The sequence below is a fragment of the Klebsiella sp. 1SOBk5mer genome (assembly GCF_046603115.1).
Lineage (GTDB): Bacteria > Pseudomonadota > Gammaproteobacteria > Enterobacterales > Enterobacteriaceae > Klebsiella > Klebsiella quasipneumoniae.
Genome location: NZ_JBKIUU010000009.1, coordinates 113267 through 170242, shown reverse-complemented (window position 1 = coordinate 170242; position 56976 = coordinate 113267). Strand labels below are relative to the sequence as shown.

Below are 56976 nucleotides of genomic sequence, written 5' to 3'. Positions count from 1 at the left end.
GCCGCAGCAGCTGGCCGCTCTGCCGCGGATTACCCTGCCGGCGTTCGGCAGCCTCGGCGACCTGCTGGGCGAGCTGGAATCTCCGGCGTGGAGCGCGTGGCGCAATCCGTCGGTGTGGATGGTGGCGGTGACCCTGGCGCTGGTCGCCAGCCTCGAAACCCTGCTCAGCCAGGAGGCGCTGAAAAAGCTGCGCCCGCAAAATCCGCCCCCTTCGCCGAACCGCGAAATGGTCGCCCAGGGCGTCGGCAACCTGCTCTCCGGCGTGCTGGGGGCGATGCCGATCACCGCGGTGATCGTCCGCAGCTCGGTGAACGTCAGCAACGGCGCGCAGAGCAAACTGTCGATCTTTATCCACGGCGTGCTGCTGTTGATCTGCGGCCTGTGGTTCAGCGGCCTGCTGACCCTGATCCCGCTCGCCAGCCTCGCCGCCGTGCTGCTCTATACCGGCTATAAGCTGGCGACGCCGCGGCTGTTCATCGAGCAGTTCCGCCAGGGGGCGGCGCAGTACGTCCCCTTCCTCGCCACCATCAGCGGGATTATCGCCTTCGGCATGCTGGCGGGGATCGGGATTGGTCTTGCCACCCAGATAGCGTTCAGCCTCTGGCGCAGCCATCGCCACTCGCTGCAGCTGGCGCGCTACGATGACCACTACGTGCTGCGCATCCAGCAGAATCTGACCTTTATGCACAATCCGCATCTGCTGGCCCTGCTGGCGAAAATTCCGGAAAAGAGCGTGGTGATCGTCGAGCACGACAGCGTCGGCTACCTCGATCCGGACGTGCAGGCGGTGCTGGATGATTTTGCCGAGAGCGCCCCGCAGCGCGGCATCCGCCTTAATCAGTGGCCGCTGGCCAGCCGCTGACCTTAACGGGCGGCTGGTCCGCCCGCTTCGCTACCCCTCCGATTGCCAAGCGCCGGGGAATACCATGCTCTACACTTTCTGGGTTATCACGCCAACCCCAAGGAAACAAACATGAGCATCATTAAAAGCTACGCCGCCAAAGAAGCGGGCGCCGATCTGTCGCTGTGGGAATACGATGCCGGCGAGCTGCAGCCGGAAGATGTCGAAGTTGAGGTGGAATACTGCGGGATCTGCCATTCGGATCTGTCGATGATCGACAACGAATGGGGGATGTCGAGCTACCCGCTGGTGGCCGGTCACGAGGTGATTGGCCGGGTGGCGGCGCTGGGCAGCGCGGCGCAGGATAAAGGGCTGAAGATTGGCCAGAAGGTCGGCATCGGCTGGACGGCGCGCAGCTGCGGCCATTGCGATGCCTGCATCAGCGGCAACCAGATCAACTGTCTGGAAGGCTCGGTGCCGACCATTCTCAACCGCGGCGGCTTCGCCAATAAGCTGCGCGCCGACTGGCAGTGGGTGATCCCCCTGCCGGAGAGCATCGATCTGGCGTCCGCCGGCCCGATGCTGTGCGGCGGCATCACCGTCTTTAAACCGCTGCTGACCCACCACGTCACCGCCACCAGCCGCGTCGGGGTGATCGGCATCGGCGGCCTCGGCCATATCGCCATTAAGCTGCTGCGGGCGATGGGCGCGGAAGTGACCGCCTTCAGCTCCAACCCGGCCAAAGAGCAGGAAGTGCGGGCGATGGGCGCCGATCGCGTGGTCAACAGCCGCGATCCTGAAGCCTTAAAAGCGCTGGCCGGCCAGTTCGACCTGATTATCAACACTGTCGCCGTCGACCTCGACTGGCAGCCGTACTTTGAAGCGCTGGCGTACGGCGGCAACTTCCACACCGTCGGCGCGGTAATGAAGCCGTTCCCGGTGCCGGCCTTTACCCTTATCGGCGGCGACCGCAGCATCTCCGGCTCGGCGACCGGTAACCCGTCCGAACTGCGCACGCTGATGAAGTTCGCCGGGCGCAGCAAGGTGGCCCCGACCACCGAGCTGTTCCCGATGTCGCAGATTAACGAAGCGCTGAAACACGTTCGCGAAGGCAAAGCCCGCTACCGCGCGGTGCTGAAAGCCGACTTCTGATGGTTCTCTCCCGCCGGGCGGCCCGCTCGCCCGGCGTTTTTCCCGTCGCTTCATCAAACCGTCATCTCCCCGCCATGCCTCTGTAGTCATTGCTTCCCACAATCCGGGCTTCGATAAATGGCTGAACGAGATGCGCGTCACCATGAGAAAGACCTGGCTTCCCTGGCTGATCCTGTCGCCTTCCCTGCTGTTTTTACTGCTGTTTACCTGGTTCCCGCTGGGGCGTTCGGTGTATGACAGCCTGTTTGATACCCGCATGGCCAGCGACGGCGCGCAGTACGTCGGGCTGGATAATTTCGCCCGCCTGTTTGCCGATAACGTCTTCTGGCAGTCGCTGGGCAATAACCTGCTCTATATCCTGCTGACGGTGGTGCCCGGGGTGACCCTCGCCCTCCTGCTGGCGGTCGCCCTGAGCGAGAACCATCGCGTCAACCGCTGGCTGCGCACCGCCTTTTTCTTCCCGATGATTATCCCGATGGTCAGCGCCGCCGCGCTGTGGCTGTTTATCTTTATGCCCGGCCTCGGCCTGCTCGACCACTATCTGGCGAAGCTGTTCGGGCCGATGAACAACAACTGGCTGGGGCGCAGCAACAGCGCGCTGCTGGCCCTGGCGCTGATCGGCGTGTGGAAGTTCGCCGGCTACTACATGCTGTTTTTCCTCGCCGGGCTGCAGAGCATTCCGGCCTCGACGCGGGAAGCGGCGCTGATGGAAGGGGCTACCCGCACGCAGGTCTTTTTTAAGGTCACGCTACCGCTGCTGCGCCCGACGCTGAGCTTTGTGATCACCACCGCGCTGATCTACTCCATCACCCAGATCGACCACGTGGCGGTGATGACCCGCGGCGGGCCGGACAACGCCACCACCGTGCTGCTCTATTACATCCAGAATCTCGCCTGGGATACCCATGACCTCGGTAAAGCCTCCGCCGCCACCTTCCTGACCCTGGCCGGGCTGTTCGCCTTCTCGCTGATTAACCTGAAACTGCTGGAAAAAGGAGCCCACTATGAGCGCTGACATCTCTCCGCTGCTGGTCCGCACGCCCGCCGCCGCCCGTCCGCTGTGGCTGCGCCTGCGCCGCTCGTCGCCCTTTACGCTCACAGTATTAATGTGCTGCCTGGCGCTGCTATGGATCAGCCCGTTTATCTGGATGCTGGCCACCTCGTTCAGCGCCACCACCTTCGGGGAAGATATGGCCTCGGTGCTGCCGCGCCTGCCGCTGACCCTCGATAACTTCCGCGACGCCTGGAACAGCGCCGACTGGCTGAGCCTGTACGCCAACACCCTTATCTTCACCTTCGGCACCTTCTTCGTGCAGCTACTCACCATCACCACCGCCGGGTACGTCTTCGCCTGCCACGAGTTTCGCGGCAAGCAGACGCTGTTTCTCCTGTTCCTGGTGCAGCTGATGATCATGCCGGTAGTGATGATGGTGCCGAACATGCTGACCCTGAAAACCTTCGGCCTGCTCAACACCCTCACCGGGGTGATGATGCCCTACTTCACCTCGGCGTTCGGCGTGTTCCTGATGCGTCAGGCGTTCCTCGCCATTCCGAAAGAGCTGGAGGAGGCGGCGCTGATGGAGGGCTGCCGCTGGTGGCAGGTGCTGTTCCGCGTGCTGCTGCCGATGTCCTGGCCGTCGGTGCTGGCCTTCGCCACCGTCAGCATTACCTACCACTGGAACGAGTACCTGTGGCCGCTGATGATGCTCAACGATCCCGATAAGCAGGTGCTGACTGTCGGGCTGGTCTCCTTCGCCATGGGCGCCGAATCCGGCGGCCAGTGGGGCACCATCGGCGCCGGCACGCTGATGGTCTGTCTGCCGCTGATGCTGGCGTTCATCCTTTTTCAGAAACAGTTCCTGCGGAGCTTCGGCTTCTCCGGGATCAAATAAGGAGTGATTCATGCTGTTAGCGCACATTTCCGATACCCATTTCCGCAGCCGCGGCGAAAAGCTGTACGGCTTTATCGACGTCAATGCCGCCAACGCCGACGTGGTCTCCCAGCTTAACGCGCTGCGCGAGCGTCCGGACGCGGTGGTGGTGAGCGGGGATATCGTCAACTGCGGCCGCCCGGCGGAGTATCAGGTGGCCCGCCAGATCCTCGGCAGCCTGAACTATCCGCTGTATCTGATCCCCGGCAACCACGACGACAAAGCCCATTTTCTGGAGCATCTTCACCCGCTGTGCCCGCAGCTGGGCAACGATGCGCAAAATATGCGCTATGCGGTGGATGACTTCGCCACCCGCCTGCTGTTTATCGACTCCAGCCGCGCCGGCACCTCGAAGGGCTGGCTGACCGACGAGACCATCGGCTGGCTGGAAGCCCAGCTGTTCGAGGGCGGCGACAAACCGGCAACGGTGTTTATGCACCACCCGCCGCTGCCGCTGGGCAATGCGCAGATGGACCCGATCGCCTGCGAAAACGGCCACCGTTTGCTGGCGCTGGTGGAGCGTTTCCCGTCGCTGACGCGCATCTTCTGCGGCCACAACCACAGCCTGACCATGACCCAGTATCGCCAGGCGCTGATCTCCACTATCCCCGGCACCGTCCATCAGGTGCCGTACTGCCACGAAGACACCCGGCCCTATTACGACCTTTCTCCGGCCTCGTGTCTGATGCACCGCCAGGTCGGCGAGCAGTGGGTGAGCTACCAGCACTCGCTGGCCCACTACGCCGGGCCGTGGCTGTACGACGAAAACATCAGTTGCCCAACGGAAGAGCGCTAACCGCCATGCTCAGTCTGCAAAACATCAGTAAACGTTTCGACGGCAAGCCGGCGCTCAGCGCCCTGTCGCTGGATATTCACGAAGGCGAATTCGTGGTGCTGGTCGGCCCGTCGGGCTGCGGAAAAAGCACCCTGCTGCGCCTGCTCGCCGGCCTGGAGCCGGTCAGCGAAGGCCAAATCTGGCTGCATGATGAGAACATCACCGCCACCACGCCGCGCGAGCGCAACTTCGCGATGATCTTCCAGAACTATGCCCTGTTTCCGCATCTGTCGGTGCGCGACAACATCACCTTCGGCATGAAGGTGCGCAAGGAAGAGAAAAGCAGCTGGCAGCCGCGGGTGGACAACGTGGCGCAGATGCTGCAGCTGGAGGCGCTGCTCGACCGCAAACCGGCGAAGCTCTCCGGCGGCCAGCGCCAGCGGGTGGCGATGGCCCGGGCGATTGTGCGTAATCCGCGGCTGTTCCTGATGGACGAGCCGCTCTCCAACCTCGACGCCCGTCTGCGCAGCGAAGTGCGCGACAGCATTATGGCGCTCCATCAGCAGCTGAAAACCAGCACCATCTATGTGACCCACGACCAGACCGAGGCGATGTCGATGGCCGACCGCATCGTGGTGATGAACGGCGGCCACGTGCAGCAGGTCGGGCGCCCGGAGTATCTCTACGCCAACCCGGCCAACCTGTTCGTCGCCGGATTTATCGGTTCGCCGGCGATGAACCTGCTGTCGCTGCCCTGCGCCAACGGTGAAGTACTGTTGGGAGAACAGCGCCATCCGCTGCCGCCGCGCCACCGGGATCAGACCCGCGTCTGGCTGGGCGTTCGCCCGGAACATATTACCGACCGCGTGGAGGAGGGCCATCTGCGCCTGCCGGCCACCGTTCTGCAACGAGAACTGATGGGGGCCGACTACCTGCTCCACGTCAGCACCCCGATCGGCACCCTGCGCTTTAGCCGCCGCCACCGCGGCACGGTGCCGGAGAAAGGCGAGTCGCTACCGATCGGCTTCTCGCCTGCCGATGTGCATCTTTTTCATGCTGAGACCCAGCATAATTTACTGATGGAGTGTAATCATGTTTAAACCTCTTACGGTAGTCGCGGTTATCCTCAGCCTCGCCCTGAGCGGCGCGGCGCTGGCGAAAGAGAAAATAGACTTCATGTTCCCGGCGCCAGTGGACGGCAAGCTGACCATGGAGATGACCCGCGTCATTAAGCAATTCAACGACTCGCAGCAGGATGTGGAAGTGCGCGGCATCTTCACCGGCAACTACGACACCACCAAGATCAAAGCCGAATCGGCGCAGAAGGCCGGCCAGCCGCCAGCGCTGGTGATCATGTCCGCTAACTTCACCACCGATCTGGCGCTGAAGGATGAGATCCTGCCGATGGATGAGTTGTTTAAATATGGCGATCAACAGGCCGGCGATTTTCTGCAAAAAGAATTCTGGCCCGCGATGCATAAGAACGCCCAGGTGATGGGCACCACTTATGCGATCCCGTTCCATAACTCGACGCCGATCCTCTACTACAACAAGACGATGTTCGATCGGGCCGGGATCAAACAGCCGCCGCAAACCTGGGCCGAGCTGCTGGCCGATGCCAAAAAGCTGACCGACGAGAGCACCGGCCAGTGGGGGATCATGCTGCCGTCGACCAACGACGACTACGGCGGCTGGATCTTCTCGGCGCTGGTGCGCGCCAACGGCGGGAAATACTTTAACGAAGACTATCCGGGCGAAGTCTATTACAACTCGCCGACCGCCATCGGCGCCCTGCGCTTCTGGCAGGATCTGATCTACAAGGACAAGGTGATGCCGTCCGGGGTGCTGAACTCGAAGCAGATCAGCGCTGCGTTCTTCTCCGGCAAGCTCGGGATGGCGATGCTCAGCACCGGCGCGCTGGGCTTTATGCGCGAGAACAGCAAAGACTTTGAGCTTGGGGTGGCAATGCTGCCGGCCAAAGAGCAGCGCGCGGTGCCGATCGGCGGCGCCAGCCTGGTGAGCTTTAAAGGCATCAACGAGGCGCAGAAGAAAGCGGCGTATCAGTTCCTGACCTATCTGGTGAGCCCCGACGTGAACGGCGCGTGGAGCCGTTTTACCGGCTACTTCTCGCCGCGCAAGGCGTCATACGATACGCCGGAGATGAAGGCCTATCTGCAGCAGGATCCGCGGGCGGCGATCGCGCTTGAGCAGCTGAAGTACGCCCATCCGTGGTACTCCACCTGGGAGACCGTGGCGGTGCGTAAGGCGATGGAGAACCAGCTGGCGGCGGTGGTTAACGATGCCAAAGTGACGCCGGAAGCGGCGGTTCAGGCGGCGCAGAAGGAAGCCGACGCGCTGATGAAACCTTATGTGGATAAAACCGCGCTGGCGGAAGTGAAGTGACGCGTTACCCGTCATTGTCCCCCTCACCCCGGCCCTCTCCCTGAGGGAAAGGGAAATGTCCGGCGCCGGAGTTAAGATCCAGTCAGGCGGTTTGCAAGCGGGAACAGGGATTGAGAAAGGAAAAAAAGCAGGCCATACCCGGTATGGCCTGAAAATGTCACAACGATTAGATCCCTGCCGTTTCGCGGATATATTTGCGCGCTTTGACGGCGTATTCGAAAGGATTGGCCAGAGCAGGATCCTGCTCGGCTTCCACCACCATCCAGCCTTTATAGCCAAAGTCGTCCAGCAGCTTGAACACCGGACGGAAATCGATCACCCCGTCGCCCGGGACGGTGAAGGTGCCTTTTTTCACGCCGTCGAGGAACGACAGGCCGTCGCGGCGCACCTGATCGATCACCGGCGGGCGGACGTCCTTCAGGTGGACGTGGTTGATGCGCGGCAGATACTTTTTGAGGATCGCCAGCATCGGCGCTTCGCCGCCTTCGGAGTACCAGGCGTGGCCGGTGTCGAACAACAGGAAGACGCGCTCGTCCACCAGCGACATAAACTTGTCGATTTCCGCGGTGGTCTGAATGCCGGTGCCCATGTGGTGGTGCAGACAGACCTGCATCCCCTTCTCCGCCGCCAGGCGACCGAGGGTGTTGTAGCCTTCCGCCACCCGCTGCCACTCCTCTTCGCTGAAGCACGGCTTCGCATCGCCGAGGATCGGTTTATCCAGCCCCTGGATGCTGCCGCTCTGCTCGGAGCAGCCAATCACTTTCGCCCCCATCGCATGCAGGAAATTCATGTGATTGACGAATTCATCAATGGTTTTTTCCCGCTGGCCGTTAGCGAAAAAGGTGCTGAACCAGGCGTTGCAGATCTGAATGCCGCGGATGTCCAGCATCGGCTTGAGAACCGCCGGATCGCGCGGATATTTGCTGCCGACTTCGCTGCCGGTAAAGCCGGCCAGCGCCATTTCGCTGACGATCTGCTGGAAAGTATTTTCGCTGCCGAGCTCCGGCATATCATCGTTAGTCCAGCCGATCGGGGCGATAGCCAGTTTGACGTTATCTTTGTTCATAGTAGGGCTCCTGCCGCTGCGCCTTAGCGGCGCAGCAATTCACGTTCAATGAGTTCACGGGTTTCCACTGCCTGGTATTTCATTTTTTCCGGGTAGCCAAACAGCGAGGTGGCGACAATCGGCTCCCCGCCGACCTTGAAGGTCTGCTCGGCGAATTTCATTTCGCGCAGGGTGCGGAACAGCGCGTCAAAATCCACATCCCCTTCCCCGACGCCTACGTGCTGGTGCACCACGGCATCCACGCCCGGCGGGTTAACGATATAGCGGCAATGTTTCGTATGATTGCGGGTATCCGCAATCAGGACATGGGAGAGATCGCTCCCGGCATAGCGCAGCATGCTCGCCACGTCGCCGACGCCTTTGTCGTAGAAAAAGGTGTGCGGCACGCTGTAGACGTACTTCACGTTATCGCTGCGGAACGACTTCACGATATCGACGGTTTCATTGTTCTCTTCGCAGAAATCCCAGGGATGCGCCTGGATCTCCACGCGGATGCCTTCCCGCTCAAAAATCGGCAACAGCTCTTCCATCGAGCGATAGAACATTTCATCGCAGATCTCAGGCTGATTCGGATCGCCGGAGAACTCGGTGTTGATCACCTGAACGCCCATCTCCACCGCAATTTCCACCAGCCGTTTCCAGTTTTTCACCGCTGCCTGACGGCGCAGTTCGTCCGGGCCGGACCAGCGGTAGACGCAGATAAACGACGACAGCTCAAGGCCGGTATCGCGCAGCGCCTGCTTGTACTCGGCCATGATCTCCCGGCTGGCGCGCGGGTGCTTGTAGAACGGGTTAATCTGCGGGTGCGGCGACTGTTCAATGTACTTGTAGCCCCACTCCGCTACCTGATGGACCATGCGGGTGATCCCGAGGTCCTTAATCACATCCACATCAAAGGCAATTTTCATCGTCGTTACCTGTGCAAAGAAGTTCCGTCGGCAAAGCGTGCTTAACGTTTGTAGAATGCCGGGCACTCAGGCAGCGTCACCTCAACCGGCTCGCTGGTTCCCTGCGCTTTAATGCAGGCGTCCGCCGCTACCGACGCCGCATAGCCGTCCCAGGCCGACGGGCCGTGCAGCTGACCGGCTTTGACGTCGTTGATAAAGGCCTGCAGCTCGACGTCGTAGGCTTTGATAAAGCGGTCTTTCCAGTCGGTCAGAATAGCGGTCGACAGGCTGGCGGACTTGCGCATCTGGACGGCAGACGGCTCCGGCAGACGGGCAATCCCGGTCTCGCCGACCACTTCGCACTGGATGTCATACCCGTACTGGCAGTTCACGAACACCTCGACGTCGATCAGGGTGCCTTTTTTGGTTTCAAAGGAGACGATCTGCGGATCTTTCAGGCGCGCATGGGTGTGCGAGGTGGAGCGCGGGAAGCGCACCTGCACGGAACGGTAGTCATCGTTCAGCAGCCAGCGCAGCACGTCCAGCTCGTGGATCAGGGTGTTGGTGATCGCCATATCGGTGGTGTAGTTCTCGCCAACCGACTGGTTGCGGTGGGCGCAGCGCAGCATCAGCGGCGCGCCGATATCGCCATCGTCGATCACTTTTTTCAGCGCCAGATAGCCTTCGTCGTATGGGCGCATAAAGCCAACCTGCACCAGGCGACGGCCGGCCTTCATTTCAGCATCGACGATACGGCGGCAGCCTTCCGCAGACATCGCCAGCGGTTTTTCGCAGAACACCGGCTTACCGGCGGCGATGGCGGCCAGGGTGTACTCTTCGTGGGTCGGGTCCCAGGAGGTGACCAGGATGGCATCGACATCGCTGGCGTTAATCACGTCGTGGCCGTCGGCGTAGACTTCCGCCTGCACGCCCGGCAGCGCGACCGCCGCACGGGCGTTGTCGGCATTGATATCAGACACCGCCACAACGGTGGCGCCCTGCAGAACCTGGGTGCAGCGACGGATGTGTTCTTTACCGATAGCGCCAGCGCCGATGACACCTAATTTGAGCGACATAATGGTTTTCTCCGTAAGTCTGTAGGATTCAGGGTGGATGTTCGTTTTAGTAATCACGCGCCTGGGCGCGCTTTTCATTAATCATTTGCGCAACTTTGCGGATCCGCTCTGAGAGCGCCGTCTGGGCGACCCCGACGTTCCACCAGCTGCCGTATTTGTGCACCATGGTCTTCGGCAGCACTTTAATATCAATCAGGGTGCTGACCGTTTCGCGACGGGCGGCGTCCAGCGCGTGGCGCAGTTCGTCCAGGGTGGTGACGCGCCAAGTTTTGCAGCCGTAGCCGGCGGCGATGGTGGCGAAGTCCACCGGCACCAGACCGCCCTGCAGCTGGCCGGTTTCCGGCTGGCGGTAGCGGAACTCGGTGCCGAAGCTGTCCATCCCGTGCTCCATCTGCAGGTTGTTGATGCAGCCGTTGGCCATGTTGTCGAACAGCACGACGTTGATCTTCGCCCGCTCCTGCAGGGAGGTGACCAGCTCAGAGTGGAGCATCATGAACGAGCCATCGCCGACCAGGGAGTAGACTTCGCTCTGCGGCTGCGCCAGCTTCACCCCCAGCGCCGCGTTGACTTCGTATCCCATGCAGGAGTAGCCGTACTCCACGTGATAAGTGTTTTCCGCGCGGTTACGCCAGACGCGCTGCAGATCGCCGGGCAGGCTGCCCGCCGCCGCGACAATCACCGCCTCGGCCGGCAGCGTTTCATTCAGTACCCCGAGGACGCTGCTCTGGGTCAGGGTGGAGTCGGTGATCTGGCGGAACTCGCGATATACCGATTCGCGATCGAGATGATCGTCGATCTCCGGCACAAAGGATTTCTCCTGCCACACCGCCTGGTACACGCGCTGGGTCTCTTTTAACTGACGGCTCTGCACGCTCTCGATCTGCGCGCCCCAGCCGGCCTGCCAGCCGCTGTCCGCCAGCGCCGCGTCGAGGGCGGTCATCGCTTCCCGGGCGTCCGCCAGCATGGCAATGCCGTCCAGCTTCCAGGCGTCGAAGTTGCTGACGTTAATATTCAGGAAACGCACCTCCGGGTGCTGGAAAATCCATTTCGAGGCGGTGGTAAAATCGCTGAAACGGGTGCCGACGCCGATCACCAGGTCGGCCTCTTTCGCCAGCAGGTTCGCCGCCAGACAGCCCGTCTCGCCGACGCCGCCGACGTTCAGGGGGTGAGAAGAGACCACCGTCCCCTTCCCGGCCTGGGTTTCGGCAAAAGGCACTCCGTAGCGCTCGGCGAAACGGGACAGCGCTTCGCCCGCGCCGGAGTATTTCACCCCGCCGCCGCAGACGATCAGCGGTTTACGGCTGGCTTTGATGGCCGCCACGGCGTCCGCCAGCTGCGCGGCGCTGGCCGGACGGCGATCGAGACGGTGTACGCGACGCGCAAAGAAGGATTCCGGGTAGTCCCAGGCTTCGCCCTGCACATCCTGCGGCAGGCACAGCGTCACTGCGCCGGTTTCCGCCGGGTCGGTCAGGACGCGCATGGCGTTGATGCAGGCGCTCATCAGCTGTTCCGGGCGGGTAATGCGGTCCCAGTATTTGCTGACCGCGCGGAAGGCGTCATTGGTGCTGATGCTGAGATCGTAGCTCTGTTCAATCTGCTGGAGCACCGGGTCCGGCTGGCGGGTGGCGAAGACATCGCCCGGCAGCAGTAGCAGCGGAATGCGGTTGGCGCTGGCGGTGCCGGCGGCGGTGATCATGTTGGCCGCCCCCGGGCCGATGGAGGAGGTGCAGGCGATAATCTGCCGGCGCAGGGCCTGGCGGGCAAAGCCGGTGGCCGCGTGGGCCATCCCCTGCTCGTTGCGCCCCTGATAGACGCGCATGTCGCCGCTATCCTGCTCCAGCGCCTGCCCCAGCCCCAGGACGTTGCCATGGCCGAAAATCGCAAAAATGCCTTTCACGAACTTCAGCTCTTCGCCATCCACTTCCAGGTACTGGTTATCGAGGAACTTCACCAGCGCCTGCGCCGTTGTCAGTCTCAGTTTGCCCATGTTGCACAATCCTTATTGTTCAGTATTTGTGTGTGGCGTCGCGCCGATGCCGCCGGGGCCGTCGTTCACGTCACTGGAATACCTGTGGATTATAGGCAAACATTTTTTTCATTAAATACAAATACAGAAGAAATATTTCATTTTGCGAGAAGGATCAAACTCTCTACCCATTTCATACGTTTCACTTACATTCCTGACACGTTTTCGGGCCCTTTTTGGCGGCGCCAGACGGCAATATCCCCTTAAAAATCATAGGTAAATGGCTATCGTTTGGCGTTTCATTTTTCTCCGGGTCGACAGAGGGGGCGATCCGCGCTAACGCGAGGCTCAGTGCGGCAGAGTGGTAGATCCCTCACACTTTTGGTTTTTTAATTTCGAACGAGTTTGCAAATGAAATATTTATTTCTCAAACTAAGGGTAACCAATAACCCTCAGGCTGTTCACGGAGTCGACGTCGGGATCCCGACCCTTCCAGGCAGCAGACACCAAAAAGGAAATCCTAGCTATGAATGCAGCAGTAAAGCGGCTCGACGTCATCTGTATAGGTCGGGTGGCCGTCGACCTCTATGCCCAGCAGATCGGTTCGCGGCTAGAAGACGTTGCCAGTTTCTCGAAATATCTGGGCGGCTCCTCCGGCAACGTGGCCTTTGGCACCGCGATTCAGGGGCTGAAATCGGCCATGCTGGCGCGCGTTGGCGATGAACACAACGGCCGTTTCCTGCGTGAAACGCTCAACCGCGCCGGGGTGGATACCGAGTACCTGATTACCGACAAATCCCGCCTGACCGCGCTGGTGATGCTGGGGATCAAGGATCAGGAGACCTTCCCTCTGATTTTCTACCGCGATAACTGCGCCGATATGGCCTTAACGCCTGACGACATCAGCGAGGAGTATATTGCCTCCTCCCGGGCGCTGGCGGTGACCGGCACCCACCTGTCGCACGCCAACACCCGCGCCGCGGTGCTGAAGGCGCTGGAGTACGCTCGCCGTCACGGCCTGCGTACCGCGCTGGATATCGATTACCGTCCGGTGCTGTGGGGGCTCACCTCGCTCGGCGATGGCGAAACCCGTTTCATTGAGTCCGGGCCGGTCACCAGCCAGCTGCAGGAAGTGCTACATCTGTTCGATTTGGTGGTGGGGACCGAAGAAGAGTTTCATATTGCCGGAGGCAGCACCGATACCCTGACCGCGTTGAAAAATGTGCGCCATGCCACCAAAGCCACCCTCGTCTGCAAGCGCGGGCCGATGGGCTGCGTGGTGCTGGAAGGCGACATCCCGGACAGCTGGGACCAGGTGCCGCTGCAGCAGGGCGTGCGCGTGGAGGTGCTTAACGTGCTGGGCGCCGGGGATGCCTTTATGTCGGGCCTGCTGCGCGGCTGGCTTAACGACGAGGGCTGGGAGCAGGCTTGCCGTTACGCCAACGCCTGCGGGGCGCTGGTGGTCTCCCGCCACGGCTGCGCGCCGGCGATGCCGACCAAAGTCGAACTCGATGACTACCTGCAGCGCGCCGAATCGGTGCCGCGCCCGGACGTCGACGAGCGCCTCAACCATCTGCACCGGGTGACCAGCCGCCGCCAGCAGTGGCCGGAGCTGTGCATTTTCGCCTTCGACCATCGCAAACAGCTGGCCGACCTGGCGCGGGAGACCGGGCGCGATGAAGCCTGCATTCCGCAGCTCAAGCTGCTGTTGTTGGCCGCGGCCGAAGCGGCGGCGCAGGAGGCGGGTCTTGACCAGCGCAGCGGCATTCTGGCCGACGGCACCTACGGCCAGCGTGCGCTGAACGCCATTACCGGCAAGGGCTGGTGGATCGGTCGCCCTATCGAACTGCCCAGCTCGCGCCCGCTGCGTCTGGAGCATGGCAACATCGGCTCGCAGCTGATCGACTGGCCGCTGGAGCATGTCGTCAAATGTCTGGTCTTCTATCACCCGGACGACCCGGCGGCGCTGCGTGAAGAGCAGGACGCTCTGCTGCTCGAGGTGTGGCAGGCCTGTAACAAATCAGGCCACGAGCTGCTGCTGGAGGTGATCCTCCCGGAAAATGGCCCGGACAAAGACGAGCGCCATTACCACACCATGCTGGAGCACTTCTATCAGCTGGGGATCAAGCCGGACTGGTGGAAGCTGCCGCCGCTCTCCAGCGCCAGCTGGCAGCAGATCACCGCCCTTATCGAGCGCGAAGATCCGTGGAGCCGCGGGATCCTGATCCTCGGTCTCGATGCGCCTTCCGATAAACTGCGCGCCGGTTTCGCCGAAGCGGCCGCACACCCGATGATCAAAGGTTTCGCCGTCGGGCGCACCATCTTTGGCCAGCCGTCGCGGCGCTGGATGCAGGGCGAGCTCAGCGATGAGGCGCTGATAGAGGAAGTGAAACGCAACTACCTGACGCTTATTGGCTACTGGCGCGAAGCCCGCCGCTGATCCCCCAACGCCCGTCTCCGTCACCTTGCGGAGCGGGCGTTTTTCTGTTTCTTCGTGAAATGAATCGCGTATTTCGTCGCAATAAATGAAAAATTCGCTTCATTTGGTACACTGGAAGCCATATTCCTTCCATTTTCTCAGAGCGCACTCTATGGCCAATAACCCAACACAGCTGACCATCCTGCAGGATGAAATCAGGCGTCGCTACGATACGTTAAGCAAACGTCTGAAACAGGTCGCCCGCTATATCCTTGATAACAGCAATAGCGTGGCTTTCGATACCGTGGCCTCCATTGCGCAACAGGCGGACGTTCCCCCTTCCACGTTGATTCGTTTTGCCAACGCCTTCGGCTTCAGCGGCTTTAACGAAATGAAACAGATGTTCAAGCAGCATTTGATGGAAGAGACCGCCAACTATACCGAGCGCGCCCGTCTGTTCCGCCAGACCACCAGCGATGAGTCCAGCCCGCCGGAAACGCCGACGGAAATCCTCAATATGTTCACAATGGTGAACAACCAGGCGCTGCAGCAGCTGGCGATGCAGACCTCCAGCGATGAGCTGGAGCGCGCAGTGGCCCTGTTGGGCGAGGCGGAAAATATCTACGTCATTGGCCTGCGCCGGTCGTTCAGCGTCGCCTCCTATCTGACCTATGCGCTACGCCACCTCGATCGCAAAGCCTTTCTGATCGACGGCCTCGGCGGCATGTTCACCGAACAGCTGAGTCTGGTCGGCCCGAAAGACGTGGTGGTGGCGGTGAGCTTCTCGCCGTACGCCCGGGAAGTGGTCGAGCTGGTGGAGCTGGGCGCGCAGCGCAAAGCGCGGCAGATCGCCATTACCGACAGCCAGGTCAGCCCGCTGGCGGCCTTCAGCGATGTCTGCTTTGTGGTGCGGGAAGCGCAGGTGGATGGCTTCCGTTCGCAGGTTGCTTCCCTGTGCCTGGCCCAGACGCTGGCGGTTTCGCTGGCGCTGAACAGCAGTCAGGAGTCCGAGGCCAAGCAGAAGGCGTGAGATAGGCCGCCTGGCGTCGGTTGCGCGGCGGCGCGGGATAAGCCTGCGGGGGGACCCCGTAGGCCGGATAAGCGTAGTCGTTGTAGGCCGGATAAACGTAGTCGTTGTAGGCCGGATAAGCGTAGTCGTTGTAGGCCGGATAAGCGTAGTCGTTGTAGGCCGGATAAGCGTAGTCGTTGTAGGCCGGATAAGCGTAGTCGTTGTAGGCCGGATAAGGCGAAGCCGCCATCCGGCACAAAGGAGGTTGCGTGCCAGCGCTCATCGCCCGGCGGCGCTGCGCTTGCCGGGCCTGGGGTATATGCGCCTGCGGGTCGCCGTAGACACTGTTTTCGGTTTGCAACTTTTCCGGCCAGACAACGCGTTTATCACGTGTAACTTCAGTGAAATTTGCGCTCCCGGTTAATCGTCTGCGTTATGCCTGGCATGGCGCAGGGAGCGCACAGGGGGCGGCCAGTCGCCGCCGCCCCCTGTACCCCCGGGCTCCGGCCAGCAAAATCGCCACTGCGTGGTCCCTTCGACTTATCCCTGCAGGCTTCGGGTCGGGCCGAGGCAGCGTCCATGCAAAACACGGCCCTCAGCCCGCATCCATGCGGGCTGCCCCGGCCTTCCGGGAACGTCTCAGCGATTTTGAGGCCGTCAGCACCGGCAGTTTCAGTCGCACAAGTGGGTAAATCAAGGACAGGTCGCACGAACCCTGTAGGCCGGGTAAGGCGCAGCCGCCACCCGGCATAAAAGCGGCTCCGTACCCGCTGTCATCGCCCGGTGGCGCTGCGCTTACCGGGCATACGAGGTATGAGCCTGTGAGAGGACCCCGTAGGCCGGATAAGCGTAGCGCCATCCGGCACAAGACGGGTATGGCGCCAGAGGTGTCCTGCCCGGCGGCGCTGCGCTTGCCGGGCGTGTGATATATGCGCCTGCGGGTCGCCGTAGACACTGTTTTCGGTTTGCAACTTCCCCGGCCAGACAACGCGTTTATCACGTGTAACTTCAGTGAAATTTGCGCTCCCGGTTAATCGTCTGCGTTATGCCTGGCATGGCGCAGGGAGCGCACAGGGGGCGGCCAGTCGCCGCCGCCCCCTGTACCCCCGGGCTCCGGCCAGCAAAATCGCCGCTACGCGGTACCTTCGACTTATCCCTGCAGGCTTCGGGTCGGGCCGAGGCAGCGTCCGTGCAAAACACGGCCCTCAGCCCGCATCCATGCGGGCTGCCCCGGCCTTCCGGGAACGTCTCAGCGATTTTGAGGCCGTCAGCACCGGCAGTTTCAGCAACAATGGTGAATAAATTAACGACAGGTCGTACGAACGTAGGCCGGGTAAGGCGCCAGCCGCCACCCGGCAACATGACGGGTATCGAGCCTGATATCTTGCCCGGTGGCGCTGCGCTTACCGGGCCTACGAGGTATGAGCCTGTGAGAGGACCCCGTAGGCCGGATAAGCGTAGCGCCATCCTGCATAAAAACGGCGACGGTGTTTGCGGTGTCCTGCCCGGCGGCGCTGCGCTTGCCGGGCCTACGAGGTATGAGCCTGTGAGAGGACCCCGTAGGCCGAATAAGCGTGGCGCCATCCTGCATAAATACAGCGACGGTGTTTGCGATGTCCTGCCCGGCGGCGCTGCGCTTGCCGGGCCTGGGAGGTATGAGCCTGTGAGAGGACCCCGTAGGCCGGATAAGCGTAGCGCCATCCGGCACAGCCACGGGTACGGTGCCTGACTGCCCGGCGACGCTGCGCTTGCCGGGCCTGGGAGTGGGATTCCGCGGAGCCTTTCGCTAAAAAACACTCGCAGCGCATAGACAAGAAGGCCGGTTAGCATCGCTAACCGGCCTTTTTTATCGGCGTCTGCGCGTCACGTTAGTCGTGGCGCGGATATTCCGGGGTGTTGATCCAGGCGTGGTCCTCTTCCCAGGTGAACAGCCATTTCCGATCCGGCCCGGCCATGACGTTCAGATAGTAGCTGTCGTAACCGGCAATCGCCGCCACCGGATGGTAACCGCGCGGCACCATCACCACATCGTGGTTATAGGGCGCCATGCAGGCGTCCAGGCTGCGGTCGTCGGTGTAGACCCGCTGGAAGGCAAAGCCCTGCGGCGGATCGAAGCGGTGATAGTAGGTCTCTTCCAGCTGCGTCTCTTTGCCCGGCTGGGCGGTATCGTGCTTATGCGACGGCCACGAGCTGGTAGCCCCTTCGTCGGTGTAGACCTCGACCACCAGCAGGCAATCCGCCTCGGCGCTGTCCGGCAGAATATTATGCACCCGGCGCTGGTTGCGCCCTTTCCCGCGGTGCTCCACGCCGACGTCTTCCGGCCGAATCAGGCGTGCCGGGAAGCTGCCTTTGCCCGGCGCGCTGCACACCGCCAGCTCCAGATCGGAATCGGCGGTCACCTCGACCCGATCCTGCGGCGGCACGTATACCGACCACGGCGGGGTACGTTCAAACGGCGACATCCGTTTACCGAGATTCGGGAAATCGGCCTGCTGCGTTTTCACCGACGCCAGGCCAGCGACCAGCACCAGGCACAGCTCGCGATCGCCGCTCTCCAGCGTCACAGTCTGCCCTTTTTTCAACATCCAGACATCGAAGCCGATATAGCGCCAACCGGCGCTTTGCGGCGTAATGTGCTGGATCTGTCCCTCTTTTCGCGATTTAGCCAGTAACGACATGGCGCTCTCCTTCGCCGATTAACCTAACGTCGGCATGCTGAATTCAGATACGGTCTGCTGCCCTGCCGGCCAGCGTACGGTGGCGGTCTTCATGCGCGTGTAGAAGCGCACGCCGTCCGGCCCGTGGACGTTCAGCGCGCCAAACACTGAGCGCTTCCAGCCGCCGAAGCTGTGGAACGCCATCGGCACCGGGACCGGCACGTTCACCCCGACCATCCCCGCCTGCACGTCGTGGACGAATTCACGCGCGGTGTGGCCGTTGCTGGTGAAGACGGCGCTGCCGTTGCCAAACTCGTGGCTGTTGACCAGTTCGAGGGCGCTGTCATAGTCCGCCGCGCGCACAATCCCCAGCACCGGGCCAAAGATCTCTTCGCGCCAGATGGTCATCTCCGGGGTAACGTGATCGAACAGGGTGCCGCCGATATAATAGCCCGCGTCGTAGCCCGGCACGCGCAGTTTGCGGCCATCGACCACCAGTTTTGCCCCTTCGCTTTCGCCTTTATCAATATAGCCGAGCACTTTTTTCTGGTGAGTATCAGACACCACCGGCCCCATCTCGTTCTCTTCCTGGCCGCGCATGCAGCCCGGGCCCACTTTCAGCGCTTCCACCAGCGGCTTCAGGCGAGCGATCAGTTTGTCGGCGGTTTCATCTCCCACCGCCACCACCACCGGCAGCGCCATGCAGCGCTCGCCTGCGGAACCGAAGGCGCCGCCCATAATGGCGTTAACGGTGGCGTCGAGATCGGCATCCGGCATCACTATCGCGTGGTTTTTGGCGGCGCCGAAGGCCTGCACGCGCTTGCCGTGGGCGCTGGCGGTCTTATAGATATACTCCGCCACGCCGGAAGAGCCGACGAAGCTCACCGCCGCAATGCGCGGGTCAGTGTACAGCTGCTCGGCATCTTCATTGCTGCAGTGCACGACGTTAAACACGCCGTCCGGCAGACCGGCCTCTTTCAGCAGCTCTGCCAGACGCACGGCGGCCGTCGGCGCCAGCGCCGGCGGCTTGAGGACGAAGCTGTTGCCGCAGGCCAGCGCCAGCGGGAACATCCACATCGGCACCATCGCCGGGAAGTTGAACGGGGTGATCCCGGCCACCACGCCCAGCGGCTGCATCAACGAGTAGCTGTCGACGCCGGTGCCGACGTCAGAGGAGTATTCGCCTTTAATCAGGTGCGGGATCCCGCAGGCGAATTCGACCACTTCCATGCCGCGGGTCAGCTCGCCCAGCGCATCCGACCACACTTTGCCGTGCTCGCTGACGATGATCCCCGCCAGCTCTTCCACGTGCTGCTCCAGCAACATTTTAAAGTTGAACAGCACGCGGGCGCGGCGCAGCGGCGTGGTGCGAGACCAGCTGTCAAACGCATCGCGAGCAACCTGAATCGCCTCAGAGACTTCCTGCGCGGTCGATACCGTGACTTCGCGCACCGCTTTGCCCGTCGCCGGATCGTACACCGGCATCGTTTCGTTGCTGCTGCTGATAACGGTTTTCCCGCCAATAAAGTTTCCTGTGATCGTCATGTTCTCGCCTCATAGTGAAGAGGGCCAGCGCACGCCGGCCCGTCGCTGATTCTGCTGTGCTATAACCGTAGTAAAATGAAATTTATATTTCAACATTGTTGTGAAATGAAATTTCATTTTGGTGATAACAGTCGCATTTTGCGCTCACGCATCGCTTACGCGCTTCCCCCATCGAGCCGCGCCGCCTCGCGATACCTGGCTCCCGGTCCCAATCGCTCCCGCCGCGGCAGCCGGGAATATTTTGCGAGGCAGCTCAAACAATCATCATTTTCATTCTTGCTTATTTTGGAATAAACGTTTTGACTGTTAGCCAATTGAACGAACCCAACCCTCTTCCGTCAGGAGTGTCCTATGGCCATCGCAATGCAACGTTTTTGTATTAACCGCAAAATCGCGCCAGCGCTCAGCATTGAAGCGTTTTTCCGTCTGGTGAACCGTCTGGGCCTGAATAAAGTCGAGCTGCGCAACGATTTACCCAGCGGGAAAGTGACCGACGATCTGAGCCATCAGCAGGTGCGCGAGCTGGCGGCGCGTTACCACATCGAGATCCTGACGATTAACGCGGTCTATCCCTTTAACCGCCGTAGCGAAGAGGTGCGGCAGCTGACCGAGTCGCTGCTGAAAGAGGCCCAGGCCATCGGCGCCAAATCGCTGGTGCTCTGCCCGCTCAACGACGGCAGCGAGGTGCCGGCCAGCGACACCTTAGGCGCCCTGCGCGACCTGGCGCCGCTGTTCGCCTTCTACGGCATCCACGGCCTGGTGGAGCCGCTGGGCTTCCCGCAAAGCTCGCTGCGATCTGCGCACCAAGCGCAGACGCTGATCCATGACGCCCGCGTGCCGTTTAAGCTGCTGATCGACACCTTCCATCACCATCTCTACCCGCAGGCGGCGGACGAGTTCAGCCAGGTGGAGGTGGCGGATATCGGTCTGGTGCACCTCTCCGGGGTGGACGATACCCGTCCGCGCGAGCAGCTCACCGATGCCGAGCGCATCATGCTGACGCCGCAGGATCGCCTCGGCACCTGCGAGCAGGTTAAAGCGCTGGAAGCCCGCGGCTATCAGGGGGTATACGCTTTTGAACCCTTCGCTCCCGAGCTGGCGCAGTGGAGCGAAGCGGATATCGAGCGCGAAATTGAGCAGAGCATTGCGCTTATCCAACGCCACTGCGCCTGAGGCCTCTCGCGACAGCGTGCGCGGCGCGTGACGATTTCCCCAACGCCGGACGACGAGGTTGCCTATAATCGTCGCAGGATAAATGGAGGAATCGATCATGAGCTCACCCCTGTTGATTGCGCGCACGCTGGATAACGCGCTCTATTTGTTGCCCGCGATGGCCAACCGCCATGGGCTGATCACCGGTGCGACCGGCACCGGTAAAACCGTCACCCTGCAAAAGCTGGCTGAGTCGTTCTCGGAAATTGGCGTGCCGGTATTTATGGCGGACGTCAAGGGCGACCTGACCGGCATTGCCGCCGCGGGGCAGAGCTCAGAGAAACTGCAGGCGCGGCTGGAGAAGATCGGCGTCAGCGACTGGGAGCCGCACGCCAACCCGGTGGTACTCTGGGATATCTTTGGCGAGAAGGGCCACCCGGTTCGGGCGACGGTCTCCGATCTTGGCCCCCTGCTGCTGGCGCGCCTGCTCAATCTCAATGAGGTGCAGAGCGGCGTGCTGAACATTATTTTCCGCATCGCGGACGACCGCGGTCTGCTGCTGCTCGACTTCAAAGACCTCCGCGCCATCACCCAGTTTATCGGCGACAACGCCAAATCTTTCCAGAACCAGTATGGCAATATCAGCAGCGCCTCGGTCGGCGCCATCCAGCGCGGACTGTTGACCCTGGAGCAACAGGGCGCCGGGCACTTCTTCGGCGAGCCGATGCTGGATATTGCCGACTGGATGCGCGTCGATGCCAGCGGCAAAGGGATAATCAATATCCTCAGCGCCGAAAAGCTCTACCAGATGCCGAAGCTCTACGCCGCCAGCCTGCTGTGGATGCTCTCCGAGCTGTACGAGCGTCTGCCGGAGGCGGGCGATCTCGACAAGCCCAAACTGGTGTTCTTCTTCGATGAGGCGCATCTGCTGTTCAACGACGCGCCGCAGGTGCTGCTGGATAAAATCGAACAGGTGATCCGTCTTATTCGCTCCAAGGGCGTCGGCGTCTATTTTGTCTCGCAGAACCCGGCGGATATACCCGACGCCGTGCTCGGCCAGCTGGGCAACCGCGTACAGCACGCGCTGCGCGCCTTTACGCCGAAGGATCAGAAAGCGGTGAAAACCGCCGCCCAGACCATGCGCGCCAACCCGGCCTTCAGTACCGAGCAGGCGATCCAGGAGCTGGGCACCGGCGAGGCGCTGATCTCCTTCCTCGATGAGAAAGGCAGCCCCTCGGTGGTCGAGCGGGCGATGGTTATCGCCCCCTGCTCGCGAATGGGGCCGGTCAGCGATGATGAGCGCAATGGCCTGCTGAATCACTCTCCGCTGTACGGCAAGTATGAAGAAGAGGTGGACCGCGAGTCGGCCTTCGAAATGCTGCAGCAAGGGGTGCAGGTCACTACCGAGCAGCAGTCGGCTCCGTCGGCGAAGGGTCAGCAGAGCGGGGAAGACGATGGGCTGCTCGGCGGCCTGAAAGATATCCTATTCGGCAGCACCGGCCCGCGCGGCGGCAAACGCGACGGTATCGTGCAGACCGCGGCGAAAAGCGCGGTTCGCCAGGTCACCAATCAGATCGTCCGCGGCATGCTGGGCAGTCTGCTGGGCGGCCGCAAGCGCTAAAAAAAAGCCCCCTCATCGTTGAGGGGGCTTACGTTCCGTAGCCGAGTCCGCTAGGCCTTGCGCATCATCAGCCAGAGGCTTATCAGGAAGAAGCTGGCGCTTGGCAACAGGGCGCCGATGATCGGCGGTATGCCGTACACCAGGGTCAGCGGGCCGAAAATCTGATCCAGCACGTAGAAGATAAAGCCGAAGCTAATCCCGGTCACCACCCTGACGCCCATCGGCACGCTACGCAGCGGGCCAAAGATAAACGACAGCGCCATCAGCATCATCACCGCCACCGACAGCGGCTGGAAGATTTTGCTCCACATATTGAGCTGGTAGCGTCCCGGATCCTGGCCGCTGGACTTCAGGTATTTCACATAGTTGTGCAGCCCGCTGATCGACAGCGCGTCCGGATCCAGGGCTACCACGCCGAGCTTGTCCGGCGTCAGGTTGGTTTTCCAGGTGCCGCTCACCATCTGCGACCCGGTCACCTGCTTCGGATCGGTCAGATCGGATTCATCCACCTGCGACAGGCGCCACACTTTATTCTCGCTATCGAATTTTGCCGAGGCGGCATAGCGCACCGACTGTAAACGACGCTCCGGGTTGAAGGCATAAATGCTGACGCCCCCCAGCTCATCGTTACCTTTTACCCGTTCGATATAGACAAAGTTATGGCCATCTTTCGCCCACAGCCCCTGCTGGGTGGAAAGCAGCGAACCGCCGTACATCTGCTGGGCGCGGTAGTTGCGCGCCATCTGCTCGCCCTGCGGCGCCACCCACTCGCCGATCGCCATGGTCAACAGCACCAGCGGGATCGCGGTTTTCATCACCGCCAGCGCCACCTGCAGCCGGGTGAAACCGGACGCCTGCATCACCACCAGCTCGCTGCGCTGGGCCAGCATCCCCAGCCCCAGCAGCGCGCCAAGCAGCGCCGCCATCGGGAAGAAGATCTGGATGTCTTTCGGCACGCTGAGGATGGTGTAGAGGCCAGCGCCCAGCGCATCGTAACTACCCTGCCCGGACTTTTTCAGCTGATCGACAAACTTGATAATGCCGGAGAGCGACACCAGCATGAACAGGGTCATCATGATGGTGTTGAAAATCGTCTTACCGATATAACGGTCAAGTACGCCAAACGCCTGCATCAGGCCGCTCCTTTATTAAAACGGGCGCGGAAGCGGCGCATCGGCACCGTGTCCCACAGGTTTAACAGCACCGCCAGCGCAAAATAGAGCAGGTTAATCGCCCACATCCAGATAGCCGGGTCCATTTTGCCTTTGCCGCCGTTCGACTTAATCGAGGTCTGCAGCAGGAAGAACACCAGGTAGAGCAGCATCGCCGGCAGCATCGACAGCACGCGGCCCTGGCGCGGGTTGACCACGCTGAGCGGCACCACCATCAGCGCCATAATGAAGACGGTCGCCACCAGCGTGAAGCGCCAGTGCAGTTCGGCGCGCGCACGATCGGTGTGGGTCTGCCACAAGGTGCGCATATCCATCTGTTCGGTGTCGTCCGGATCGGCGGCCACCGCCTGGTGGCCGATAATGGCCTGATAGTTATTGAAGTCGGTGATGCGGAAGTCGCGCAGCATCGCGGTGCCTTCAAAGCGGGTGCCCTTATTGAGGGTCACCACCTGCGAACCGTCTTTCTGCTGCGACAGCTCGCCGGAATCCGCCACCACCACGGAGGGGCGCGCGTTGCCTTTCGGGCGCAGCTGGGCAAGGAAGACGTCATGGAAGCGGTTGCCGTTCACGCTCTCGATAAACATGACCGCGTTACCATCGCTGGCCTGCTGGAACTGGCCCTGGGCCAGCGCGGCCATGCCGGGGTTGGCCTTGGCTTCCGCCAGCACTTCATCCTGATGGCGCGACGACCACGGCCCTGCCCACATCACGTTGACCGCCGCCACCGCGCCGGTGAACAGCGCGAGGATCATCGCCGCCTTGATCAATACGGCTTTACTCAGGCCACAGGCGTGCATCACCGTAATTTCGCTTTCGGTGTACAGCTTGCCGAGGGTCATCAGCAGGCCAAGGAACAGACTTAACGGCAGGATAAGCTGCGCCATCTCCGGGATGCCGAGCCCCAGCAGCGAGAGCACCAGATTGGTTGGGATATCGCCATCCACCGCAGCGCCGAGGATCCTGACTAATTTCTGGCAAAAGAAAATCAGTAACAGGATGAATAGGATCGCCAACTGGCTTTTCAGCGTCTCACGAACCAGATATCTTATGATTATCACTATAAATACGCCCGTAAAAACCCGTTTTAGTGCAGGAAAATTGCTTGTTTCATGGCTTAAACGTCATTTATTCTCTTTGGTCGTCGAAAACGTCGCTAAGATTAAATGACTCATCGGTTCTGCATGTCAGGATCTTTTCTGACGAACCCAGGCCTTATTAACGTTAAGATTAACACGAAGTCACCGCAACAGCGGACATGAGTTACGAAAGCTTGCAATTATATACTCAATGGATTTCGAGTTGTAAGAAGGCAGCAGGGCTGTGGCCCCTGGCGCGCACAATGTGCCACGTCAGGGTAAGCAGGCGCAGCCGGCGCATCTGCAACTTGAAAGGCGACGAGTATAGCCGTAGCCACCACTGTTGTCTTTAAGATTCAGGAGCATAGTGCATGGAGTTCAGTGTAAAAAGCGGTAGCCCGGAGAAGCAGCGGAGCGCCTGTATCGTGGTCGGCGTCTTTGAACCACGTCGCCTCTCCCCCATCGCCGAACAACTCGATAAAATCAGCGACGGCTACATCAGCGCCCTGCTGCGTCGCGGCGAGCTGGAAGGCAAACCTGGCCAGACGTTATTGCTGCACCATGTGCCGAACATTCTGTCTGAGCGCATTCTGCTGATTGGCTGCGGCAAAGAGCGCGAACTGGATGAGCGTCAGTACAAGCAGGTCATCCAGAAAACCATCAATACCCTGAATGATACCGGTTCAATGGAGGCAGTCTGCTTCCTGACCGAGCTGCACGTCAAGGGTCGTAACAACTACTGGAAAGTTCGCCAGGCGGTGGAAACCGCCAAAGAGACGCTGTACAGCTTCGACCAGCTGAAGACCAACAAAAGCGAGCCGCGTCGCCCGCTGCGTAAAATGGTCTTTAACGTGCCGACCCGTCGCGAGCTGACCAGCGGCGAACGCGCCATTCAGCACGGGCTGGCGATCGCCGCCGGCATCAAAGCGGCGAAAGATCTCGGCAACATGCCGCCGAACATCTGTAACGCCGCCTATCTGGCCTCCCAGGCGCGCCAGCTGGCCGATACCTATAGCAAAAACGTTATCACCCGGGTGATCGGCGAACAGCAGATGCGCGAGCTGGGAATGAACGCCTACCTCGCCGTCGGCAACGGTTCGCAGAACGAGTCGCTGATGTCGGTCATCGAGTATAAAGGCAACCCGTCGGAAGACGCGCGCCCTATCGTGCTGGTCGGTAAAGGCCTGACCTTCGATTCCGGCGGTATCTCCATCAAGCCGGCCGAAGGCATGGACGAGATGAAGTACGACATGTGCGGCGCCGCGGCGGTGTACGGCGTGATGCGGATGGTTGCTGAGCTGCAGCTGCCGCTGAACGTGATCGGCGTGCTGGCGGGCTGTGAAAACATGCCTGGCGGTCGCGCTTATCGCCCGGGCGATGTTCTGACCACCATGTCCGGCCAGACGGTGGAAGTGCTCAACACCGACGCCGAAGGCCGTCTGGTGCTGTGCGACGTGCTGACCTACGTTGAGCGCTTCGAGCCGGAAGCGGTTATCGATGTCGCGACGCTGACCGGCGCCTGCGTGATTGCCCTCGGCCATCACATCACCGGCCTGATGTCGAACCATAACCCGCTGGCCCATGAGCTGATCGGCGCCTCTGAACTGGCGGGCGACCGCGCATGGCGTCTGCCGCTGGCCGACGAGTTCCAGGATCAGCTGGAATCCAACTTTGCCGATATGGCGAATATCGGCGGCCGTCCTGGCGGCGCGATCACCGCCGGCTGCTTCCTGTCGCGCTTCACCCGCAAGTACAACTGGGCGCACCTCGACATCGCCGGCACCGCCTGGCGCTCCGGTAAGGCCAAAGGCGCCACCGGTCGTCCGGTCGCGCTGCTGTCGCAGTTCCTGCTCAATCGCGCGGGTTTTAACGGCGAAGAGTGATTGCCGTCTGATGCCCGGTGGCGCTACGCTTACCGGGCCTACGGAAAGATGCCGTTTGTAAGCCGGGTAAGCGTAGCGCCGCCCGGCTTTACATTTAAATCCACAACAAGAAGCCCCATATATGAAAAACGCAACGTTCTATCTTCTGGACAACGAAGACACCGTCGAAGGCCTGAGCGCCGTCGAGCAGCTGGTGTGTGACATTGCCGCAGAACGTTGGCGCAACGGCAAGCGCGTCCTGATCGCCTGTGAAGATGAGCAGCAGGCGATTCGTCTCGATGAGGCGCTGTGGTCGCGACCACCGGAGAGCTTTGTGCCGCACAATCTGGCGGGCGAAGGCCCGCGAGGCGGCGCGCCGGTAGAGATTGCCTGGCCGCAAAAGCGCAACAGCAGCCCGCGGGATATTCTTATCAGCCTGCGGCTTAACTTTGCAGATTTTGCCACCGCTTTCACAGAAGTGATAGACTTTGTCCCTTACGAAGAAAATCTGAAACAACTGGCGCGCGAACGCTATAAGGCGTACCGCATGGCTGGTTTCAACCTGAACACGGCAACCTGGAAATAATGGAAAAGACATACAACCCACAAGATATCGAACAGCCGCTTTACGAGCACTGGGAAAAGCAGGGCTATTTCAAACCGAATGGTGATGAAAGCCAGGAGAGCTTCTGCATCATGATCCCGCCGCCGAACGTCACCGGCAGTTTGCATATGGGTCATGCCTTCCAGCAAACCATCATGGATACCATGATTCGCTACCAGCGCATGCAGGGCAAAAACACCCTGTGGCAGGCGGGGACCGACCACGCGGGTATCGCTACCCAGATGGTGGTTGAGCGTAAGATTGCCGCTGAAGAAGGGAAAACCCGTCACGACTACGGCCGCGATGCCTTTATCGACAAAATCTGGCAGTGGAAAGCGGAATCCGGCGGCACCATTACCCGTCAGATGCGCCGTCTCGGCAACTCCGTTGACTGGGAACGCGAGCGCTTCACCATGGACGAAGGCCTTTCCAATGCCGTGAAAGAAGTCTTCGTTCGCCTGTACAAGGAAGACCTGATCTACCGCGGCAAACGCCTGGTTAACTGGGACCCGAAACTGCGCACCGCCATTTCCGACCTCGAAGTGGAAAACCGCGAATCGAAAGGCTCCATGTGGCATATCCGCTACCCGCTGGCCGATGGCGCGAAAACCGCTGACGGTAAAGACTACCTGGTGGTCGCCACCACCCGTCCGGAAACCCTGCTGGGCGATACCGGCGTGGCCGTTAACCCGGAAGATCCGCGCTACAAAGATCTGATTGGCAAATTCGTGGTGCTGCCGCTGGTTAACCGCCGCATCCCGATCGTGGGCGACGAACACGCCGACATGGAGAAAGGCACCGGCTGCGTGAAGATCACCCCGGCGCACGACTTTAACGACTACGAAGTGGGTCGTCGTCACCAGCTGCCGATGATCAACATCCTGACCTTTGACGGCGACATCCGCGAAAGCGCGGAAGTGTACGACACCAAAGGTAATGAATCCGACGTCTACTCCAGCGAGATCCCGGCGGAGTTCCAGAAACTGGAACGCTTCGCGGCGCGTAAAGCCGTCGTTGCGGCGGTTGACGCCCTCGGCCTGCTGGAAGAGATCAAACCGCACGACCTGACCGTCCCTTACGGCGACCGCGGCGGCGTGGTTATCGAACCGATGCTGACCGACCAGTGGTACGTGCGCGCGGACGTGCTGGCCAAGCCGGCGGTGGAAGCCGTTGAAAACGGCGACATTCAGTTCGTGCCGAAGCAGTACGAAAACATGTACTTCTCCTGGATGCGCGACATTCAGGACTGGTGTATCTCCCGTCAGCTGTGGTGGGGTCACCGCATCCCGGCATGGTACGACAACGACGGCAACGTTTACGTGGGCCGCACCGAAGACGAAGTACGCCAGGAAAATAACCTCGGCGCCGACGTGGCGCTGCGCCAGGACGAAGACGTGCTGGATACCTGGTTCTCCTCCGCGCTGTGGACCTTCTCCACTCTCGGCTGGCCGGAAAACACCGACGCCCTGCGTCAGTTCCACCCGACCAGCGTGATGGTCTCCGGCTTCGACATCATCTTCTTCTGGATCGCCCGCATGATCATGATGACCATGCACTTCATCAAAGATGAAAACGGTAAACCGCAGGTGCCGTTTAAGACCGTCTACATGACCGGTCTGATCCGCGATGACGAAGGCCAGAAGATGTCCAAATCCAAGGGTAACGTTATCGACCCGCTGGATATGGTTGACGGCATCACCCTGCCGGAGCTGCTGGAGAAACGTACCGGCAACATGATGCAGCCGCAGCTGGCGGAGAAAATCCGTAAGCGCACCGAGAAACAGTTCCCGAACGGCATCGAGCCGCACGGCACCGACGCCCTGCGCTTCACCCTGGCGGCGCTGGCCTCTACCGGCCGCGACATCAACTGGGATATGAAGCGTCTGGAAGGTTACCGTAACTTCTGTAACAAGCTATGGAACGCCAGCCGCTTCGTGCTGATGAACACCGAAGATCAGGATTGCGGCTTTAACGGCGGCGAGAGGGTACTCTCCCTGGCCGACCGCTGGATCCTCGCGGAATTCAACCACACCGTCAAAGCGTATCGCGAAGCGCTGGATAACTTCCGCTTCGATATCGCCGCCGGCATCCTGTACGAGTTCACCTGGAACCAGTTCTGCGACTGGTACCTGGAACTGACCAAGCCGGTGATGAACGGCGGCAGCGAAGCGGAACTGCGCGGCACTCGCCATACGCTGGTGACCGTGCTGGAAGGTCTGCTGCGCCTGGCGCATCCGATCATTCCGTTCATCACCGAGACCATCTGGCAGCGCGTGAAGGTCATCTGCGGGATCACCGCCGACACCATCATGCTGCAGCCGTTCCCGCAGTATGATGCCTCTCAGGTGGATGACGCGGCGCTGGCCGACACCGAATGGCTGAAGCAGGCGATCGTCGCCGTACGTAACATCCGTGCGGAAATGAACATCGCCCCGGGCAAACCGCTGGAACTGCTGCTGCGCGGCTGCAGCAAAGAGGCTGAGCGTCGCGTGAACGACAACCGCAGCTTCCTGCTGAATCTGGCGCGTCTGGAAAGCATTACCGTGCTGCCTGCCGATGACAAAGGTCCGGTCTCCGTGACCAAGATCGTCGACGGCGCCGAGCTGCTGATCCCAATGGCGGGCCTCATCAACAAAGAAGATGAGCTGGCGCGTCTGGCGAAAGAAGTGGCCAAAATCGAAGGCGAAATTGGCCGCATCGAAAGCAAGCTGGCTAACGAAGGCTTTGTCGCCCGCGCGCCGGAAGCGGTGATCGCCAAAGAGCGCGAGAAGCTGGAAGGCTACGCGGAAGCGAAAGCGAAGCTGATTGAGCAGCAGGCGGTGATCGCCGCGCTGTAATTGCTCGCGATAGAAAAAAGGCCGGAGCTTGCTCCGGCCTTTTTACATTACAGGAACGGCAGCATCGGAAAAAAACCGCCGCATAGTTTGTCAGATACCGTCGGCTGCGGTGGTGCCGCCGGCTGCAGATCGAGCGAATCGAACTCACCGACCATCGTCGTGTTTTCAGCAATATAGCGTAGCAAATCAATCTTGAACCAGGGATAGGCCAGCCCCAGCGTCAGCGGCGTGAGAAACGTCAACGCCAGTAAACGCGGAGCAAGACCGAAAAACGTCAGGGTGGAACGAAAATGAACGCTGTCCCCCAGCACCAGGTTATTCATCGCGTGATTACGTAAAGCCACACGAAGGTATGCCATGGATAACACGATACCGATAGTGAGGAATATATATCCCCCTAATATCGCCCCAAGATGCCGCAATGCCATAAACAGTGCCGAACCTTCACTGCACAGACCAAACATACAGCCCGTCAGCAGTTGAGCGAATGCGGAAAATAAAAAGCCAATAAAAATGATGATAAACGGCAACAAAATCGCCGTTGCCCATAAAAAAATCACCACACAACGCTTAGTACTCACATAAATATTAAATTTATTTTTGCCTAAGGTTGCGCCTTTGCCGATGAGATCAAGCCAGTGGCTGTAAACCACACCGCTGGTTATTGCCATAATAACTAGCGCCAGCAAAAGCAGAACAACGATCCCCAGCAGCATGCTATTTAGGCCATTGTAAAAGAGCCGACTTCCCAGCATGGCGAACACCACCGCTGTTAGCACGTATATCAGCAAAGGTAAGCCGAGCATAATCCACCATCCGCGCAGCAGATGACACTGAACCCCAAAGCGAATATTCGCGAAAGAGGTCATCGTCGCATGGTAGCTTAACCCCTTAATTATCATTACCGGCAGCAGGATAAGAAATGCCAGCGTCTCCAGCCCTTCGCTACCGGGAGAGAAAATGGCAAGCGCTAAGCTGAGTAAAACCAGCACGACAAATATCAATAGCCAGCTGAGTAAAATCGTGATACCGCGCCCGTGATAGGCAAAGCGGGCGCCATTAACCTCCATATTCTCACAAAGATAACGGCGACTCCGTACCCATGCCCACGGAATAAACAACCCACAAGTTATTACAGAAAAAATAATATTAACCAGACAAATAATAAAATAGCGCCCGACCTGACCATGAAAAACAAAAGAATGGCCAGAACGCTGCAATTGCCCTGAAATCATACTCATAAAAAAGTCGTCCTTGTACTTTAAACCATATATAGAAATAATAAATAATGCGCATCGGCATTAAGCGAGCAGAATATATTATTTTGAATTTTCCCGGCAATACATTTCACGCGCACCTTGCGCCTGTAAACGAATAATGGTATTAAAGAAATATATGGTTATTTAAGCTAAAATTGAGTGATTCTATGAATCTTGCCGCGCCACAGACCTTTACTTTACGCCGTATCGCGGTACAGGATAACGCTGCGATAGCGGCCGTCATCCGCCAGGTATCCGCAGAATATGGCCTGACCGCCGATAAAGGCTATACGGTCGCCGACCCGAATCTCGATGAGCTGTATGAGCTGTACAGCCAGCCAGGCTCGGCCTATTGGGTGGTGGAGAAAGAGGGAGAAGTGGTTGGCGGCGGCGGCGTCGCGCCGCTCGCCTGCAGCGAGCCGGATATCTGCGAGCTGCAGAAAATGTATTTCATGACCAGCGCCCGCGGCCAGGGGCTGGCGAAGAAGCTGGCGCTGCTGGCGCTGGACTACGCCCGCGAGCAGGGCTTTAAACGCTGCTATCTGGAAACCACCGCCTTCCTGACGGAGGCGATCGGCTTATATGAGCATCTTGGCTTCGAACATATTGACGGTCCGCTGGGCTGTACCGGCCACGTAGACTGCGAAGTGCGGATGTTGAAAACGCTGTAACGCCTCGATATCGCAGGCGTCCCCGGTAGCGCTACGCTTACCGGGGCTACAGTTCTGGGCCTCCCCGGTAGCCCGGCTAAGCGTAGCGCGAGCTGGGGTATGTCCCGGATGGCGCCGCTTGCACCTTACCCGTGCTCGTGGTGCCGTTTTTTTGTCGGGTGGCGGCTAACGCCTTACCCGACCTACGGCCCGTACCATGGCGAGCTGAAGCTCTCAACGCTATCTCTCCCCCCATGGCTACTGAGACTGCCGGCGTGAGTGGCGACCGGAGCGACGGGAGCCGAACAGCGTGGGCTACTCCGCCGCCGGCACGCCGCTGTGAAAGCGGAACTCGGCCTCCGGACGGAGGATCAGCGCCGCTTCCGCCTCGCCGAGCTGGCGGACCCGTTCGCTGATATCTTCTCCGGCAATCTTCTGCGCCAGATCCAGGTAGTCCTGATAGTGACGCGCTTCCGAGCGCAGCAGCGACAGATAGAACTTCTGCAGATCGTCGTCCAGCCACGGCGCCAGCGCCGCAAAGCGCTCGCATGAGCGGGCCTCGATATAGGCGCCGCAGATAAGCTTATCGATCAGCATCACCGGCTCATGTGAGCGCACCTCCCGTCGCATGCCGCGGGCATAGTTGCTGGCGGTGATTTTGACGTAGGGGATATCGCGCGCCAGCATCATCTCCCGCACCTGCCAGAAGTGATGCAGCTCCTCTTTAATCAGCAAAATCATGCTGTCCAGCAGCTGACGGCCCCACGGGTCGTCGGTCTGCGGCATGGCGCTTTTGTTGATCCGCTTATGCAGGGCGACAAAATCCGGCTCTGGCCCCCGGCGGTAGGTGAAGTCTTCATACGGCTTCAGGCAGGCCAGCAGCTCGTCGGCGTCGGCTTTATCCGCGACGTAGCGACGCACCAGCAGCATGGCGTTCTGCGCCGCTTTCAGTTCGCACACCATATGGTCGGTCAGCAGCAGCGGCAGGTTTTCCGGCTTGCGGGCTTCGTCAATCCACGCCTGCGGCGTCGGGCAGTGCAGGAAGTTGATAATCGGGGAGAGTATCTGCGGGTAATCCATGGAGGTTCCTTGCTATACGGCGGCTGGCGCCGCCGTATCCATTTACATCATCTGCGACTTAGTGACGAACACCATCGTCGTCTTCATCGACAAAATCTTCGTCATCCTCGCCGTCTTCTTCGCCGTTCGGGTCCTCATAGTAGGTGCCCCAACCGTCATACTCGACGTCAAATTTTTCTGCCAGCGTCATCAGCTGTTCCACCTGGGCATCGATCAGTTCTGCGTTCAGGGCGCATTCGCTCAGAATATCGCAGCAGATGACCACTTCACCCTCTTCCACTTCCAGCTCTTCGGGCTCGGTCACTTCGTAGCCCAGCTTAAACGCTTCCACCGCCACTTTCTCCAGGGTTTCGAAATCGTCTGCAGAGAGGTGATGCTCAATCGTGTACAGTGCGTCCGGATCGCTGCCATCTTCCAGCAGCTCTTCGATAATCAGACGCGTCTCTTCACGCTGTTCTTCCAGGTGTTCCGGGTTTGCCATGGCTCGTTCCTCATAATGTGCGGCAGTTATCCCTATTGTCACATACCGCCGTCATTGCCTCCACTTCTCAGTGAAAGATTTCGATCACAGACTTGCAAATGAATATTCATACATATAAATTGAATTTTAATTCAATTAGTGGCCTATGCCAGGTGAGGGAACCATGTCTGCGTTTTACCAGAAGCATTTTTTAAAGTTACTCGATTTTACGCCTGCAGAAATCACCGCCCTGCTCGAGCTGGCGGCAAAGCTGAAAGCCGATAAGAAAAACGGTATCGAAGTCCAGAAACTGGCAGGGAAAAACATCGCGCTCATCTTCGAAAAAGACTCAACCCGTACACGATGCTCTTTCGAAGTTGCCGCATACGATCAGGGCGCCCGCGTGACCTACCTGGGGCCCAGCGGCAGCCAGATTGGCCATAAAGAGTCGATCAAGGACACCGCCCGCGTGCTCGGACGGATGTACGACGGCATTCAGTACCGCGGCCACGGCCAGGAAGTGGTGGAGACCCTGGCGCAATACGCCGGCGTGCCGGTGTGGAACGGCCTCACCAACGAGTTCCACCCTACCCAGCTGCTGGCGGACCTGCTGACCATGAAAGAGCACCTGCCGGGCAAAGCCTTTAACCAGATGACGCTGGTCTACGCCGGCGACGCGCGCAACAACATGGGCAATTCGATGCTGGAAGCCGCGGCGCTGACCGGTCTGGATCTGCGCCTGGTGGCGCCCTCGGCCTGCTGGCCGGAGGCCGCGCTGGTGGAAACCTGTACCGCGCTGGCGAAACAGCAGGGCGGTAACATCACCCTGACGGAAGATATCGCCGCGGGGGTGCAAGGCGCCGATTTTATCTATACCGACGTCTGGGTCTCAATGGGCGAGGCGAAGGAAAAATGGGCCGAACGTATCGCCCTGCTGCGCGACTATCAGGTTAACAGTGCGATGCTGGCGCTGACCGGCAACCCGCAGGTCAAATTCCTCCACTGCCTGCCAGCGTTCCATGATGACCAGACCACGCTGGGCGAACAGATGGCTGCCGAATACGGCCTGCACGGCGGCATGGAGGTGACTGACGAGGTGTTTGAGTCGGCGGCAAGCGTGGTCTTCGACCAGGCGGAAAACCGGATGCACACCATCAAAGCGGTGATGGTGGCGACGCTGAGCAAATAATCCTTCGCTCGCCGTCAAATCCCGGATCGCTCGGCGCGTATCCGGGATACCGCTCGTCAGGGCGCTTTGTCACGCCATCAGCATCTTCACCACCGCTTTGCGCACCTTCGCCGGGGCGCCCACGGCACACAGCGGTTTATGCACTTCGCCGGGATAAAACACCACAAAGTCCCCTTCGTTAAGGATCACCGTTTGCTCCTGCGCCCCCTCCGCCAGGAAAGCGATGTCTTTCTCCGCCAGCCAGTCGGTCTGCGGCTCTCCAGCCGGCAGGGTGCTGAAGGTCATCCCCTCGCTGCCGCGGAGCACAATCTGGATATCGAGATAGCGGGCATGATATTCCGCGCGACGCGCGTCCTGCGGCTCGGTGGTGTCTTCGGAAATCAGATAAAACAGGTTGTTGCCGTCGATATCATGTTTACCCAGCGGCGTCGCCTCGCTGACATGGACGATAACGTGTTCGATAGCCTCGCGCAGCGCGGCAGGCAGCCATGGCTGCAGATGGTGGATATTGCCAATAATCATCGCTTACCTCAAATATAAAACAACATTTCATTTTTGCGTTTTATACCCCCATCGTCGCTGCCATACCAGTGCAGTTTCACGGTTCTTTGCGCTGGCGCACTTTTCTGCAGGCAAACGATTACCTGTTTGTGAATGAATCGCTTGATCGTCATAACGGTCTGCGTATAATGCCAGTCGTTTTGCCGGGAGGAAGCATGGCCAATTGCGTACGACATTCTGTCTTAGCGCGTCTCAATGCAGACGCTGGCCTGCCGTTTTTCTTTCCGTTGCTCATTGGATTCCCGAAGCCCCTTATTTAAGGGGCTTTTTTTTTGCCCAGGCGTCAGGAGATAAGCATGGCTAACCCGCTATATCAAAAACATATCATTTCCATAAACGATCTCAGCCGCGAAGACCTCGAACTGGTGCTGGCGACGGCGGCAAAGCTGAAAGCTAATCCACAACCCGAGCTGCTGAAGCATAAGGTTATCGCCAGCTGTTTCTTTGAAGCCTCGACCCGCACCCGCCTCTCTTTTGAAACCTCGATGCACCGCCTGGGGGCCAGCGTGGTCGGCTTCTCCGACAGCGCCAACACCTCGCTGGGCAAAAAAGGGGAAACGCTGGCGGATACCATCTCCGTCATCAGCACCTACGTGGACGCCATCGTGATGCGTCATCCGCAGGAGGGCGCCGCCCGTCTGGCGACCGAATTCTCCGGCGGCGTGCCGGTACTGAACGCCGGCGACGGCGCCAACCAGCACCCGACCCAGACCCTGCTCGACCTGTTCACCATTCAGGAGACCCAGGGCCGCCTCGAAAACCTCAACGTGGCGATGGTCGGCGATCTGAAGTATGGCCGTACCGTCCACTCCCTGACCCAGGCGCTGGCCAAATTCAGCGGCAACCGCTTCTACTTTATCGCCCCGGACGCGCTGGCCATGCCGCAGTACATCCTCGATATGCTGGATGAAAAAGGTATCGCCTGGAGCTTGCATAGCGCCATCGACGACGTGATGGCGGAAGTGGATATTCTCTACATGACCCGCGTGCAGAAAGAGCGTCTGGATCCGTCGGAATACGCCAACGTCAAAGCGCAGTTCGTCCTGCGCGCCGCCGACCTCGAAGGGGCGCGCGCCAATATGAAGGTGCTGCACCCGCTGCCGCGCATTGACGAAATCACCACCGATGTCGATAAAACGCCGCACGCCTGGTACTTCCAGCAGGCCGGTAACGGCATCTTCGCCCGCCAGGCGTTACTGGCATTGGTACTGAATAGCGAGCTGGCACTGTAAGGGGAAATGAGAGATGACACACGACAATAAACTGCAGGTAGAAGCGATCAAACGCGGCACCGTGATCGACCACATTCCGGCGCAGGTCGGTTTTAAGCTGCTCACCCTGTTCAAACTGACCGAAACCGACCAGCGCATCACCATCGGCCTGAACCTGCCCTCCGGCGAGATGGGCCGCAAGGATTTGATTAAAATCGAGAACACCTTCCTGACCGACGAGCAGGTTAACCAGCTGTCGCTGTACGCCCCGCAGGCGACGGTAAACCGCATTGATGAATACGAAGTGGTGGGCAAATCCCGCCCGAGCCTGCCGGATCGCATCGACAGCGTGCTGGTCTGCCCGAACAGCAACTGTATCAGCCACGCCGAACCGGTTTCTTCCAGTTTTGCAGTGAAAAAACGCACTGATGACATCGCACTCAAATGTAAATACTGCGAAAAAGAGTTTTCTCATTATGTGGTGCTGGCCAACTAAATGCGGTTGGTATTGGTGGTAGGCCTCCCTATAATGGCTACCACCCTACGCTTCGTCCTTCAGCCGGCGTCTGCACCCGGCGGCACAGCGCTTACCGCCTGGCGGCCACCTGAATGATTTTGCGTAACATTACTCAGTTCATCTGGAGATAACATGAGCAAAACTATTGCGACGGAAAATGCACCAGCAGCGATTGGCCCCTACGTTCAGGGCGTTGACCTGGGCAGCATGATCATCACCTCTGGCCAGATCCCGGTCGACCCGAAAACCGGCAGCGTTCCGGAAGACGTATCCGCGCAGGCGCGCCAGTCGCTGAACAACGTGAAAGCCATCGTTGAAGCCGCAGGCCTCACCGTCGGCGATATCGTCAAGACCACCGTTTTCGTCAAAGATCTCAACGATTTCGCTACCGTTAACGCCACATACGAAGCGTTCTTCACCGAGCACAACGCCACCTTCCCGGCGCGCTCCTGCGTTGAAGTGGCGCGTCTGCCGAAAGACGTGAAGATCGAGATCGAAGCCATCGCCGTACGCCGCTGATCGCGAACCCCGGCATGAAAAAAGGCAGCCCGCAGGCTGCCTTTTTTACGGGGGTCATCCGCAAACCTTCCCCTCACTGCCAGCCGTAGCGGCGGCTGTAGAAGCCTTTGACCGTTTGGGTCAGCACCATATAGCCCGCCAGGATCGCCACCAGCCATGGGAAGTAGCTCAGCGGCAGGGCCTGCAGCTGCAGATAGCCCGCCAGCGGCGAGAACGGCAGCGCGATCCCCACCGCCATCACCACCAGGGTCATGGCGAACAGCGGCCAGGCGGCGCGGCTCTGGACGAACGGAATGCGCCGGGTGCGGATCATGTGCACGATCAGCGTTTGCGACAGCAGCCCTTCAATAAACCAGCCGGACTGGAACAGGGTCTGCATCTCCACGGTATTGGCGTGGAACACCCACCACATCAGGCCGAAGGTGAGGATATCGAAAATCGAGCTGATCGGGCCGAAGAAGACCATAAAGCGTCCAAGGTCGGCCGGGTTCCAGCGCTGCGGCTTGCGGATCTGTTCATCGTCGACATTATCGAACGGGATCGCCACCTGGGAGACATCGTACAGCAGGTTCTGAATCAACAGGTGCAGCGGCAGCATCGGCAGAAACGGCAGGAAGGCGCTGGCCACCAGCACGCTGAAGACATTGCCGAAGTTGGAGCTGGCGGTCATTTTGATGTACTTAAGCATGTTGGCGAAAGTGCGGCGGCCTTCGATCACCCCCTCCTCCAGCACCATCAGGCTTTTCTCCAGCAGAATGATATCCGCCGCCTCGCGGGCGATATCCACCGCGCCGTCGACCGAGATGCCGATGTCCGCCGCGCGCAGCGCCGGGGCGTCGTTGATGCCGTCGCCCATAAAGCCCACCACGTGGCCTTCGCGTTTCAGCAGCGTCACGATGCGCTCCTTATGCAGCGGCGCCAGGCGGGCGAAGAGCGTGGTGCGTTTCGCCAGCGCCGCCAGCTCGTCGTCGCTCATGGCTTCAATCTGGCTGCCAATCACCACTTCGCCGGCATCCAGCCCCACTTCATGGCACACCTTCGCCGCCACCAGCTCGCTGTCGCCGGTGAGGATCTTCACCGTGATGCCGCTGGCTTTTAACGCTTTCAGCGCCGGGGCGGTGGTCTCTTTCGGCGGATCGAGGAAGGCGATGTAGCCTTCAAGGATCAGGTCCGACTCATCGGCGCGCTGGTAGTCGCCTTCGCGGGCCGGCAGGTACTTGGTCGCCACCGCCACCACCCGCAGCCCTTGCCGGTTGAGGGTGTCAGTGACCCGGCGAATGCGGCGCAGCATGGTATCGTCCAGCGGCACGATATCGCCGTTGTAGCGCACCTGGGTTGAGACGTTGAGGATCTCCTGCAGCGCCCCTTTGCAGATCAGCTGATGCGCGGCGTCCTCCTCTTTCACCACCACCGACATGCGGCGGCGTTCGAAATCGAAGGGGATCTCATCCACCTTCTGCCAGCGCGCCGCCAGCCCGCGGGCGGCCTCCAGCTCAACGCCCTCCAGCACCGCGGTGTCGAGCAGATTTTTCAGCCCGGTTTGGTAGTGGCTGTTCAGCCAGGCGGCATGCAGTACGCGCTCGCTGACCTTGCCGGAGACGTCGGTATGGTTCTCCAGCACAATCTTATCCTGAGTCAGGGTGCCGGTTTTATCGGTGCAGAGGATGTCCATCGCGCCAAAGTTCTGAATGGCGTCGAGGTGCTTCACGATGACCTTTTGCTTCGACAGCTTTACCGCCCCGCGCGCCAGCGTCGAGGTGACGATCATCGGCAGCATCTCCGGCGTCAGGCCGACCGCCACCGACAGCGCGAACAGCGCCGCCTCCCACCAGTCGCCTTTGGTGTAGCCATTGATCAGCAGCACCACCGGGGCCATCACCAGCATAAAGCGGATCAGCAGCATACTCACCCGGCTGATGCCTTTCTGGAAGGCGTTCGGCTCGCTCTCCTGCTCGCTGACGCGGCCGGCCAGTTGACCAAACCAGGTGTGGCCGCCGGTGGCGAAGACGATGGCCTGCGCCGAGCCGCTCACCACGTTGGTGCCCATAAAGCACAGGGTGTCGCACTCCAGCGGGTTCTGCTGCAGCGGATCGCGGCTGCGGGCCACTTTCTCCACCGGCAGCGATTCGCCGGTCAGCGAGGCCTGGGCGACGAACAGATCCCGCGCCTGCAGGATACGCAGGTCCGCCGGGATCATGTCCCCCGCCGACAGCCGGATGATGTCGCCCGGCACCAGCTGGTCGATAGGCAGCTCCAGCCAGCGGCTCTCCCCCTGTTCATTGACCACCCGCAGCACGGTGGCGGTATTGCTCACCATCGCCTTCAGCGCATCCGCCGCTTTGGTCGAGCGCGCCTCCTGGATGAAGTTGAGCAGCGTCGAGATCCCCACCATCAGGGCGATCACCCCGGCGGCGAACAGATCTTCGGTGGAATAGGAGACGATGCCGAGCACCGTCAGCAGCAGATTGAACGGGTTGCGATAGCAGGTCCACAGATGCACCCACCACGGCGAGGGCTTCTGCGCCGGGATCTGGTTGTCGCCGTGTTTGAGGATTTTCGCCGCCACTTCGCCTTCATTGAGCCCTTCAGGGTGGCTGTCAAAGGCGCGCCAGATCTCCTGGTCGTCCATCGCCGCCACGTCCAGGCACTGTTTGCCCAGCGACTCAGGAATGGGGCCGCTCGCCAGATGGCGGGCGTCCGGCAGCGGATCGCGCTGGACTAAACGGCGTGGCAGATGGCGGCTAAGCTGTGCGAACAGCTGCCGGGTATAATTTTTCAGCATAAACAGTCCCTCCGCGCTCGCGCAAGCGAACGCAGCGTTGCCGACGGGCGTAGCAAAACCTACCTGTCAGGCATGTTATTTTTATGGCAGGGACATCAAGGACGTCACTGCTTTACGCTTTCCGGTAAAGCAGTGTTAAACAGGCTTACCGGAAAGAAAGGTTGCTCCATCGAGGATGAGGAGTGGGATCGGGGTCCATAACTATCTCCGGTAAGTGAATATAAACGGCGCGGATTATAGCGCCCTCGTTGAGGATTGTGTGGCAATAATGGCGATGATAAACCCGCGCAACTAAACCGAACGTAAACCAGACTTTGCTCATTGCGGTTTGGTTGAGTAGCATTAGGCTCACTTCTACCCACCCTGACGAGAATTCCACATGCAGAACCGGCTGACCATCAAAGATATCGCGCGCTTAAGCGGCGTAGGGAAATCAACGGTATCCCGCGTCCTCAACAACGAGAGCGGGGTCAGCGAACGGACCCGCGAGCGCGTCGAAGCGGTGATGCAGCAGCACGGTTTCTCTCCCTCCCGCTCCGCCCGCGCCATGCGCGGCCAGAGTGATAAAGTGGTGGCGATTATCGTCACCCGTCTCGATTCGCTGTCGGAAAACCTCGCCGTGCAGACCATGCTGCCCGCCTTTTATGAGCAGGGTTACGACCCGATTATGATGGAGAGTCAGTTCTCCCCTGGGCTGGTGGAGGAGCATCTCGGCATGCTCGCCCGGCGTAATATTGACGGCGTGGTGCTGTTCGGTTTTACCGGCATCGACGAGGCGATGCTCGCTCCCTGGCGCGACACCCTGGTGCTGATGGCCCGCGACGCCCCCGGCTTCGCCTCGGTGTGCTATGACGACGAGGGGGCCATCATGCTGCTGATGCAGCGGCTCTACGAGCGCGGACATCGCCACATCAGCTTCCTTGGCGTACCGCACAGCGACGTCACCACCGGCGAACGCCGCCATCTCGCCTACCTCGCCTTCTGTAAAAAGCATCGCCTTACGCCCACCGCCGCCCTGCCGGGGCTGGGCATGAAGCAGGGGTATGACACCGTCGCCAGCGTGCTGACGGCCGAGACCAGCGCCCTGGTCTGCGCCACCGATACCCTCGCCCTCGGCGCCAGCAAATATCTCCAGCAGCAGGGCCGCGATGCGCTGCAGCTCGCCAGCGTCGGCAGCACGCCGCTGATGAAGTTTCTCCACCCGGAAATATTGACCGTCGATCCTGGCTATGCCGAGTCCGGACGCCGGGCCGCCCGGCAGTTGATCGAGCAGATCGCCGGCAGCGTCGATCCCCGCCAGATCGTCATTCCCGCCGCCCTCAATTAATCTCGTTCGGGTGATTTATGTGATCGTCGCCGGGTTTCGGGAACGTTCCCATTTTGCAAATCAAGCGGAACGGTTAGGATGCCCTCAAGGTAAAAACGGCATCTCTCCCCTCTGTTTTTGAGGCTTCATCATGAGCAAAGTAAACCTGCAGGACATCGATAAACTGATCGAACTGGTGGGCGGGCGCGGCAATATCGCCACCGTCAGCCACTGTATTACCCGTTTGCGCTTTGTGCTGAACGACCCGGCCATCGCCAGACCAAAAGAGATTGAGCAGCTGCGCATGGTGAAGGGATGCTTCACTAACGCCGGTCAGTTCCAGGTGGTCATCGGCACCGAGGTGGGTGATTACTACAAGGCCCTGCTGGCGACCACCGGTCAGACTTCCGCCGATAAAGAGCAGGTCAAACAGGCCGCGCGGCAAAATATGAAGTGGCATGAACAGCTGATCTCGCACTTCGCCGAGATCTTCTTCCCGCTGCTGCCGGCGCTGATCAGCGGCGGTCTGATCCTTGGTTTCCGCAACGTCATCGGCGACTTACCCATGAGCAACGGCCAGACGCTGGCCCAGATGCACCCGTCGCTGAAAACCATCTATGACTTCCTGTGGCTGATTGGCGAGGCGATCTTCTTCTATCTGCCGGTGGGGATCTGCTGGTCGGCGGTGAAGAAGATGGGCGGTACGCCGATCCTTGGGATCGTCCTGGGCGTGACCCTGGTGTCCCCGCAGCTGATGAACGCCTATCTCCTCGGCCAGCAGGTGCCGGAGGTGTGGAACTTCGGCCTGTTTACCATTGCTAAAGTCGGCTACCAGGCGCAGGTCATCCCGGCCCTGCTGGCGGGCCTGACCTTAGGCTTTATCGAGACGCGCCTCAAGCGCATTGTGCCTGACTACCTCTATCTGGTCATTGTGCCGGTCTGCTCGCTGATCCTCGCGGTATTCCTCGCGCACGCCATTATCGGTCCGTTCGGCCGCCTGATCGGCGACGGCGTGGCCTTCGCAGTGCGCCATCTGTTAACCGGCAGCTTCGCGCCGATCGGCGCCGCGCTGTTTGGCTTCCTCTACGCGCCGCTGGTGATTACCGGCGTCCATCAGACCACCCTCGCCATCGATATGCAGATGATCCAGAGCATGGGCGGGACCCCGGTGTGGCCGCTGATTGCGCTGTCCAACATTGCCCAGGCGTCGGCGGTGGTCGGCATCATCATCGCCAGCCGCAAGCAGAATGAACGTGAAATCTCAGTACCGGCGGCGATCTCCGCCTATCTCGGGGTCACAGAGCCGGCAATGTACGGTATCAACTTGAAGTACCGCTTCCCGATGCTGTGCGCAATGATCGGCTCCGGCCTCGCCGGCCTGCTGTGCGGCCTGAACGGCGTGCTGGCGAACGGCATCGGCGTCGGCGGCCTGCCGGGGATCCTCTCCATCCAGCCGAGCTACTGGCAGGTGTACGCCATGGCGATGGCCATCGCGGTGGTGGTGCCGATTATCCTCACCACCGTGGTGTATCAGCGCAAGTACCGTCAGGGCACCTTGCAGATTGTCTAACTTCTTCTTTCGGGGCGCCTTTGGCGCCCCTCGTTGCAGCAGGAAAGTACTATGAATCATCTCCCCCACTGGTGGCAAAACGGCGTTATTTATCAAATCTATCCGAAGAGTTTTCAGGATACCACCGGCAGCGGCACCGGCGACCTGCGCGGCGTCACCTCCCGCCTCGACTATCTGCAAAAGCTTGGGGTCGACGCCATCTGGCTGACGCCGTTCTACGTTTCACCGCAGGTGGATAACGGCTACGACGTGGCAAACTACACCGCCATCGATCCCTCCTACGGCACGATGGCCGATTTTGACGCCCTGGTGGCGGAAGCGAAGGCCCGCGGGATCCGCATCGTGCTGGATATGGTGCTGAACCATACCTCGACCGAACACGAGTGGTTCCGTCAGTCGCTGAATAAGGAGAGCCCCTACCGTCAGTTCTATATCTGGCGCGACGGCGAACCGGACGCCCTGCCGAACAACTGGCGCTCCAAATTTGGCGGCAACGCCTGGCAGTGGCATGCCGACAGCGGTCAGTATTATCTGCACCTGTTCGCCATTGAGCAGGCGGATCTCAACTGGGAGAACCCGGCGGTGCGCGCCGAGCTGAAAAAGGTCTGCGAATTCTGGGCCGACCGCGGCGTCGACGGCCTGCGCCTCGACGTGGTTAACCTGATCTCGAAAGATCAGGCCTTTCCCTGCGATGCGGACGGGGATGGCCGCCGCTTCTACACCGACGGCCCGCGGGTGCATGAGTTCCTGCAGGAGATGAGCCGCGATGTCTTCACGCCGCGTCATCTGATGACCGTCGGCGAGATGTCTTCCACCTCGCTGGAACACTGCCAGCAGTACGCCGCGCTGGACGGCCGCGAGCTGTCGATGACCTTTAACTTCCACCATTTAAAAGTCGATTATCCCGGTGGGGAGAAGTGGACCCTCGCCCGCCCGGACTATGTGGCGCTGAAGGCGCTGTTCCGCCACTGGCAGCAGGGGATGCACAACCGGGCGTGGAACGCGCTGTTCTGGTGTAATCACGATCAGCCGCGCATCGTCTCGCGCTTTGGCGACGAAGGCGAGTACCGGGTGCCGGCGGCGAAGATGCTGGCGATGGTGCTGCACGGCATGCAGGGCACGCCCTATATTTATCAGGGCGAAGAGATCGGCATGACCAATCCGCACTTCAACAGCATCAGCGATTATCGCGACGTCGAGAGCCACAATATGTTTATCGAACGTGCGGCGCAGGGGCAAAGTCCGGACGAACTGCTGGCGATCCTTGCCAGCAAGTCGCGCGACAACAGCCGCACGCCGATGCCGTGGCATGGTGGCGAAAACGGTGGCTTTAGCGATGGCGAACCGTGGATCGGCCTTGGCGATAACTACCGGGAGATCAACGTCGAGGCGGCGCTGGCGGACCCTGATTCGGTGTTTTATGCCTATCAGCAGCTGATTACGCTGCGTAAAACCCTGCCGCTGCTGACCTGGGGCGATTATCAGGATCTCCTGCCTGACCATCCGTCGCTGTGGTGCTATCGCCGTCAGTGGCAGGGACAAACGCTGGTGGTCGCCGCCAACCTGAGCCGCGACCTGCAGGCCTGGCAGCCTGAGGACGCCCCGGGCGAGTGGAAGATGATCATCAGCAACTATGCCGAGACCACGCCCCGCCCAACCGGGCTGACGCTGCGGCCGTTCGAAGCGGTATGGTGGCTGCAGGCGTAAGGTGTCCCCTGCCCTCCCGAAATGAGAAGGTCATGCCTGGCGCCGGTGGCGAACGCCAGGCATTTTTGCTTATTTTCCAGCCAGATAAATTTACATTTATCGCCAGCGCCCATCATCCGTACTCTCACCTTTTTACCTTGTTCTGGGTCAATAAAATCGCAAACATCTTTGATGCAAATCACTACATATAGAACTTAAAATGCGTCCCGGCCCTACATGTTGTATTAATCGTCTATTATGTCACCATATCTTGTCGATGTCTGGCGGTGATGAGATGTGGATAAAACGGGCCGGATCTGAAGGCAAACAGCACGAGCCGTAGCGTACAGCGCCTTCGGGATAACCTCCGCCTCTGTGGATAACCTGTTCTATATATGGAGTGATCATGACACCGCATGTGATGAAACGTGATGGCTGTAAAGTGCCGTTCAAGTCAGAGCGCATTCAGGAAGCAATTCTGCGTGCAGCTAAAGCAGCGGGAGTCGATGACGCAGACTATTGCGCCACCGTCGCAGAAGTCGTTAGCCAACAAATGCAGGGCCGCGCCCAGGTCGACATCAACGAGATCCAGACCGCGGTGGAAAACCAGCTGATGTCCGGCCCCTATAAGCAGCTGGCGCGCGCCTACATTGAGTATCGCCATGACCGCGATAGCCAGCGTGAGAAGCGCGGCCGCCTCAATCAGGAGATCCGCGGCCTCGTCGAGCAGACCAACTCCGCGCTGCTCAACGAAAACGCCAACAAGGACAGTAAAGTCATCCCGACCCAGCGCGACCTGCTGGCCGGTATCGTCGCCAAGCACTACGCCCGGCAGCACCTGCTGCCTCACGATGTGGTGATGGCCCACGAACGCGGCATGATCCACTATCATGACCTCGATTACTCGCCCTTCTTCCCGATGTTTAACTGCATGCTGATCGACCTGAAAGGCATGCTGACCCAGGGCTTTAAGATGGGCAACGCGGAGATCGAGCCGCCGAAGTCTATCTCTACCGCCACCGCGGTGACCGCGCAGATCATCGCCCAGGTCGCCAGCCATATTTATGGCGGCACCACCATCAACCGAATCGATGAAGTGCTGGCGCCGTTCGTCAGCGAAAGCTTTAACAAGCATCGTAAAATCGCCGAAGAGTGGCAGATCCCGGATGCCGAAGGCTATGCCCGCGCCCGTACCGAAAAAGAGTGCTACGACGCCTTCCAGTCGCTGGAGTATGAGGTTAACACGCTGCATACCGCCAACGGCCAGACGCCGTTCGTCACCTTCGGGTTCGGTCTCGGCACCAGCTGGGAATCGCGGCTGATCCAGCAGTCGATTCTGCGCAACCGCATTGCCGGCCTCGGTAAAAACCGTAAGACCGCGGTGTTCCCGAAACTGGTGTTCGCGATCCGTGACGGCCTGAACCATAAGTTCGGCGACCCGAACTACGACATCAAACAGCTGGCGCTGGAGTGCGCCAGCAAGCGCATGTACCCGGATATCCTCAACTACGACCAGGTGGTGAAGGTTACCGGGTCGTTTAAAACGCCGATGGGCTGCCGCAGCTTCCTCGGGGTGTGGGAAAACGAGAACGGCGAGCAGGTGCACGATGGGCGCAATAACCTCGGCGTCATCAGCCTCAACCTGCCGCGCATCGCCCTGGAAGCGAAAGGCGACGAAGCCGCCTTCTGGGCGCTGCTGGACGAGCGCCTGCAGCTGGCGCGCAAAGCGCTGATGACCCGCATTGCCCGCCTGGAAGGGGTAAAAGCGCGCGTGGCGCCGATCCTCTATATGGAAGGGGCCTGCGGCGTGCGGCTGAAAGCCGACGACGACGTCTCCGAGATCTTTAAAAACGGCCGGGCGTCGATTTCGCTGGGCTATATCGGTATCCATGAAACTATCAATGCGCTGTACGGCAACCAGCATATGTACGACAGCGAGGCGCTGCGCGAGAAGGGTGTGGCCATCGTCCAGCGCCTGCGCGACGCCGTCGATTTGTGGAAAGAAGAGACCGGCTACGGCTTTAGTCTGTACAGCACGCCGAGCGAAAACCTGTGCGACCGCTTCTGCCGTCTCGACACCGCCGAGTTTGGCGTGGTGGAGGGCGTGACCGACAAAGGTTACTACACCAACAGTTTCCACCTCGACGTGGAGAAGAAGGTCAACCCGTACGACAAGATCGATTTTGAAGCGCCGTATCCGCCGCTGGCTAACGGGGGCTTCATTTGCTACGGCGAATACCCAAACATCCAGCACAACCTGAAGGCGCTGGAAGACGTATGGGATTACAGCTATCAGCATGTGCCGTACTACGGCACTAACACGCCGATCGATGAGTGCTACGAGTGCGGTTTCACCGGCGAGTTCGAGTGCACCAGCAAGGGCTTTACCTGCCCGAAATGCGGTAACCACGACGCCTCCCGCGTTTCCGTTACCCGTCGGGTGTGCGGCTACCTCGGCAGTCCGGACGCGCGTCCGTTCAACGCCGGCAAGCAGGAAGAAGTGAAGCGCCGCGTGAAGCATCTGGGCAACGGGCAGATCGGTTAATTCCAGCTGGATTAGCCCCTCCCCCTCTCCCCAACGGGGAGAGGGAACCGGCCCCGTAGCCGTTTGGCCACTAAGGCGCCGTTCCCGGATCGCGGCGCAAAGCGCCTTATCCGGGCTACAACCGCGTATGCGGCTTTTCGTAGCCCGGGCGAGCGCAGCGACGCCGGGAGCCGTTCCCTTTACAAATGCACAGCACCTCCGTTTTCGCAAAGCCATTAGCGTCAGAGCAAGGCGGCAAACGAGGGAATCCCAAACAGCCAGGTGGGTTTCCTCAAATCAGTTGGCGTTGTAGCAAGGCGGCAAACGAGTAAGTCCCGGGGAGCTTACTGGAGTAAGTGACCCGGGCGAGCGAGCGCAGCCAACGCCGCTACATCGGCAAATGAGAAGAGGAAACAATGAATTACCATCAGTACTACCCGGTAGATATTGTCAACGGCCCCGGCACCCGCTGCACCCTGTTTGTCTCCGGCTGCGTCCATGAGTGCCCCGGCTGCTACAACAAAAGCACCTGGCGGGTGAACTCCGGCATGCCGTTTACCGCTGAGATGGCCGACCGCATCATTGCCGATCTCAACGATACCCGCATCAAACGCCAGGGGATTTCACTCTCCGGCGGCGATCCGCTGCATCCACAGAACGTCGCGGAGATCCTCAAACTGGTTCAGCGCGTGCGTGCCGAATGCCCCGGCAAAGATATCTGGGTCTGGACCGGCTATAAACTGGATGAGCTGAATGAGGCGCAGATGCAGGTGGTGAACCTGATCAACGTGCTGGTCGACGGTAAGTTTGTGCAGGATTTAAAAGACCCGGCGCTGATCTGGCGCGGCAGCAGCAACCAGGTGGTACATCATTTGCGATAGCGTTTAGAGCCGTTTATTCGCCTGATGATAAACGGCCGCTTTCTCTCTTTAGCCAATGGCAATAACGTAAACCACCACCAAACTATCCCGTACTTGATACACCAACCGATAACCTGACGCCTTAAGCTTGATTTTGTAGCAATCCGGTAAATCACTCAGACTGGCCGATGCAATTCGCGGATTCTGCACAACCTGCTGGAGCTTATTTTTGAACTGTTTTTTGATCGTCTCGCCAAGCTTCTGCCATTCGCGCCAGGCACGCGGATCAAACGCCAGTTCATAGGTCATCCAGACTCACCTTCACCTCCGGCTGCGGGTTTTCCAGCCGCTCGCGGACGGTGCGTAATAATGCCGCTTCGCTATCGCTGATAGTCATACTTTTCACTGGCATGCGGCCATTTTCCGCAATGTATTGAAACAGCAGGCGCACCGCCTCCGTTGGCGTCATATCGAGTTTCTCCAGCACGGCATAAGCCTCTTTTTTGAGTTTATCGTCCAGTCGAACGTTGAGCGTGGCCATTATGCCTCCAGAAAGGGATATTTTGTAATGCATTATAGCATTACATTTGCATTACACTCGAATCTGGAAAACGCCTCTCAAAACCGGCTGACGCACTCCATCGCCACCGTTTTAAACTCATCGAAGCTGCGGGTCGCGGCGAGGCGGCTCATGGCGCGCTCGCGCAGGAAAGTCACGAAAATATCGTAGATCGCCATCGCCTCTTCATACTCGCGCTTGCTGATAGCGAGCAGGAAGATGATATGGGCGGTTTCATCACCCCAGGCGATGCCCTGCGGGGCAATGACGGTATAGACCACCGTCTTTTTCGCCAGTAGCCCCAGGGAGTGCGGCAGCGCAATGCCATCGCCGAGCATGGTGCTGACAATCGCTTCACGCTCCACCACCGAAGCATGAAACTCGGCGTCAACAAAGCCTTCCTCCAGCAGCTGCTGGCACAGCTCGGCGAACAGCGTTTGCTGATCCATCGGCGTATCGACCACCCGGAAGTGGGCGGCATCGAAGTACTTATTCAGCATCCATGGACGGGTACGGTCCACCAGCACCAGCTTGCCGATCTGATCCAGTTGATAGTCAGTGGGGAACGGCGCGATGGTCACTACCGGCTTGTCTTTTTCGCTGATCCGCACCGTGGAGATAACAAAATCCGCCTCGATCGCGTCCCGCTGTTCGTACTCGCGCTGGGAAATAGTGGCGGCGATCTCCAGCTGCGGATATTTGCGCTGCAGGATCGCCTCAATCATCCGCACCATCGCATTGCTGGTATCGCACACCAGCAGCACCTGCGGCTGACGCTGGTAGCCGATGTTGTAGTGGCGCTCCAGCCCGACGCCGATATGCAGCACCAGAAAGCCGATTTCGTTTTCGCTGATGGTATAAGGCGTGTATTTGCCCCAGCTGGAGACCGCGGCGAGGGTCATATCCCAGGCCATCGGGTAGTGCTGTTTGATGTTATCAAGGAGCGGATTAGGGATCATGATCTGGTAGCGTACGCGGGTGATCATGGTCTTTATGTGAGTCAGCAGATCGGCGTGCAGCTGGGCATCGTCCAGCAGGTTGTAGTTATACTGGCTGTTGATGTAGCGCAGGATGTAGTTGACCAGCGCTTCGTCATCGTCGGCGCTGATGGTTTCCGGGTCCACGTCCTGTACCTGACGGGCGGCGATATGCACGCACAGCCACTCTTCTTCCGCGGGCGATAAAGGTTTACCGGCCAGCCGCTGCAGTTCGCCCGCCAGATCGCGCGCGGCATCGCGGACGTTCTGCGCCACATCTTCAGCACTAAAATCCGCCAGCGGGTAGCCTTCGCTGACGCGACGCACCACCACTGCCCCGTACAGGCAGATAAAGCGCTCGCCGACGTCGGTGAGACGAATATGGTGGCGCGTGAGCGTCTCCTGCAGCACCGGCTCCAGCAGCGCAGGCACCTCCTCTGCAAAGGCCTCGGCGCCGATCGGCGGCGCGATACCGCCCTGCTGGGTTAGCTCCCACAGCAGGTCGGTGAGGCAGGCGCGAACCGATACCTCGCTACCGAACAGCTTCATGCCGTGGCGCGGGCGGGTTTCAAGGGTTAGCTGATAGCGCTGGAAGCGCTCGCGCACCTCGACCATATCGTTTTGCAGCGTGGCGCGGCTGACGAACCACTCATCCGCCAGGTCTTCCAGCTTGATCGAGAACGCCGACGTCAGAAAACGCACCAGCAGGAAAGTGATGCGATCCTGGGCGGTACGCGGAACATGCTGCGCCTTCGGCGCCGTCTCCTCCAGCGCCTGAAAGCTCGCCGGGTTATCAATTTTCAGCTGATAACCGCTGCCGCGGTTAAGGATAAACTGCGCGCCATACTGCGCCAGTAGCGCATTCAGGGCGGTAATATCGGCGCGCACGGTACGGGTGGAAACCGACAGGCGTTGCGCCAGCTCATCCTGCGGCAGCGTTTCATTCCGCAGCAGGGTGAAGAGTTGCGCTAAGCGTTGGTTGGGAAATCGCATGTCAGTTCCTTGTGGTTACGGCTCAGGGTTGGGCGGAAATCACCATCTGCGATGGACTGCCGACCGGCGTGTAGTCTGAGACAAAGGTCAATTTGCCATCCTTCGGCGCCACGCTGAAGCGGGTAATATTATCGCTACGCTGGTTCATGACGTACAGCCACTGCCCCTGATTATCCAGGGTCAGCGTGCGAGGGTAATCTCCGCGCGTCCAGATATCCTCCTGGTGGCGCAGGCGGCCGTCGGCCTGCACCGTAAAGTGGGCGATGCTGTTATGCAGACGATTGGCGACGTACAGCTGTTTGCCGTCGTTGCTCAGCGCCAGGCCGGCGGCAAAGCTGGTGCCCTTATACTCTTTCGGCAGCGCGGAGACGGTTTTGCCTTCGCGCAGCAGGCCGCTTTGCTGATCCAGATGATAGAAGGTCAGCGTCGACGCTTCCTCGTTAATCAGCCACAGACCGTCGCCCTTTGGCGTGAAGACGAAGTGGCGCGGGCCGGCTCCCGGCGACGAGGCAGCGATAAACGGCGGATCGTTCGGCGTCAGCTTGCCGCTGGCGCTATCCAGCCGATACTGATAGATCCGATCCAGCCCCAGATCGGTGGAGTAAACAAATCTCCCGCTGGGATCGGCGGCGATCATATGGGCGTGCGGGCCATTGTGATCGCTGATGGCGAAGCTGCCCTCGACGGCCGCCGCCGGGCGTTCGGCCCCTGCCGGGCCTTCATCCTGATGCTTGTCCACCGCCTCGCCCAGGCTACCGTCTTCTTTCACCGGTAGCACGGCGATGCTGCCGCTGACGTAGTTGGCCACCAGCAGCTGTTTACCGTTCGGCGTCAGGGAGAGATAAACCGGACCGGCGCCGCCGGAGGCGACCTGATTGAGTGCGGTCAGCTCGCCGTTCTTCTCAATACGCCACGCCTGCACCACGCCTTTCTCCACTTCGCTGGCGGCATACAGCGTCTTGCCATCGCGCGAGACGGTCAGCTGCGCGGCGTTCGGCAACGAACTCACCAGCGTCCTGTCACGTAGCGCGCCGGTTTGGCTATCAACGGTAAAGCGGTACAGACCTTCGCCATTGGGATTATAGGTGCCTACCCAGGCATAGTGAGTTTGCGCGGCGGCGGCGGCGGCAAACAGGGACAGTGAAGCGACAAGCAGATGACGAGCGACAGGCATAGCAACTCCTTGATGGTTCAGTGGGATAAGCTGCCCCTCACCCTTTGAGGGTGAGGGGCAAGGGCACTACTTCACTAACTGTTTGGTCATCTCCAGCAGCTGGCGAACATCGGCCGGGCGGGTGTTGCCGCTGGCCTTATCGATAATCGAGCTGTAGATATGCGGGATGATTTTGCTCACCCCGGCATCGAGGGCGATCTTCAGGATCTCGCTGTAGTTTTCCAGATCGATACCGCCGGTCGGCTCCAGCCAGAAATCGTGCGCGGCGCAGGCTTTGGCCACCGCGTCGAACTCGTCGCGGTGCTTCAGGCCGCCCATCGGGAAGTATTTGATGGAGCTGCCGCCCATATCTTTTAACAGCGCGATGGCGGTTTCCAGCGGCACAATCCCATCCGCCGCGCCGCTGCTCAGCGGGCCGGTGGAGATCTTCACCATACCCGGGGTGCCGGTGGGCGAGACCAGGCCGTTGACCACCGTCTCGTTCTGCCCGAGCAGCGCGCGGCTGGTGGCCACGCCGGTGAAGACCTGATTGACGTGCTGCGGCTGCACCTGGCGCGAAATCTCGCTCACCATCGCCGACTGATTCGGATCCCCTGCGCCCAGCCCGACGGAGAGGGCGTTATCAATCAGCTTCGCGTAGTCGCGCATATCGGCCACCGCGCTGGCGACGTCCGGGTAGTTTTTGGAGAGCACGCCGACCAGGACATGACCTTCCGCCGCGTCGTAGATTTCCCGGGCGTTGTCTTTGCTACCCGCCAGGACGTTCAGGCACACGCGGTCACGGTAAAAGTTTGGGGTCAGTTTCATGCTTGTTTCTCCTTGTTCAGAACTTCCGCGATACGGCGGGCGACTACCGCCAGCTGCTGGGCGTCAACGCTGCGGACATCGGCTTCGATAATGCCTTCATTCGCTTTATAGCCGCGGAAGTAGATGGCGTATTCGCCCTGCTTCAGCGCGTTAACCAGATCGCCGGTCTTCACGCCGGTCACCGCTTCGTCGAATTTGATTTCGGCGCGGGCGATATCGCGGCCGGCGCTGTCCCATACCACGCGGGCAGTGACGCCGTTGAGGGTATTGAGCTGTTCGATAAACGGCGTCATCTTCGCCACCATCTCTTCGCCGCTCTCTTTGCTTGCCGTCAGGTAGTGTTCAATGGCGCAGGTCAGGCCGAGGATCCCCTCTTTACCCACTTTCATCGCCCGGCCAATCCCCATCGACTGGCGTTTAACCCACTCGACGTACTGCGTTTTGCCGATCACCAGCCCGCTGGTCGGCCCTTCAATCGCTTTCGCACCGCTGTAGATCACCAGGTCGGCGCCCATGCGGTAGTAGCCCTGCAGATCTTCCTCCGCCGCCGCGTCGACGATCAGCGGTAAATGATGCTGACGCGCCACTTCCGCGGCCTGCGCCACGTTGAGCATGCTTTTCTGCACGCAGTGGTGGGATTTGATGTAGAGGATCGCCGCGGTGCGCGGGGTGATCGCCGCCGCCAGCTGTTCGGCAGAGCATTCGTTGGCGTAGCCCGCTTCCACCAGCCTGCCGCCGCCCAGCGCCACCATGGTGCCGACCGGCGCGCCGAAGTTGACGTTGTGGCCCTTCGGCAGGACGATTTCGTTATGCTCTATCGGCGTGACGTGCAGGTTCTCAAGCAGCCAGTCGCTGTCCTTTACCAGCACCGCCGCCACCGACTGGGCAATCCCTGCCGAGGCGCAGGAGACCACGGTCGCCCCTTCCACGTCCAGCAGCCTGGCGATGTACTCGCCGGTTTTATTCACCAGATCTTTCATTTCAAAGTACTGGTTCATGCCGGCCATCGCGGCGTCCACCACTTCCGGACGCGGCGTGGAAACGCCCAGCGCCGTCATCCGGCCGGAAGTGTTAATAACTTGTTTTAAATGGTATTTTTCAAAAATCGAAGGCATGTTCCGCGCTCCCTTGTTCGGTCAGATAGCCTTTGCCCGCGCGGATCGCGGCCAGCGGCACCAAAATGTTGTCTGCCTGGAGGCTCTCTTTTTCGGCATCCACCAGCAGCGTTGGCTGGCGCTCCAGGCGAAATAGCGTGAGATCGGCGTCGAAACCCACTTCCAGCCGCCCTTTACGCGACAGGCGCAGCCCCTCGGCAGCGCTGACGGTCACGCAGGCAATCACCTGCGGCAGGGTCATGCCGATGGCGAGAAATTTCGACATCACCAGCGCCAGCGAACGCACCGGGCCGTCGATGCGGTTACGGCAGTAAATATCCGAGCTGATGGTGTGCGGCAGAATGCCCAGCGCAATCGCCCGGCGCGCCACTTCAAAGCTGAAGCTGGCGGTACCGTGGCCGACGTCGAGGCGCACGCCGCGCTGCAGGGCGCGAGTAATCGAACTGCGCAGTTCGCCGGCAGGATTCAGAATGCGGTTCGGTTTGCCGTTATAGCAGTGGGTAATGATGTCGCCGCGGCTCAGCAGATCGGCGATTTCATCGAGGTTCGGCGGATTGTTGCCAATGTGCACCATCAGCGGCAGATCGCCGTTTTCCTGCTGAATCGCCTTGGCGCGCGCCAGCGGCGTAATGCCGTTTTCCCCCACCACGCTGCTGCTCATCCGCGCCTTCAGACCAACGATAAAATCGGGATGACGCTGCACCGCCTGCTTCACCGCCTCGGCGTCAATATTGGTCATATTGGCCAGTTCATTCTGGGCAATCAGCCCGACGCGGGAGATATTGAGCAGGGCATAGACTTCCGTCACCGCTTTACGGGTCAGTTGATAGAACTCATCGACATCGTCGGCGCCGGTGCTGCCGGCATCAATCACGGTGGTGACGCCGGCGGCGATACCGACGCTGTCCGGCTCATCGTGATAAATTGGCGAATTCGGGTAGCAGTGAACGTGGGAGTCAATCCAGCCGGCGCTGACGTAGCTGTTGCCCTGCAGATCGAGGGTTTTGCGGGAGGGCGCGCTAATCTCGCCCAGCGCCGCGATTTTCCCGTCCTGAATGGCGATATCAGTCAGGGTATCGTCGACGAGGCGCGCGCGGCGCAGGAGTAAATCAAACATAGCTATCTCCTGATGAAAGAGTGTATCTGTTGCCGGATGGCGGCGTACCAATCGCGCTGACGTGTAGGCCCGATAAGCGCCGCGCCATCGGGCGATTAGCTAATCGCCACCGGGAAAATGGAGCCGAGGATCATCGCGCCGAGGATGGCGCCGCCGGTGATCGGTTTCTGCCAGATGTAGAACAGCAGGGCGCCAACCAGCGAGCCGATCCCGATAGGAATCGAGGCGGTCATTGCGCTGAGGATGATCAAGGGGCCGAGGAAGCGGCCGGAGGCATTACCGGCCCCCATCATCACGTCGGCGCCGTAGGTGGAGTCGCTCTGGTTGATGGTGAACTTACGCGCCAGAATGATGATATAGCCCACCGCCAGGCCGAGGATCAGGCCGGTTGCCAGCGAGGCGGCGAAGTTCGCCACCGGGAAGACAAAGCCCGCGCCGAGCAGCAGCGCCGGGACGCCAAGACCGATCCCGGTCTGAATAGCGCCGCCGATATCGAGGATCCCCACCAGCGACCCTTCGATGATGCGGGCGAACAGGAAGCTGGCGCCAAACGCCGCCACCGCGCCGTAAACGCCGGTATCAATCCCCGACTTCAGCATCGCCACGAAGGCGACTTCGTTAAAGGCGCCGATGCCGTACAGGTAGTACATGTGGGTCCCGGCGAAGACGCCGGAGGAGAGCAGGCCAACGAAGATCGGGAACGACCAGTCGGCATACCAAAAACCTTTATTCTGTTCCATTATCAGGCTCCCGTTACTTGCCGCTGAGTGAGTTGTGGATCATGTCCAGCCAGTTCGGCACGGTCAGATGGAAGGATTCGATCATCTTCATGTCGAAGCCGCGGAAGAAGCCGCTGAGGACGAACAGGGCGACAATGGCCACCATCATCACTTTGGTGACCCGGTTCCAGCCGCTCTCTTCAACGCCTTTGCCGATCAGGATGCCCAGCACCAGCCCCGGTACGGCGTTGCCCATAATCAGCTGCGCCGCGCCGCCGAAGATGGTCGCCCAGAAGCCTGATTTTTTACCGGCGTCGATCGCCGCCAGCCAGAAGATCACCGGCATCACGGTGTTCACCAGCAGGTTTGCCGCCGGGACCAGTACCTTAACCGCGGTCACCTGCAGCGCTTCCGGTACGGACGAGGCGGTGAGGTTAAGGAAGGCGACGACGATCATGCCGATGATGCCGCAGGAGATGGCCATTTTTTTCGGATCGTGCAGCGTTTCGCCGACGTTACGATTTTTCAGCATCAGCGCCGCCGCGCCCCAGTTGGGGATAATGCGGTGGTCAACATCCTGGGTGAAGGAGCCTGCTGCAACGGAAGAGGCCCAGGCGTTAAAGAAGAAACCGAGGCCAAAGGAGAAGTGGGAAGCCGGATCGCCCTCACAGGAGTTCAGCTCGCCCAGGGTTCGAAACGCCCCCATCCCCTGGGTGGTAGGGGCATGAAACATGCGTGCCGCTCCGGCGCCCACGCCGACGCCGACCAGGCCGCCGATGATAAGCGATTTTATTAATATTATCAGGAACATAGTCAGACCCTTTGCTAACAATCAGGTTTGCGTGACGAAATCCACTTTATCGAGATCGATGGCGGTCACGTTGACGGTGACGTCCAGCTCCACGCTGTAGGTCCGTCGTTCACGGCGCAAAAAGAAAAACAGGAAGGCCTCTTTTCGTACCGCTTCGCGCGCATGAACAACCGTCACGTCCTGTGGCTCAATACGCAGCAGAATGTGCGATGACGTTTTCATCACCGCAGCCTGCACATGGTTCAGGGCATCGGCGAAGGCCCGTGATTTGCTTTCGCCTTTGCCGGCAACCCTCACCGTGGTGGTGAATTGCTCTTTCATACTTATGCGCCGTATTTCTTTTTCCAGGCCTCTACCAGCCGCTCGCCCAGCTCTTCTTTATCCATAAAGCCGAAGCCCAGCACGTTGCAGCCTTCGTTGATGGCGGTGACGCCCTCTTCCACGGAACGCATGCCGTATTTCGCTTTGTAGCCGTGTTT

At 60.0% G+C, this 56976-nt stretch carries 52 protein-coding genes (2 of these 52 only partly in view); 27 read left to right on the top strand and 25 right to left on the bottom strand.

Annotated features, from left to right (window positions below; genetic code table 11):
• The 7 genes from ACLH1U_RS19760 to ACLH1U_RS19730 all read left to right on the top strand — a co-directional run.
• A protein-coding gene (locus tag ACLH1U_RS19760; protein WP_411299411.1) for a SulP family inorganic anion transporter crosses the window boundary here: on the top strand, nt 1–862 show its 3' portion. 608 nt of this gene lie to the left of the window's left edge; 862 of the gene's 1470 nt are visible here — the last part of the coding sequence; its start codon lies beyond the left edge, outside the window; the stop codon is at nt 860–862.
• A 111-nt stretch (nt 863–973) separates the two neighbouring features.
• Nucleotides 974–1993, top strand: coding sequence for an NADPH-dependent aldehyde reductase Ahr (locus ACLH1U_RS19755; RefSeq protein WP_032454679.1), 1020 nt, complete (start codon nt 974–976; stop codon nt 1991–1993).
• Between the two features lie 130 nt (nt 1994–2123).
• Nucleotides 2124–3008: a carbohydrate ABC transporter permease gene (locus tag ACLH1U_RS19750; RefSeq protein WP_004146807.1), complete on the top strand. Its 885-nt coding sequence runs from the start codon at nt 2124–2126 to the stop codon at nt 3006–3008.
• The gene (locus tag ACLH1U_RS19745; RefSeq protein WP_411299410.1) at nt 2998–3885 is read left to right on the top strand and encodes a carbohydrate ABC transporter permease; all 888 of its coding nucleotides are present in this window, start codon (nt 2998–3000) and stop codon (nt 3883–3885) included. Before ACLH1U_RS19750 ends, ACLH1U_RS19745 begins: the two co-directional genes overlap by 11 nt.
• A gap of 10 nt (nt 3886–3895) precedes the next feature.
• Nucleotides 3896–4720: a phosphodiesterase gene (locus tag ACLH1U_RS19740; protein WP_023291782.1), complete on the top strand. Its 825-nt coding sequence runs from the start codon at nt 3896–3898 to the stop codon at nt 4718–4720.
• Between the two features lie 5 nt (nt 4721–4725).
• A complete protein-coding gene (locus tag ACLH1U_RS19735; RefSeq protein ID WP_044525224.1) occupies nt 4726–5799 on the top strand; it encodes an ABC transporter ATP-binding protein in 1074 nt (357 codons plus the stop codon).
• Nucleotides 5792–7102: an ABC transporter substrate-binding protein gene (locus ACLH1U_RS19730; protein ID WP_411299409.1), complete on the top strand. Its 1311-nt coding sequence runs from the start codon at nt 5792–5794 to the stop codon at nt 7100–7102. Before ACLH1U_RS19735 ends, ACLH1U_RS19730 begins: the two co-directional genes overlap by 8 nt.
• 166 nt (nt 7103–7268) lie before the next feature.
• On the opposite strand, the gene iolE is transcribed toward ACLH1U_RS19730, so the two are convergent.
• Genes iolE through iolD form a run of 4 tightly spaced genes read right to left on the bottom strand, consistent with a single transcriptional unit; the run spans nt 7269 to nt 12118 of the window.
• Nucleotides 7269–8168 (bottom strand): myo-inosose-2 dehydratase, encoded by a 900-nt coding sequence (iolE, locus tag ACLH1U_RS19725; RefSeq protein ID WP_004192343.1) that lies wholly within the window; start codon nt 8166–8168, stop codon nt 7269–7271.
• Nucleotides 8169–8191: 23 nt separating this feature from the next.
• Nucleotides 8192–9076 (bottom strand): sugar phosphate isomerase/epimerase family protein, encoded by an 885-nt coding sequence (locus ACLH1U_RS19720; RefSeq protein WP_004152193.1) that lies wholly within the window; start codon nt 9074–9076, stop codon nt 8192–8194.
• Nucleotides 9077–9117: 41 nt separating this feature from the next.
• Nucleotides 9118–10131 (bottom strand): Gfo/Idh/MocA family protein, encoded by a 1014-nt coding sequence (locus ACLH1U_RS19715; protein ID WP_004152192.1) that lies wholly within the window; start codon nt 10129–10131, stop codon nt 9118–9120.
• Nucleotides 10132–10177: 46 nt separating this feature from the next.
• A complete protein-coding gene (gene iolD, locus ACLH1U_RS19710) occupies nt 10178–12118 on the bottom strand; it encodes a 3D-(3,5/4)-trihydroxycyclohexane-1,2-dione acylhydrolase (decyclizing) (protein WP_023291779.1) in 1941 nt (646 codons plus the stop codon).
• Between the two features lie 505 nt (nt 12119–12623).
• Here iolD and ACLH1U_RS19705 point away from each other — a divergent pair.
• On the top strand, nt 12624–14537 hold the full coding sequence (locus ACLH1U_RS19705) for a bifunctional 5-dehydro-2-deoxygluconokinase/5-dehydro-2-deoxyphosphogluconate aldolase (RefSeq protein ID WP_023291778.1): 1914 nt from the start codon (nt 12624–12626) through the stop codon (nt 14535–14537).
• 151 nt (nt 14538–14688) lie between these two features.
• Nucleotides 14689–15546: a MurR/RpiR family transcriptional regulator gene (locus tag ACLH1U_RS19700; RefSeq protein WP_004206536.1), complete on the top strand. Its 858-nt coding sequence runs from the start codon at nt 14689–14691 to the stop codon at nt 15544–15546.
• Nucleotides 15547–17393: 1847 nt separating this feature from the next.
• Here the strand turns inward: ACLH1U_RS19700 and iolB are convergent.
• Nucleotides 17394–18203 (bottom strand): 5-deoxy-glucuronate isomerase, encoded by an 810-nt coding sequence (gene iolB / locus ACLH1U_RS19695; protein ID WP_023291777.1) that lies wholly within the window; start codon nt 18201–18203, stop codon nt 17394–17396.
• Between the two features lie 18 nt (nt 18204–18221).
• The gene (locus ACLH1U_RS19690) at nt 18222–19727 is read right to left on the bottom strand and encodes a CoA-acylating methylmalonate-semialdehyde dehydrogenase (protein ID WP_023291776.1); all 1506 of its coding nucleotides are present in this window, start codon (nt 19725–19727) and stop codon (nt 18222–18224) included.
• A 351-nt stretch (nt 19728–20078) separates the two neighbouring features.
• Between ACLH1U_RS19690 and ACLH1U_RS19685 the strand changes: the two genes are divergently transcribed.
• Both ACLH1U_RS19685 and ACLH1U_RS19680 read left to right on the top strand, forming a co-directional pair.
• Complete coding sequence (locus tag ACLH1U_RS19685; RefSeq protein ID WP_017900562.1) at nt 20079–20900, top strand: TIM barrel protein; 822 nt, start codon at nt 20079–20081, stop codon at nt 20898–20900.
• Between the two features lie 97 nt (nt 20901–20997).
• Complete coding sequence (locus tag ACLH1U_RS19680; RefSeq protein ID WP_411299408.1) at nt 20998–22500, top strand: helicase HerA-like C-terminal domain-containing protein; 1503 nt, start codon at nt 20998–21000, stop codon at nt 22498–22500.
• A gap of 50 nt (nt 22501–22550) precedes the next feature.
• Here the strand turns inward: ACLH1U_RS19680 and lptG are convergent, their stop codons facing one another.
• Both lptG and lptF read right to left on the bottom strand, forming a co-directional pair.
• Nucleotides 22551–23633, bottom strand: a complete 1083-nt coding sequence (gene lptG, locus ACLH1U_RS19675) for an LPS export ABC transporter permease LptG (protein ID WP_002886956.1) — start codon at nt 23631–23633, stop codon at nt 22551–22553.
• A complete protein-coding gene (lptF, locus tag ACLH1U_RS19670) occupies nt 23633–24730 on the bottom strand; it encodes an LPS export ABC transporter permease LptF (protein WP_023291773.1) in 1098 nt (365 codons plus the stop codon). The genes lptG and lptF overlap by 1 nt, the downstream gene beginning before the upstream one ends.
• A gap of 389 nt (nt 24731–25119) precedes the next feature.
• Between lptF and pepA the strand changes: the two genes are divergently transcribed.
• From pepA to ACLH1U_RS19655, 3 genes are all read left to right on the top strand, one after another.
• Nucleotides 25120–26631 carry a leucyl aminopeptidase gene (pepA, locus tag ACLH1U_RS19665; protein WP_004206531.1) on the top strand — a complete coding sequence of 504 codons (1512 nt, stop codon included), beginning with the start codon at nt 25120–25122 and terminating at the stop codon, nt 26629–26631.
• 121 nt (nt 26632–26752) lie between these two features.
• The gene (holC, locus tag ACLH1U_RS19660; protein WP_048296514.1) at nt 26753–27196 is read left to right on the top strand and encodes a DNA polymerase III subunit chi; all 444 of its coding nucleotides are present in this window, start codon (nt 26753–26755) and stop codon (nt 27194–27196) included.
• Complete coding sequence (locus ACLH1U_RS19655; protein WP_044525210.1) at nt 27196–30051, top strand: valine--tRNA ligase; 2856 nt, start codon at nt 27196–27198, stop codon at nt 30049–30051. The genes holC and ACLH1U_RS19655 overlap by 1 nt, the downstream gene beginning before the upstream one ends.
• Before the next feature lie 47 nt (nt 30052–30098).
• Here ACLH1U_RS19655 and ACLH1U_RS19650 read toward each other — a convergent pair whose 3' ends face one another.
• Nucleotides 30099–31292, bottom strand: coding sequence for a YjgN family protein (locus tag ACLH1U_RS19650; protein WP_072013443.1), 1194 nt, complete (start codon nt 31290–31292; stop codon nt 30099–30101).
• Nucleotides 31293–31477: 185 nt separating this feature from the next.
• Between ACLH1U_RS19650 and ACLH1U_RS19645 the strand changes: the two genes are divergently transcribed.
• Complete coding sequence (locus tag ACLH1U_RS19645) at nt 31478–31981, top strand: GNAT family N-acetyltransferase (RefSeq protein WP_032454663.1); 504 nt, start codon at nt 31478–31480, stop codon at nt 31979–31981.
• Between the two features lie 294 nt (nt 31982–32275).
• On the opposite strand, the gene miaE is transcribed toward ACLH1U_RS19645, so the two are convergent.
• Together miaE and rraB are read right to left on the bottom strand one after the other, a co-directional pair.
• Entirely contained in the window at nt 32276–33040 is a 765-nt protein-coding gene (gene miaE, locus ACLH1U_RS19640; RefSeq protein ID WP_411299407.1) for a tRNA isopentenyl-2-thiomethyl-A-37 hydroxylase MiaE, read from the bottom strand.
• Between the two features lie 58 nt (nt 33041–33098).
• Nucleotides 33099–33521: a ribonuclease E inhibitor RraB gene (gene rraB, locus ACLH1U_RS19635; RefSeq protein WP_023291768.1), complete on the bottom strand. Its 423-nt coding sequence runs from the start codon at nt 33519–33521 to the stop codon at nt 33099–33101.
• A 98-nt stretch (nt 33522–33619) separates the two neighbouring features.
• Here rraB and argL point away from each other — a divergent pair, with 98 nt between their 5' ends.
• Together argL and argF are read left to right on the top strand one after the other, a co-directional pair.
• Nucleotides 33620–33715 carry a putative translational regulatory protein ArgL gene (argL, locus tag ACLH1U_RS19630; protein ID WP_370736902.1) on the top strand — a complete coding sequence of 32 codons (96 nt, stop codon included), beginning with the start codon at nt 33620–33622 and terminating at the stop codon, nt 33713–33715.
• Entirely contained in the window at nt 33685–34689 is a 1005-nt protein-coding gene (argF, locus tag ACLH1U_RS19625) for an ornithine carbamoyltransferase (protein WP_105491318.1), read from the top strand. Before argL ends, argF begins: the two co-directional genes overlap by 31 nt.
• A gap of 69 nt (nt 34690–34758) precedes the next feature.
• Here the strand turns inward: argF and ACLH1U_RS19620 are convergent, their stop codons facing one another.
• Nucleotides 34759–35211: a YhcH/YjgK/YiaL family protein gene (locus tag ACLH1U_RS19620; protein WP_032454661.1), complete on the bottom strand. Its 453-nt coding sequence runs from the start codon at nt 35209–35211 to the stop codon at nt 34759–34761.
• A gap of 194 nt (nt 35212–35405) precedes the next feature.
• Between ACLH1U_RS19620 and ACLH1U_RS19615 the strand changes: the two genes are divergently transcribed.
• From ACLH1U_RS19615 to ridA, 5 genes are all read left to right on the top strand, one after another.
• The gene (locus ACLH1U_RS19615) at nt 35406–35510 is read left to right on the top strand and encodes a pyrBI operon leader peptide (protein WP_002886930.1); all 105 of its coding nucleotides are present in this window, start codon (nt 35406–35408) and stop codon (nt 35508–35510) included.
• Nucleotides 35485–35544: a pyrBI operon leader peptide gene (locus ACLH1U_RS19610; RefSeq protein WP_227650304.1), complete on the top strand. Its 60-nt coding sequence runs from the start codon at nt 35485–35487 to the stop codon at nt 35542–35544. The genes ACLH1U_RS19615 and ACLH1U_RS19610 overlap by 26 nt, the downstream gene beginning before the upstream one ends.
• A gap of 2 nt (nt 35545–35546) precedes the next feature.
• The gene (pyrB, locus tag ACLH1U_RS19605; RefSeq protein ID WP_004206522.1) at nt 35547–36482 is read left to right on the top strand and encodes an aspartate carbamoyltransferase; all 936 of its coding nucleotides are present in this window, start codon (nt 35547–35549) and stop codon (nt 36480–36482) included.
• A 13-nt stretch (nt 36483–36495) separates the two neighbouring features.
• Nucleotides 36496–36957 carry an aspartate carbamoyltransferase regulatory subunit gene (gene pyrI, locus ACLH1U_RS19600; protein ID WP_105491316.1) on the top strand — a complete coding sequence of 154 codons (462 nt, stop codon included), beginning with the start codon at nt 36496–36498 and terminating at the stop codon, nt 36955–36957.
• A 153-nt stretch (nt 36958–37110) separates the two neighbouring features.
• Nucleotides 37111–37497, top strand: coding sequence for a 2-iminobutanoate/2-iminopropanoate deaminase (gene ridA, locus ACLH1U_RS19595; RefSeq protein WP_002886926.1), 387 nt, complete (start codon nt 37111–37113; stop codon nt 37495–37497).
• A gap of 73 nt (nt 37498–37570) precedes the next feature.
• Here ridA and mgtA read toward each other — a convergent pair whose 3' ends face one another.
• Together mgtA and mgtL are read right to left on the bottom strand one after the other, a co-directional pair.
• Entirely contained in the window at nt 37571–40279 is a 2709-nt protein-coding gene (gene mgtA / locus ACLH1U_RS19590; protein WP_023291764.1) for a magnesium-translocating P-type ATPase, read from the bottom strand.
• Between the two features lie 145 nt (nt 40280–40424).
• Nucleotides 40425–40478, bottom strand: coding sequence for a mgtA regulatory leader peptide MgtL (gene mgtL / locus ACLH1U_RS19585; protein WP_219340445.1), 54 nt, complete (start codon nt 40476–40478; stop codon nt 40425–40427).
• Between the two features lie 180 nt (nt 40479–40658).
• On the opposite strand from mgtL, the gene treR reads away from it, so the two are divergent.
• The 5 genes from treR to nrdG all read left to right on the top strand — a co-directional run bounded on the left by treR (nt 40659) and on the right by nrdG (nt 48246).
• Complete coding sequence (gene treR, locus ACLH1U_RS19580) at nt 40659–41606, top strand: trehalose operon repressor TreR (protein WP_105491315.1); 948 nt, start codon at nt 40659–40661, stop codon at nt 41604–41606.
• 130 nt (nt 41607–41736) lie between these two features.
• A complete protein-coding gene (treB, locus tag ACLH1U_RS19575; RefSeq protein ID WP_411299406.1) occupies nt 41737–43155 on the top strand; it encodes a PTS trehalose transporter subunit IIBC in 1419 nt (472 codons plus the stop codon).
• Between the two features lie 51 nt (nt 43156–43206).
• Nucleotides 43207–44862, top strand: coding sequence for an alpha,alpha-phosphotrehalase (gene treC / locus ACLH1U_RS19570; RefSeq protein ID WP_044525203.1), 1656 nt, complete (start codon nt 43207–43209; stop codon nt 44860–44862).
• 385 nt (nt 44863–45247) lie between these two features.
• Nucleotides 45248–47386, top strand: coding sequence for an anaerobic ribonucleoside-triphosphate reductase (gene nrdD / locus ACLH1U_RS19565; RefSeq protein WP_004206513.1), 2139 nt, complete (start codon nt 45248–45250; stop codon nt 47384–47386).
• A 395-nt stretch (nt 47387–47781) separates the two neighbouring features.
• Entirely contained in the window at nt 47782–48246 is a 465-nt protein-coding gene (gene nrdG, locus ACLH1U_RS19560) for an anaerobic ribonucleoside-triphosphate reductase-activating protein (RefSeq protein ID WP_012969085.1), read from the top strand.
• A gap of 48 nt (nt 48247–48294) precedes the next feature.
• Here the strand turns inward: nrdG and ACLH1U_RS19555 are convergent, their stop codons facing one another.
• The 11 genes from ACLH1U_RS19555 to ACLH1U_RS19505 form a co-directional block, all read right to left on the bottom strand.
• Nucleotides 48295–48534, bottom strand: a complete 240-nt coding sequence (locus ACLH1U_RS19555; protein WP_065805919.1) for a type II toxin-antitoxin system RelE family toxin — start codon at nt 48532–48534, stop codon at nt 48295–48297.
• Entirely contained in the window at nt 48524–48766 is a 243-nt protein-coding gene (locus ACLH1U_RS19550; protein WP_023291757.1) for a type II toxin-antitoxin system RelB/DinJ family antitoxin, read from the bottom strand. Before ACLH1U_RS19550 ends, ACLH1U_RS19555 begins: the two co-directional genes overlap by 11 nt.
• A 77-nt stretch (nt 48767–48843) precedes the next feature.
• The gene (locus tag ACLH1U_RS19545) at nt 48844–50754 is read right to left on the bottom strand and encodes a BglG family transcription antiterminator (RefSeq protein ID WP_032454658.1); all 1911 of its coding nucleotides are present in this window, start codon (nt 50752–50754) and stop codon (nt 48844–48846) included.
• Nucleotides 50755–50776: 22 nt separating this feature from the next.
• Complete coding sequence (locus tag ACLH1U_RS19540; protein ID WP_105491314.1) at nt 50777–51928, bottom strand: lactonase family protein; 1152 nt, start codon at nt 51926–51928, stop codon at nt 50777–50779.
• A 66-nt stretch (nt 51929–51994) separates the two neighbouring features.
• Nucleotides 51995–52735 (bottom strand): 2-dehydro-3-deoxy-phosphogluconate aldolase, encoded by a 741-nt coding sequence (dagF, locus tag ACLH1U_RS19535; protein WP_087826839.1) that lies wholly within the window; start codon nt 52733–52735, stop codon nt 51995–51997.
• Nucleotides 52732–53850: a DgaE family pyridoxal phosphate-dependent ammonia lyase gene (locus ACLH1U_RS19530; RefSeq protein WP_032454655.1), complete on the bottom strand. Its 1119-nt coding sequence runs from the start codon at nt 53848–53850 to the stop codon at nt 52732–52734. The genes dagF and ACLH1U_RS19530 overlap by 4 nt, the downstream gene beginning before the upstream one ends.
• Entirely contained in the window at nt 53834–54967 is a 1134-nt protein-coding gene (locus ACLH1U_RS19525) for an amidohydrolase/deacetylase family metallohydrolase (RefSeq protein WP_411299405.1), read from the bottom strand. Before ACLH1U_RS19525 ends, ACLH1U_RS19530 begins: the two co-directional genes overlap by 17 nt.
• A gap of 95 nt (nt 54968–55062) precedes the next feature.
• Nucleotides 55063–55707, bottom strand: a complete 645-nt coding sequence (locus ACLH1U_RS19520) for a DUF4310 family protein (RefSeq protein ID WP_004206504.1) — start codon at nt 55705–55707, stop codon at nt 55063–55065.
• Between the two features lie 13 nt (nt 55708–55720).
• Entirely contained in the window at nt 55721–56497 is a 777-nt protein-coding gene (locus ACLH1U_RS19515; protein WP_002886897.1) for a DUF4311 domain-containing protein, read from the bottom strand.
• Between the two features lie 21 nt (nt 56498–56518).
• Nucleotides 56519–56818: a DUF4312 family protein gene (locus tag ACLH1U_RS19510; protein ID WP_004206503.1), complete on the bottom strand. Its 300-nt coding sequence runs from the start codon at nt 56816–56818 to the stop codon at nt 56519–56521.
• A 2-nt stretch (nt 56819–56820) separates the two neighbouring features.
• Nucleotides 56821–56976: the 3' portion of an SFCGS family glycine-rich protein gene (locus ACLH1U_RS19505; protein WP_032454653.1), read on the bottom strand. It continues 207 nt past the right edge of the window; 156 of the gene's 363 nt are visible here — the last part of the coding sequence; its start codon lies off the right edge, out of view; the stop codon is at nt 56821–56823.

Excerpts from the sequence above, each read along its gene's own strand:
- miaE (WP_411299407.1), bottom strand. The coding sequence starts at position 33,040 with ATGGATTACCCGCAGATACTCTCCCCGATTATCAACTTCCTGCACTGC.
- ACLH1U_RS19755 (WP_032454679.1), top strand. The coding sequence starts at position 974 with ATGAGCATCATTAAAAGCTACGCCGCCAAAGAAGCGGGCGCCGATCTG.
- pyrB (WP_004206522.1), top strand. The coding sequence starts at position 35,547 with ATGGCTAACCCGCTATATCAAAAACATATCATTTCCATAAACGATCTC.
- ridA (WP_002886926.1), top strand. The coding sequence starts at position 37,111 with ATGAGCAAAACTATTGCGACGGAAAATGCACCAGCAGCGATTGGCCCC.
- ACLH1U_RS19720 (WP_004152193.1), bottom strand. The coding sequence starts at position 9,076 with ATGAAAATTGCCTTTGATGTGGATGTGATTAAGGACCTCGGGATCACC.
- ACLH1U_RS19740 (WP_023291782.1), top strand. The coding sequence starts at position 3,896 with ATGCTGTTAGCGCACATTTCCGATACCCATTTCCGCAGCCGCGGCGAA.
- argL (WP_370736902.1), top strand. The coding sequence starts at position 33,620 with ATGAATATTCATACATATAAATTGAATTTTAATTCAATTAGTGGCCTA.
- argF (WP_105491318.1), top strand. The coding sequence starts at position 33,685 with ATGTCTGCGTTTTACCAGAAGCATTTTTTAAAGTTACTCGATTTTACG.
- ACLH1U_RS19550 (WP_023291757.1), bottom strand. The coding sequence starts at position 48,766 with ATGGCCACGCTCAACGTTCGACTGGACGATAAACTCAAAAAAGAGGCT.
- ACLH1U_RS19735 (WP_044525224.1), top strand. The coding sequence starts at position 4,726 with ATGCTCAGTCTGCAAAACATCAGTAAACGTTTCGACGGCAAGCCGGCG.
- ACLH1U_RS19745 (WP_411299410.1), top strand. The coding sequence starts at position 2,998 with ATGAGCGCTGACATCTCTCCGCTGCTGGTCCGCACGCCCGCCGCCGCC.
- iolD (WP_023291779.1), bottom strand. The coding sequence starts at position 12,118 with ATGGGCAAACTGAGACTGACAACGGCGCAGGCGCTGGTGAAGTTCCTC.
- treB (WP_411299406.1), top strand. The coding sequence starts at position 41,737 with ATGAGCAAAGTAAACCTGCAGGACATCGATAAACTGATCGAACTGGTG.
- pepA (WP_004206531.1), top strand. The coding sequence starts at position 25,120 with ATGGAGTTCAGTGTAAAAAGCGGTAGCCCGGAGAAGCAGCGGAGCGCC.
- ACLH1U_RS19650 (WP_072013443.1), bottom strand. The coding sequence starts at position 31,292 with ATGAGTATGATTTCAGGGCAATTGCAGCGTTCTGGCCATTCTTTTGTT.
- nrdG (WP_012969085.1), top strand. The coding sequence starts at position 47,782 with ATGAATTACCATCAGTACTACCCGGTAGATATTGTCAACGGCCCCGGC.
- pyrI (WP_105491316.1), top strand. The coding sequence starts at position 36,496 with ATGACACACGACAATAAACTGCAGGTAGAAGCGATCAAACGCGGCACC.
- ACLH1U_RS19690 (WP_023291776.1), bottom strand. The coding sequence starts at position 19,727 with ATGACGATCACAGGAAACTTTATTGGCGGGAAAACCGTTATCAGCAGC.
- iolB (WP_023291777.1), bottom strand. The coding sequence starts at position 18,203 with ATGTCGTTACTGGCTAAATCGCGAAAAGAGGGACAGATCCAGCACATT.
- dagF (WP_087826839.1), bottom strand. The coding sequence starts at position 52,735 with ATGAAACTGACCCCAAACTTTTACCGTGACCGCGTGTGCCTGAACGTC.
- ACLH1U_RS19555 (WP_065805919.1), bottom strand. The coding sequence starts at position 48,534 with ATGACCTATGAACTGGCGTTTGATCCGCGTGCCTGGCGCGAATGGCAG.
- lptG (WP_002886956.1), bottom strand. The coding sequence starts at position 23,633 with ATGCAGGCGTTTGGCGTACTTGACCGTTATATCGGTAAGACGATTTTC.
- iolE (WP_004192343.1), bottom strand. The coding sequence starts at position 8,168 with ATGAACAAAGATAACGTCAAACTGGCTATCGCCCCGATCGGCTGGACT.
- ACLH1U_RS19685 (WP_017900562.1), top strand. The coding sequence starts at position 20,079 with ATGGCCATCGCAATGCAACGTTTTTGTATTAACCGCAAAATCGCGCCA.
- ACLH1U_RS19515 (WP_002886897.1), bottom strand. The coding sequence starts at position 56,497 with ATGTTCCTGATAATATTAATAAAATCGCTTATCATCGGCGGCCTGGTC.
- treR (WP_105491315.1), top strand. The coding sequence starts at position 40,659 with ATGCAGAACCGGCTGACCATCAAAGATATCGCGCGCTTAAGCGGCGTA.
- ACLH1U_RS19525 (WP_411299405.1), bottom strand. The coding sequence starts at position 54,967 with ATGTTTGATTTACTCCTGCGCCGCGCGCGCCTCGTCGACGATACCCTG.
- ACLH1U_RS19700 (WP_004206536.1), top strand. The coding sequence starts at position 14,689 with ATGGCCAATAACCCAACACAGCTGACCATCCTGCAGGATGAAATCAGG.
- ACLH1U_RS19645 (WP_032454663.1), top strand. The coding sequence starts at position 31,478 with ATGAATCTTGCCGCGCCACAGACCTTTACTTTACGCCGTATCGCGGTA.
- nrdD (WP_004206513.1), top strand. The coding sequence starts at position 45,248 with ATGACACCGCATGTGATGAAACGTGATGGCTGTAAAGTGCCGTTCAAG.
- ACLH1U_RS19715 (WP_004152192.1), bottom strand. The coding sequence starts at position 10,131 with ATGTCGCTCAAATTAGGTGTCATCGGCGCTGGCGCTATCGGTAAAGAA.
- ACLH1U_RS19705 (WP_023291778.1), top strand. The coding sequence starts at position 12,624 with ATGAATGCAGCAGTAAAGCGGCTCGACGTCATCTGTATAGGTCGGGTG.
- ACLH1U_RS19530 (WP_032454655.1), bottom strand. The coding sequence starts at position 53,850 with ATGCCTTCGATTTTTGAAAAATACCATTTAAAACAAGTTATTAACACT.
- ACLH1U_RS19615 (WP_002886930.1), top strand. The coding sequence starts at position 35,406 with ATGGCCAATTGCGTACGACATTCTGTCTTAGCGCGTCTCAATGCAGAC.
- treC (WP_044525203.1), top strand. The coding sequence starts at position 43,207 with ATGAATCATCTCCCCCACTGGTGGCAAAACGGCGTTATTTATCAAATC.
- ACLH1U_RS19730 (WP_411299409.1), top strand. The coding sequence starts at position 5,792 with ATGTTTAAACCTCTTACGGTAGTCGCGGTTATCCTCAGCCTCGCCCTG.
- ACLH1U_RS19545 (WP_032454658.1), bottom strand. The coding sequence starts at position 50,754 with ATGCGATTTCCCAACCAACGCTTAGCGCAACTCTTCACCCTGCTGCGG.
- ACLH1U_RS19510 (WP_004206503.1), bottom strand. The coding sequence starts at position 56,818 with ATGAAAGAGCAATTCACCACCACGGTGAGGGTTGCCGGCAAAGGCGAA.
- ACLH1U_RS19540 (WP_105491314.1), bottom strand. The coding sequence starts at position 51,928 with ATGCCTGTCGCTCGTCATCTGCTTGTCGCTTCACTGTCCCTGTTTGCC.
- ACLH1U_RS19750 (WP_004146807.1), top strand. The coding sequence starts at position 2,124 with ATGCGCGTCACCATGAGAAAGACCTGGCTTCCCTGGCTGATCCTGTCG.
- mgtA (WP_023291764.1), bottom strand. The coding sequence starts at position 40,279 with ATGCTGAAAAATTATACCCGGCAGCTGTTCGCACAGCTTAGCCGCCAT.
- ACLH1U_RS19520 (WP_004206504.1), bottom strand. The coding sequence starts at position 55,707 with ATGGAACAGAATAAAGGTTTTTGGTATGCCGACTGGTCGTTCCCGATC.
- holC (WP_048296514.1), top strand. The coding sequence starts at position 26,753 with ATGAAAAACGCAACGTTCTATCTTCTGGACAACGAAGACACCGTCGAA.
- ACLH1U_RS19620 (WP_032454661.1), bottom strand. The coding sequence starts at position 35,211 with ATGATTATTGGCAATATCCACCATCTGCAGCCATGGCTGCCTGCCGCG.
- ACLH1U_RS19680 (WP_411299408.1), top strand. The coding sequence starts at position 20,998 with ATGAGCTCACCCCTGTTGATTGCGCGCACGCTGGATAACGCGCTCTAT.
- ACLH1U_RS19655 (WP_044525210.1), top strand. The coding sequence starts at position 27,196 with ATGGAAAAGACATACAACCCACAAGATATCGAACAGCCGCTTTACGAG.
- rraB (WP_023291768.1), bottom strand. The coding sequence starts at position 33,521 with ATGGCAAACCCGGAACACCTGGAAGAACAGCGTGAAGAGACGCGTCTG.